This is a genomic window from Sphingobium sp. Ant17 (assembly GCF_000588875.1).
Classification (GTDB): Bacteria; Pseudomonadota; Alphaproteobacteria; order Sphingomonadales; family Sphingomonadaceae; genus Sphingobium.
Map to the genome: position 1 here is coordinate 1 of NZ_JEMV01000024.1, position 56,823 is coordinate 56,823.

Annotated in this window: 56 protein-coding genes, 1 tRNA gene, 2 rRNA genes and 5 pseudogenes (1 of these 64 only partly in view); 43 read left to right on the forward strand and 21 right to left on the reverse strand. The window is 59.9% G+C overall.

Going from position 1 to position 56,823, the window contains the following annotated elements; translation table 11 throughout:
* From BF95_RS12130 to BF95_RS29110, 4 genes are all read left to right on the forward strand, one after another.
* Positions 1–1,723: ribosomal RNA gene (locus tag BF95_RS12130) — 23S ribosomal RNA — on the forward strand; the annotation flags it as partial.
* Between the two features lie 194 nt (positions 1,724–1,917).
* Positions 1,918–2,032: ribosomal RNA gene (gene rrf / locus BF95_RS12135) — 5S ribosomal RNA — on the forward strand.
* A 190-nt stretch (positions 2,033–2,222) separates the two neighbouring features.
* Positions 2,223–2,299: transfer RNA gene (locus BF95_RS12140), tRNA-Met, on the forward strand.
* Positions 2,300–2,345: 46 nt separating this feature from the next.
* A complete protein-coding gene (locus tag BF95_RS29110) occupies positions 2,346–2,525 on the forward strand; it encodes a hypothetical protein (RefSeq protein ID WP_043151669.1) in 180 nt (59 codons plus the stop codon).
* 381 nt (positions 2,526–2,906) lie between these two features.
* Here BF95_RS29110 and BF95_RS29115 read toward each other — a convergent pair.
* A pseudogene (locus tag BF95_RS29115) lies at positions 2,907–3,959 on the reverse strand (recombinase family protein); the annotation flags it as partial.
* 502 nt (positions 3,960–4,461) lie between these two features.
* Here BF95_RS29115 and BF95_RS12165 point away from each other — a divergent pair.
* The 8 genes from BF95_RS12165 (at position 4,462) to BF95_RS12200 (ending at position 10,657) form a co-directional block, all read left to right on the forward strand.
* Positions 4,462–5,901, forward strand: a complete 1,440-nt coding sequence (locus tag BF95_RS12165) for an ATPase domain-containing protein (protein WP_043151673.1) — start codon at positions 4,462–4,464, stop codon at positions 5,899–5,901.
* The gene (locus BF95_RS12170) at positions 5,898–6,974 is read left to right on the forward strand and encodes a sensor histidine kinase (protein ID WP_043151674.1); all 1,077 of its coding nucleotides are present in this window, start codon (positions 5,898–5,900) and stop codon (positions 6,972–6,974) included. Before BF95_RS12165 ends, BF95_RS12170 begins: the two co-directional genes overlap by 4 nt.
* The gene (locus BF95_RS25620) at positions 6,971–7,354 is read left to right on the forward strand and encodes a response regulator (RefSeq protein WP_051519982.1); all 384 of its coding nucleotides are present in this window, start codon (positions 6,971–6,973) and stop codon (positions 7,352–7,354) included. The genes BF95_RS12170 and BF95_RS25620 overlap by 4 nt, the downstream gene beginning before the upstream one ends.
* A 282-nt stretch (positions 7,355–7,636) precedes the next feature.
* Complete coding sequence (locus BF95_RS12180) at positions 7,637–8,206, forward strand: CinA family protein (RefSeq protein WP_051519983.1); 570 nt, start codon at positions 7,637–7,639, stop codon at positions 8,204–8,206.
* 9 nt (positions 8,207–8,215) lie between these two features.
* Positions 8,216–8,728, forward strand: a complete 513-nt coding sequence (locus BF95_RS12185; protein ID WP_152542688.1) for a hypothetical protein — start codon at positions 8,216–8,218, stop codon at positions 8,726–8,728.
* Positions 8,728–9,210: a DUF421 domain-containing protein gene (locus BF95_RS12190; RefSeq protein ID WP_043151676.1), complete on the forward strand. Its 483-nt coding sequence runs from the start codon at positions 8,728–8,730 to the stop codon at positions 9,208–9,210. The genes BF95_RS12185 and BF95_RS12190 overlap by 1 nt, the downstream gene beginning before the upstream one ends.
* A 106-nt stretch (positions 9,211–9,316) precedes the next feature.
* On the forward strand, positions 9,317–9,829 hold the full coding sequence (locus BF95_RS12195; RefSeq protein WP_043151677.1) for a hemerythrin domain-containing protein: 513 nt from the start codon (positions 9,317–9,319) through the stop codon (positions 9,827–9,829).
* Between the two features lie 24 nt (positions 9,830–9,853).
* A complete protein-coding gene (locus tag BF95_RS12200) occupies positions 9,854–10,657 on the forward strand; it encodes an SDR family oxidoreductase (RefSeq protein ID WP_051519984.1) in 804 nt (267 codons plus the stop codon).
* 423 nt (positions 10,658–11,080) lie between these two features.
* Here BF95_RS12200 and BF95_RS12205 read toward each other — a convergent pair whose 3' ends face one another.
* The gene (locus BF95_RS12205; protein ID WP_051519985.1) at positions 11,081–12,499 is read right to left on the reverse strand and encodes an MFS transporter; all 1,419 of its coding nucleotides are present in this window, start codon (positions 12,497–12,499) and stop codon (positions 11,081–11,083) included.
* A 38-nt stretch (positions 12,500–12,537) separates the two neighbouring features.
* Here BF95_RS12205 and BF95_RS12210 point away from each other — a divergent pair, with 38 nt between their 5' ends.
* Together BF95_RS12210 and BF95_RS12215 are read left to right on the forward strand one after the other, a co-directional pair.
* Positions 12,538–12,993 carry a helix-turn-helix domain-containing protein gene (locus BF95_RS12210; RefSeq protein WP_051519986.1) on the forward strand — a complete coding sequence of 152 codons (456 nt, stop codon included), beginning with the start codon at positions 12,538–12,540 and terminating at the stop codon, positions 12,991–12,993.
* Positions 12,975–13,223 (forward strand): annotated as a pseudogene (locus BF95_RS12215) (transposase); the annotation flags it as partial. The gene BF95_RS12210 and the pseudogene BF95_RS12215, both read left to right, overlap by 19 nt.
* Positions 13,224–13,253: 30 nt before the next feature.
* Here the strand turns inward: BF95_RS12215 and BF95_RS12220 are convergent.
* From BF95_RS12220 to BF95_RS12230, 3 genes are read right to left on the reverse strand one after another with little or no spacing between them, the layout of a single operon-like run.
* Positions 13,254–13,568 (reverse strand): DUF3325 family protein, encoded by a 315-nt coding sequence (locus BF95_RS12220; protein WP_043151678.1) that lies wholly within the window; start codon positions 13,566–13,568, stop codon positions 13,254–13,256.
* Entirely contained in the window at positions 13,561–15,165 is a 1,605-nt protein-coding gene (locus BF95_RS12225; protein WP_043151679.1) for a PepSY-associated TM helix domain-containing protein, read from the reverse strand. Before BF95_RS12225 ends, BF95_RS12220 begins: the two co-directional genes overlap by 8 nt.
* Positions 15,162–15,401, reverse strand: coding sequence for a hypothetical protein (locus BF95_RS12230; protein WP_152542689.1), 240 nt, complete (start codon positions 15,399–15,401; stop codon positions 15,162–15,164). The genes BF95_RS12225 and BF95_RS12230 overlap by 4 nt, the downstream gene beginning before the upstream one ends.
* A gap of 155 nt (positions 15,402–15,556) precedes the next feature.
* Between BF95_RS12230 and BF95_RS12235 the strand changes: the two genes are divergently transcribed.
* Positions 15,557–17,878, forward strand: coding sequence for a TonB-dependent siderophore receptor (locus BF95_RS12235; RefSeq protein ID WP_161774290.1), 2,322 nt, complete (start codon positions 15,557–15,559; stop codon positions 17,876–17,878).
* Positions 17,879–18,016: 138 nt separating this feature from the next.
* Here BF95_RS12235 and BF95_RS12240 read toward each other — a convergent pair whose 3' ends face one another.
* A complete protein-coding gene (locus BF95_RS12240; RefSeq protein ID WP_043151724.1) occupies positions 18,017–18,916 on the reverse strand; it encodes a LysR family transcriptional regulator ArgP in 900 nt (299 codons plus the stop codon).
* Positions 18,917–18,988: 72 nt separating this feature from the next.
* On the opposite strand from BF95_RS12240, the gene BF95_RS12245 reads away from it, so the two are divergent.
* The 4 genes from BF95_RS12245 (at position 18,989) to BF95_RS12265 (ending at position 22,438) form a co-directional block, all read left to right on the forward strand.
* On the forward strand, positions 18,989–19,609 hold the full coding sequence (locus tag BF95_RS12245) for a LysE/ArgO family amino acid transporter (protein ID WP_043151725.1): 621 nt from the start codon (positions 18,989–18,991) through the stop codon (positions 19,607–19,609).
* Positions 19,610–19,620: 11 nt separating this feature from the next.
* Complete coding sequence (locus BF95_RS12250; RefSeq protein WP_043151682.1) at positions 19,621–20,259, forward strand: FMN-binding negative transcriptional regulator; 639 nt, start codon at positions 19,621–19,623, stop codon at positions 20,257–20,259.
* A 93-nt stretch (positions 20,260–20,352) separates the two neighbouring features.
* Positions 20,353–21,444, forward strand: coding sequence for a hypothetical protein (locus BF95_RS29120; protein WP_235209705.1), 1,092 nt, complete (start codon positions 20,353–20,355; stop codon positions 21,442–21,444).
* Between the two features lie 169 nt (positions 21,445–21,613).
* Positions 21,614–22,438, forward strand: a complete 825-nt coding sequence (locus tag BF95_RS12265; RefSeq protein ID WP_043151683.1) for a transglutaminase-like domain-containing protein — start codon at positions 21,614–21,616, stop codon at positions 22,436–22,438.
* Between the two features lie 91 nt (positions 22,439–22,529).
* On the opposite strand, the gene BF95_RS12270 is transcribed toward BF95_RS12265, so the two are convergent.
* The 3 genes from BF95_RS12270 to BF95_RS29130 all read right to left on the reverse strand — a co-directional run bounded on the left by BF95_RS12270 (position 22,530) and on the right by BF95_RS29130 (position 23,734).
* Complete coding sequence (locus tag BF95_RS12270) at positions 22,530–22,865, reverse strand: TfoX/Sxy family protein (protein WP_043151684.1); 336 nt, start codon at positions 22,863–22,865, stop codon at positions 22,530–22,532.
* A gap of 142 nt (positions 22,866–23,007) precedes the next feature.
* Positions 23,008–23,379: an IS5 family transposase gene (locus tag BF95_RS29125; protein ID WP_235209706.1), complete on the reverse strand. Its 372-nt coding sequence runs from the start codon at positions 23,377–23,379 to the stop codon at positions 23,008–23,010.
* A gap of 19 nt (positions 23,380–23,398) precedes the next feature.
* A complete protein-coding gene (locus BF95_RS29130) occupies positions 23,399–23,734 on the reverse strand; it encodes a transposase (RefSeq protein ID WP_235209707.1) in 336 nt (111 codons plus the stop codon).
* 325 nt (positions 23,735–24,059) lie between these two features.
* On the opposite strand from BF95_RS29130, the gene BF95_RS29135 reads away from it, so the two are divergent.
* A complete protein-coding gene (locus BF95_RS29135; protein ID WP_235209708.1) occupies positions 24,060–25,025 on the forward strand; it encodes a hypothetical protein in 966 nt (321 codons plus the stop codon).
* 32 nt (positions 25,026–25,057) lie between these two features.
* Positions 25,058–25,645: a hypothetical protein gene (locus BF95_RS29140; protein WP_235209709.1), complete on the forward strand. Its 588-nt coding sequence runs from the start codon at positions 25,058–25,060 to the stop codon at positions 25,643–25,645.
* A 355-nt stretch (positions 25,646–26,000) separates the two neighbouring features.
* Here BF95_RS29140 and BF95_RS12290 read toward each other — a convergent pair whose 3' ends face one another.
* From BF95_RS12290 to BF95_RS29150, 7 genes and pseudogenes are all read right to left on the reverse strand, one after another.
* Positions 26,001–26,387: a 3'-5' exonuclease gene (locus tag BF95_RS12290; RefSeq protein ID WP_235209710.1), complete on the reverse strand. Its 387-nt coding sequence runs from the start codon at positions 26,385–26,387 to the stop codon at positions 26,001–26,003.
* A gap of 44 nt (positions 26,388–26,431) precedes the next feature.
* Complete coding sequence (locus BF95_RS30345) at positions 26,432–26,560, reverse strand: hypothetical protein (RefSeq protein ID WP_268747167.1); 129 nt, start codon at positions 26,558–26,560, stop codon at positions 26,432–26,434.
* On the reverse strand, positions 26,557–27,276 hold the full coding sequence (locus tag BF95_RS12295; RefSeq protein WP_200866954.1) for a hypothetical protein: 720 nt from the start codon (positions 27,274–27,276) through the stop codon (positions 26,557–26,559). Before BF95_RS12295 ends, BF95_RS30345 begins: the two co-directional genes overlap by 4 nt.
* Positions 27,276–28,171, reverse strand: a pseudogene (locus BF95_RS12300) (AAA family ATPase). Before BF95_RS12300 ends, BF95_RS12295 begins: the two are co-directional and overlap by 1 nt.
* Entirely contained in the window at positions 28,168–28,662 is a 495-nt protein-coding gene (locus BF95_RS12305; protein ID WP_200866955.1) for an HORMA-1 domain-containing protein, read from the reverse strand. Before BF95_RS12305 ends, BF95_RS12300 begins: the two are co-directional and overlap by 4 nt.
* A 2-nt stretch (positions 28,663–28,664) precedes the next feature.
* Positions 28,665–28,994, reverse strand: coding sequence for a hypothetical protein (locus tag BF95_RS29145; RefSeq protein ID WP_235209711.1), 330 nt, complete (start codon positions 28,992–28,994; stop codon positions 28,665–28,667).
* A 2-nt stretch (positions 28,995–28,996) separates the two neighbouring features.
* Positions 28,997–29,566, reverse strand: coding sequence for a nucleotidyltransferase domain-containing protein (locus tag BF95_RS29150; protein WP_235209712.1), 570 nt, complete (start codon positions 29,564–29,566; stop codon positions 28,997–28,999).
* 246 nt (positions 29,567–29,812) lie between these two features.
* Between BF95_RS29150 and BF95_RS12315 the strand changes: the two genes are divergently transcribed.
* The 4 genes from BF95_RS12315 to BF95_RS12335 all read left to right on the forward strand — a co-directional run bounded on the left by BF95_RS12315 (position 29,813) and on the right by BF95_RS12335 (position 36,535).
* Positions 29,813–30,877, forward strand: coding sequence for an XRE family transcriptional regulator (locus BF95_RS12315; protein ID WP_043151729.1), 1,065 nt, complete (start codon positions 29,813–29,815; stop codon positions 30,875–30,877).
* Positions 30,878–31,092: 215 nt separating this feature from the next.
* The gene (locus tag BF95_RS12325; RefSeq protein ID WP_235209719.1) at positions 31,093–33,066 is read left to right on the forward strand and encodes a tellurite resistance TerB family protein; all 1,974 of its coding nucleotides are present in this window, start codon (positions 31,093–31,095) and stop codon (positions 33,064–33,066) included.
* Positions 33,066–34,370 (forward strand): ATP-binding protein, encoded by a 1,305-nt coding sequence (locus BF95_RS12330; RefSeq protein ID WP_043151689.1) that lies wholly within the window; start codon positions 33,066–33,068, stop codon positions 34,368–34,370. The genes BF95_RS12325 and BF95_RS12330 overlap by 1 nt, the downstream gene beginning before the upstream one ends.
* Positions 34,367–36,535, forward strand: coding sequence for a DEAD/DEAH box helicase (locus BF95_RS12335; protein ID WP_043151690.1), 2,169 nt, complete (start codon positions 34,367–34,369; stop codon positions 36,533–36,535). The genes BF95_RS12330 and BF95_RS12335 overlap by 4 nt, the downstream gene beginning before the upstream one ends.
* A gap of 192 nt (positions 36,536–36,727) precedes the next feature.
* On the opposite strand, the gene BF95_RS12340 is transcribed toward BF95_RS12335, so the two are convergent.
* Positions 36,728–37,648 (reverse strand): nucleotidyltransferase and HEPN domain-containing protein, encoded by a 921-nt coding sequence (locus BF95_RS12340; RefSeq protein WP_043151692.1) that lies wholly within the window; start codon positions 37,646–37,648, stop codon positions 36,728–36,730.
* Positions 37,648–37,872 carry a hypothetical protein gene (locus BF95_RS12345; RefSeq protein WP_152542691.1) on the reverse strand — a complete coding sequence of 75 codons (225 nt, stop codon included), beginning with the start codon at positions 37,870–37,872 and terminating at the stop codon, positions 37,648–37,650. Before BF95_RS12345 ends, BF95_RS12340 begins: the two co-directional genes overlap by 1 nt.
* Before the next feature lie 46 nt (positions 37,873–37,918).
* Here BF95_RS12345 and BF95_RS26420 point away from each other — a divergent pair.
* From BF95_RS26420 to BF95_RS12410, 13 genes and pseudogenes are all read left to right on the forward strand, one after another.
* Positions 37,919–38,488, forward strand: a pseudogene (locus BF95_RS26420) (strawberry notch C-terminal domain-containing protein); the annotation flags it as partial.
* Between the two features lie 176 nt (positions 38,489–38,664).
* On the forward strand, positions 38,665–39,327 hold the full coding sequence (locus BF95_RS12355) for a hypothetical protein (RefSeq protein WP_043151693.1): 663 nt from the start codon (positions 38,665–38,667) through the stop codon (positions 39,325–39,327).
* A 44-nt stretch (positions 39,328–39,371) separates the two neighbouring features.
* Complete coding sequence (locus BF95_RS12360; protein ID WP_043151695.1) at positions 39,372–40,070, forward strand: hypothetical protein; 699 nt, start codon at positions 39,372–39,374, stop codon at positions 40,068–40,070.
* 12 nt (positions 40,071–40,082) lie between these two features.
* On the forward strand, positions 40,083–40,463 hold the full coding sequence (locus BF95_RS29155; RefSeq protein ID WP_043151696.1) for a hypothetical protein: 381 nt from the start codon (positions 40,083–40,085) through the stop codon (positions 40,461–40,463).
* Between the two features lie 32 nt (positions 40,464–40,495).
* A complete protein-coding gene (locus BF95_RS27380; RefSeq protein WP_141249581.1) occupies positions 40,496–40,837 on the forward strand; it encodes a hypothetical protein in 342 nt (113 codons plus the stop codon).
* A gap of 18 nt (positions 40,838–40,855) precedes the next feature.
* Positions 40,856–41,386: a hypothetical protein gene (locus tag BF95_RS12375; protein WP_235209714.1), complete on the forward strand. Its 531-nt coding sequence runs from the start codon at positions 40,856–40,858 to the stop codon at positions 41,384–41,386.
* Between the two features lie 12 nt (positions 41,387–41,398).
* A complete protein-coding gene (locus BF95_RS12380; protein WP_043151700.1) occupies positions 41,399–42,697 on the forward strand; it encodes a hypothetical protein in 1,299 nt (432 codons plus the stop codon).
* 197 nt (positions 42,698–42,894) lie between these two features.
* Positions 42,895–43,464: a hypothetical protein gene (locus tag BF95_RS29160; RefSeq protein WP_235209715.1), complete on the forward strand. Its 570-nt coding sequence runs from the start codon at positions 42,895–42,897 to the stop codon at positions 43,462–43,464.
* Between the two features lie 68 nt (positions 43,465–43,532).
* Entirely contained in the window at positions 43,533–43,895 is a 363-nt protein-coding gene (locus BF95_RS29165) for a hypothetical protein (protein WP_235209716.1), read from the forward strand.
* Positions 43,896–44,297: 402 nt separating this feature from the next.
* Positions 44,298–44,768 carry a DUF736 domain-containing protein gene (locus BF95_RS12395; RefSeq protein ID WP_043151704.1) on the forward strand — a complete coding sequence of 157 codons (471 nt, stop codon included), beginning with the start codon at positions 44,298–44,300 and terminating at the stop codon, positions 44,766–44,768.
* A gap of 86 nt (positions 44,769–44,854) precedes the next feature.
* On the forward strand, positions 44,855–45,136 hold the full coding sequence (locus tag BF95_RS12400) for a hypothetical protein (RefSeq protein ID WP_043151705.1): 282 nt from the start codon (positions 44,855–44,857) through the stop codon (positions 45,134–45,136).
* A gap of 73 nt (positions 45,137–45,209) precedes the next feature.
* A complete protein-coding gene (locus BF95_RS12405; protein WP_043151706.1) occupies positions 45,210–46,220 on the forward strand; it encodes a DUF2493 domain-containing protein in 1,011 nt (336 codons plus the stop codon).
* Positions 46,221–46,635: 415 nt separating this feature from the next.
* A complete protein-coding gene (locus BF95_RS12410; RefSeq protein WP_043151707.1) occupies positions 46,636–47,616 on the forward strand; it encodes a DUF2493 domain-containing protein in 981 nt (326 codons plus the stop codon).
* Between the two features lie 461 nt (positions 47,617–48,077).
* Here the strand turns inward: BF95_RS12410 and BF95_RS12415 are convergent, their stop codons facing one another.
* A complete protein-coding gene (locus tag BF95_RS12415) occupies positions 48,078–48,305 on the reverse strand; it encodes a hypothetical protein (RefSeq protein WP_235209717.1) in 228 nt (75 codons plus the stop codon).
* Positions 48,306–48,699: 394 nt separating this feature from the next.
* Between BF95_RS12415 and BF95_RS12420 the strand changes: the two genes are divergently transcribed.
* From BF95_RS12420 to BF95_RS27885, 3 genes and pseudogenes are all read left to right on the forward strand, one after another.
* On the forward strand, positions 48,700–50,484 hold the full coding sequence (locus BF95_RS12420; protein ID WP_235209718.1) for a type IV secretion system DNA-binding domain-containing protein: 1,785 nt from the start codon (positions 48,700–48,702) through the stop codon (positions 50,482–50,484).
* Positions 50,481–53,434: pseudogene (gene mobF / locus BF95_RS31045) on the forward strand (MobF family relaxase). Before BF95_RS12420 ends, mobF begins: the two are co-directional and overlap by 4 nt.
* Before the next feature lie 899 nt (positions 53,435–54,333).
* The gene (locus tag BF95_RS27885; protein WP_161774292.1) at positions 54,334–54,534 is read left to right on the forward strand and encodes a hypothetical protein; all 201 of its coding nucleotides are present in this window, start codon (positions 54,334–54,336) and stop codon (positions 54,532–54,534) included.
* Between the two features lie 260 nt (positions 54,535–54,794).
* Here the strand turns inward: BF95_RS27885 and BF95_RS12435 are convergent, their stop codons facing one another.
* Together BF95_RS12435 and BF95_RS12440 are read right to left on the reverse strand one after the other, a co-directional pair.
* Entirely contained in the window at positions 54,795–55,253 is a 459-nt protein-coding gene (locus BF95_RS12435; RefSeq protein ID WP_043151708.1) for a MarR family winged helix-turn-helix transcriptional regulator, read from the reverse strand.
* An 11-nt stretch (positions 55,254–55,264) separates the two neighbouring features.
* Entirely contained in the window at positions 55,265–55,690 is a 426-nt protein-coding gene (locus tag BF95_RS12440) for an organic hydroperoxide resistance protein (RefSeq protein WP_043151709.1), read from the reverse strand.
* Positions 55,691–55,843: 153 nt separating this feature from the next.
* Between BF95_RS12440 and BF95_RS12445 the strand changes: the two genes are divergently transcribed.
* The gene (locus tag BF95_RS12445; RefSeq protein WP_043151710.1) at positions 55,844–56,413 is read left to right on the forward strand and encodes a TetR/AcrR family transcriptional regulator; all 570 of its coding nucleotides are present in this window, start codon (positions 55,844–55,846) and stop codon (positions 56,411–56,413) included.
* On the forward strand, positions 56,410–56,823 hold the 5' portion of the coding sequence (locus BF95_RS28255; protein ID WP_200866956.1) for an MFS transporter. The gene runs 207 nt beyond the window's last position; only the first 414 of its 621 coding nucleotides appear in the window; its start codon is at positions 56,410–56,412; the stop codon falls past the right edge of the window. The genes BF95_RS12445 and BF95_RS28255 overlap by 4 nt, the downstream gene beginning before the upstream one ends.

The following is a 56,823-nucleotide window of genomic DNA, read 5'->3' on the forward strand; positions in this document are numbered from 1 at the left end:
TCCAAAACAACCAGGAGGTTGGCTTAGAAGCAGCCATCCTTTAAAGAAAGCGTAACAGCTCACTGGTCTAAATAAGAGATCCTGCGGCGAAGATGTAACGGGGCTAAAGTGATGCACCGAAGCTTAGGGGTGTGATCGTTTACGATCACGCGGTAGCGGAGCGTTCCGTAGGCCGTTGAAGCGATCTGGTAATGGGTCGTGGAGGTATCGGAAGTGCGAATGCAGACATGAGTAGCGATTAACAGTGTGAGATGCACTGTCGCCGAAATTCCAAGGGTTCCTGCTTAAAGCTAATCTGAGCAGGGTAAGCCGGCCCCTAAGACGAGCCCGAAGGGGGTAGTCGATGGGAACCACGTTAATATTCGTGGGCCTGGAGGTGTGTGACGGATGCCGTAACTGGTCTGGGCTTATTGGATTGCTCCAGGCTGGGAAGGTGTCCCAGGAAATAGCCCCTCCGTATAGACCGTACCCTAAACCGACACAGGTGGAATGGTAGAGTATACCAAGGCGTTTGAGAGAAGTATCCTGAAGGAACTCGGCAAATTGCCTCCGTACCTTCGGAAGAAGGAGGCCCCATATAAGCGCAAGCTCTTATGGGGGGCACAGGCCAGGGGGTAGCGACTGTTTAGCAAAAACACAGGGCTCTGCTAAGTCGGCTTCAAGACGACGTATAGGGCCTGACGCCTGCCCGGTGCCTGAAGGTTAAGAGGAGGTGTGCAAGCACTGAATTGAAGCCCAGGTAAACGGCGGCCGTAACTATAACGGTCCTAAGGTAGCGAAATTCCTTGTCGGGTAAGTTCCGACCTGCACGAATGGCGTAACGACTTCCCCACTGTCTCCAGGATATGCTCAGCGAAATTGAATTCTCCGTGAAGATGCGGAGTACCCGCGGTTAGACGGAAAGACCCCGTGCACCTTTACTGCAACTTCAGAGTGGCATTAGGAAAGAGCTGTGTAGCATAGGTGGGGATTGAGTMAGCTTCGACGCCAGTTGATGTGGAGCCATAGGTGAAATACCACCCTGCTGTTTTCTGATGTCTACCTCGTACCGTTATCCGGTACAGGGACCCTCTGTGGTGGGTAGTTTGACTGGGGCGGTCGCTCCTAACGAAGTAACGAGGCGCGCGATGGTGGGCTCAGGACGGTTGGAAACCGTCTGTTAGAGTGCAATGGCATAAGCCCGCCTGACTGCGAGACTGACAAGTCGAGCAGAGACGAAAGTCGGTCATAGTGATCCGGTGGTCCCTCGTGGAAGGGCCATCGCTCAACGGATAAAAGGTACGCCGGGGGATAACAGGCTGATGATTCCCAAGAGCTCATATCGACGGAATCGTTTGGCACCTCGATGTCGGCTCATCACATCCTGGGGCTGGAGCAGGTCCCAAGGGTTTGGCTGTTCGCCAATTAAAGTGGTACGTGAGCTGGGTTCAGAACGTCGCGAGACAGTTTGGTCCCTATCTGCCGTGGGCGTCGAAATTTGAGAGGAGTTGACCCTAGTACGAGAGGACCGGGTTGAACATACCTCTGGTGTACCAGTCGTTCCGCCAGGAGCGCAGCTGGGTAGCTATGTATGGACGGGATAACCGCTGAAAGCATCTAAGCGGGAAGCCTCCCTCAAGATAAGATTTCATCGAGCCGTCGTAGACACGACGTTGATAGGCTGGATGTGGAAGTGGAGTAATCCATGAAGCTAACCAGTCCTAATTGCTCTGTTCGCGCTTAAACGGTTCAGCAATGAACCGCAGAGTCCCACCATCAATGACAGCACTGGCAACAGTTGTTCGAATAAGATGGCGTGGTTCTTAGGCCAGCCAGAATATCACATCTAAAAATGTGTCYGSTGACGCATTTTCCAAGTRAAATGCTTAAATGTGCACGGTATCGATTATAAACCCTGATTTTGCGCCAGCTTCATTGCTTGGTGACCATAGCGTCTGTGACCCACCCGATCCCATCCCGAACTCGGCCGTGAAACCAGTCTGCGCCGATGGTACTATTGCTCAAGCACTGGAAGAGTAGGGCGTCGCCAGGCATTGAAGCTCGCGCAAAATCAGCAAAAACCCATTCATGATGTTGTTGGCTAATCAGCCCTGAAGCCTGTTCCCAAGGGAATGCGTCAAACGGGCCAAAGGCCCGCAAGGCCGAACGGCCGCCCGAGCTTATGCGAGGAAAGCCAAGTCGACAGCAAGTCGACGCCGGCGCTTGAGGCCAAACAAACTCTCCGCGGGATGGAGCAGCCCGGTAGCTCGTCAGGCTCATAACCTGAAGGTCGTAGGTTCAAATCCTACTCCCGCAACCACCGAAACCGACATTCCACAAAGCCCCGACGCCAAAGCGCCGGGGCTTTGTGCATTCTCGGCCAATCGACGCTGTTCGATCCACTCCAGGATCCTGCCAAACTCGCCGTAGAGCATGGCGTTGACCTCACCGCGCTTCGCGCCAGGCGTAAGCTCGATCCGCTCGATCCGCTCGATCAGCGCCCGCAACGCATCGGCGGCTTCCTGGCGCTCTTCCGGCTGCGATAGTGCGTGAGTCAGTCGCTCGACTTTGCGCCGATAAATCTCGGAGATGTTGGGGTGGATGTCAGGCACGTCAGCAGGGGCCGCGGCCAAACGAGCGCGGATCGCATCCTCCTGCGCTTCCAGCTCCAAAAGCTCATCGACAAGCGCGCGTGTGCCCTTGCCTGCCTTTGCGAGTGTCACGAGGCCCTTGATCGCCTTGAGGACTTTCTGCAGCTCGGTTCGATCAGCGATTTCTGACGCGCGGCGCTGGTGGTTGATCCGGTTGCTCTCCTCGACATAGGTCCGAATGGCCTCTGCTGCGACCTCCGGGGTCATCATGCGATCGCGCAGACCATCAAGGACGCGCGCTTCGAGTTTGTCGCGCGTGATGCTATGCCCGTTCGCGCAGCTTTTCGTATCACCATGGTTCGAACAGGCAAACCGCCCCCGCCCGCGAAGGGAATAAGAACCTCCGCAGCAGCCGCAGTAGACCAGGCCGGAGAGAAGACTTTTTGGGCGATGCGTGCGATTAAGGGCTGTCTGAGCAGAGCGAGTTGCCGCAATGCCGTCGGCATATTGGATCGCGATATTCTCCTGCCTTGCCTTCGCAGCCTGCCAGAGTTCTTCATCCACGATCCGCAGGTCAGGAACCTCGGTCACAATCCATTCGGATTTGGGATTGATGCGGGAGACGCGCTTGCCGGTTTGCGGGTTCTTCAAATAGCGCAGCCGGTTCCACACCAGTTTGCCGATATAGAGTTCATTGTTGAGCAGGCCGGTGCCGCGCTTGGCGTGGCCGCGGATCGTGGTCGATGTCCATAGCTTGCCCGTTGGGGCTGAAATCCCGGCATCATTCAGGCGACAGGCGATTGCGTGGGGGCTGAGCCCGTTGGCGAACTGTCGAAAAACCTGGCGAATGACTTCAGCTTCCGCGGCATTGATGCTCCGCTCGCCATGAACCGGTTCGCCTTCGCTGGAGAAGCGCCTTACGACGTCGTAACCAAAGCAAAGCCCGCCCCCGGATTTGCCTTTCTCGACGCGGCCGCGCAGACCGCGATGGGTCTTCTTCGCAAGATCCTTGAGAAACAGCGCGTTCATCGTGCCCTTGAGGCCGACATGCAGTTCAGACACTTCACCCTCTGCCAGGGTAACGATCTTCACACCGGCGAACTGGAGATTCTTGTAAAGCGTGGCGACGTCGGCCTGGTCGCGCGACACCCGATCCAACGCCTCGGCTAGCAGAATGTCGAAGCGCCCCATCTGCGCATCCTGCAAAAGTGACTGGATGCCGGGACGCAGTATGACGCTTGCGCCCGAGATCGCTGCATCCTTATAGTTGGCGACAATCCGCCAGCCTTCGCGCGCCGCTTGTTCACGGCATATCAAAAACTGGTCGTCGATGGATGCAGGGCTCTGCTTGTCGTCGGAATAGCGGGCATACAGCGCTACGCGGGGCATTTGGAGTCTCCAGAGATGAGCTTTGGGATCAGTCTACAGATTTGATCATTCTTGCCAATCTGAGGACGAAATCAAAATTGGAGTGCGCTTTTACGCTGCCCAGCGGTTCCGCCAACATGCCCGATTGGGCCTTCGAGAGCATGGTTGATCAGCCCTCGCGGGGTCATCCCGTCTCTGCAGCCGACCTCACCTTGTTTAGCGAACGACATGCGGACGGGCGCTAATAGCCAAGGCCGTTACCCTGGTCTCCCGACAGAGCCAGAGAGGCACCGTCGGGAGTGGTGAGGCCCACTTGGGGGGTAAGCAAACCTCATCTTTCGCTACTCCACCATCGCTCGGAGGAAATGCTCTTCTCGCCAGATCGGGGCAAGAATGCGACGTTCTGCCCGATGCAGCGCAGACCATGTGCTCTCCCCTATGGTCGAAGCCAATGACGATCCTCTCCATCTTACTGGCAAATCAGCAGCGATTGTGCGATCCGATCCCAAACGAGGAGACATGTGTGAGCAAGCGTAAAGCCCAGCCTGTGGTCGCGACAGGTGTGGCAGGACTGGACGAAATCCTGCGCGGCGGCCTCCCCGCGTCCAACCTCTATATGCTTCAGGGCGCGCCCGGCGCGGGCAAGACGACAGCTGCTCTTCAGTTCTTGCGCGCGGGCGTAGAAGCCGGGGAAAGATGCATCTACGTAAGCCTTTCCCAGACCGCCGCTGAGCTCAAATCCATCGCCCAGTCCTATGGCTGGACGCTGGACGGCATCCGGATAGAGGAATTGTCGGCATCTGACGCCGTCAATGGTGCCGCCGATCAGACCATCTTCCAGACCGCCGAACTCCGCCTCGACGAAACGCGCCAGGCGATCGAGCTGGCAATCGAGGAACATAAGCCACACCGCCTGGTATATGATTCGCTGTTGGAAATCCGGCTTATCACGGGCGACACGCCCCGGTTCCGCCGCGAACTCCTGGGCTTCAAGGCGTTCCTCGCGCAGCGCAAAGTTGTCGCGCTCCTGCTCGACACCCAGACCAACGAAGCGGCGCCCAACGGAGAAGAGGTCGAAGGCATTGCGCATGGCGTCATCCGATTCGACAAATCGCTGCAGGATTATGGCTCCGTGCGGCGGCGGATCGAGGTCAGCAAGATGCGCGGCGTGCCGATTGCCGATGGCTATCACGACATGGCGATCCGGGAAGGCGAAGGCGTTGTCGTTTTCCCCCGGATCATTCCGGGCGAGGCTGTCGATACCCGCAAGCCGCAGTTGATCAAATCGGGCGTCGATGCGCTCGACGACATGTTTGGCGGCGGTCAGGAATCAGGCACAACCACTTTGGTCATCGGCCAGTCCGGGACCGGCAAATCGACCATGGCCTCGCTCTATGCAACCGCAGCGCTCAAACGGGGCGAAGCGGTCGCGCTATTCCTGTTCGAGGAACGCCTGGAGACCTTTTTCCGGCGATCGGAAGGCCTCGGCATGGATTTGCGGCAGTTTCATAAAGACGGTCAACTGATCATCCGGGATTTCAATCCCAATGAAATATCTCCTGGCGAATTCGCCCAGATCGCACAATCGATCGTCAAGGATTTCAAGACCCGCGTCGTGGTCATCGACAGTTTCACAGGCTACCTCAACTCGTTGCCGCACCGCGAGAAGGCGGTGCGGGACATTCAGTCTCTCCTCAAATATCTGGCGCGGTCGGGCGTTCTGACAATGCTGATCGTCGCCCAGCACGGTCTGCTAGGCCAGAATGTCGGTATCGATGTCGATGTGAGCTTCCTGGGCGATACCGTACTCCTGCTGCGGATCATGGAAGATGATGGCCGTCTTCGACGCAACATCACCGTCGTCAAGAAACGCCATGGTCCCCATGACCTGAATGTTCATGAACTGTTGATCGAAAGCGACGGCGTTAAGGTCGTCCCGTTCAATCCGCTGCCGACGGCATGAGTGGCAGCGATCTGGTCGAGCCGGGTGCGCTGGACCAGGTCCTTATTCTTGCGCCCTATCGACGGGACGCGGCCTATCTGGGTCAGTTGCTCGCCGAATATGACATGGCTGTCGCGACCTGCGTGTCCGCGGAGGAACTGACGGAGTATCTGGCGGCGGGGCCGGGCGTGTTCGTGACGACCCATGAAGCATTGACCCCGACCCTTATCGATATCGTCGCCAGGCATCTGAGTGCCCAGCCTCCCTGGTCCGAAATGCCGATCGTGGTCCTGCTTGATCGCGCGTCGCCGAACAGTAGGATCCGTGGCCAGCTGGCGGCGGCATGGCCACGGTCACGCCAGCTTTTCTATCAGCGCCCGCTCACCCAGGTCGAACTGGTCAGCGGCATCCAGTCGGCGCTGCTGGCGCGAATGCGGCAGCGAGAAGTGCGCGATCATATCGAGCGCGAGATCGAACTCCGCCGGGAGCTGAATCACCGGGTCAAGAATATCCTCGCCAGCGTGTTTTCCATCTTCGAGATGACGCGCCGCGGCGCTAAGAGTGTGGACGCACTTGCGGATGATTTCGGTGCCCGCCTGACTGCACTGTCCAACGTGCATTCCGCCGTATTCGAGGCAAAGGGAGAAGCGATCTCGATCGCCGAGATCGCACAGCTCACTTTCGATCCCTATCGGCAGATGGGGATCAGCCGGATCGACGCCTCCGGCCCGTCATTCATGCTAACGCGCGAGGCGGGTACGACGCTCGCGCTTTGCTTGCATGAACTTACGACCAACGCGATCAAATATGGTGCGTTGTCCGTGCCGAACGGCCAGGTTGCGTTCCATTGGGACATACTGCCGGACTTGGGTCCTGACTTGTCTGTCTTGTGGCAGGAAACGGGTGGACCGCCTGTCGTCGCGCCGTCGCGCTCCGGCTATGGGACGCGCTATTTACGTGCGGCTCTCGGTGGTCTGTTCGGTACCAAACCCGACATCATGTTCGCGACCGATGGCCTTCGATGCGAGATTAAGGGACCATTGGCGCGCGTCGCCTGCAACCCGGAGGCACCGGACAGCGTTTCGGGCTTATGACATCAGACACCATCGGCGTTCGCAAGCCACTGCGGATCTATTGCGTTGAAGACAATCCCCTGATTGTGTTTCATATCGAACATCTGATTGAGGATGCCGGCCATGTTCTGGCGGGTTTTGCCGACAGCTTCTCCCAACTGAAGGCTGACCCTGCCGCGACCGACATAGATGGCGCGCTTGTGGATATCGATCTGGCTGATGGTCGCACCGGTCCGGCTGCGGCTGCGTGGCTCAAGGAACGAGGCATTCCGTCGATCTTCGTGACCGGCCAGCAGGACGTCGCGGAGCTATATTCCGACCGGGTTATCGCGGTGATCAACAAACCCATCGTTGCTGAGGATTTTGCGGATAAAATCCAGGGTCTGGTGAGCGGGAGCTGATTGGTACGGGCAGGTGGAAGTCGGTTCTTCCCGGACGCCCTGCTATGGATCAGCGCAGAGGCGGGGTTTCGAAAGGCACCGATTGGGACCCTTTAGATATTAATCCCTCCGCAGCCCTTTCAGATGGTCGCCTCAACTTGAGCCGGGGGTCGGCTTCGAGGCCGATCCATACCAGGGAAGGCTCGTGTCGTCGCATTCCTGGATAAGGAAGAGGCAGATTGCCTCTGGGTTCGGGAACACCCGCTAGGGAATGCGTGTTTTGTGATCGCAGGACATTGGACGATGGATCAAGGACACAACAGCAAGCAGGCGTTCGATGCCGGGACACTGTCTCCGGCATTGCCTGATGACATCATTCAAGCCGCCATATCTTTGCTGGAAGGCGTAGATGAGGCGGCACTCAGCATCGCGACGGCGGAAAGCTGTACCGGCGGGCTGCTGGCATCGCTGCTGACCGATATCGAGGGGGCCAGCAACGCATTCGATCGTGGTTTCATCGTCTATAGCAAGGATGCCAAATGCGATCTGCTCGGACTCGGCCAGGCGCTGGTAGAGGATTGCGGCGCGGTCAGCGAGCCGGTCGCGCGCGCCATGGCCGAGGGGGCGCTGCGCCGGTCAAAGGCGCAGCTTGCGATCGCGATCACCGGATTTGCCGGTCCCGGCGCGCCGGGCGACGAACCTGGCCTCGTTCATTTTGCGTGCGCGGGGCAAGGAACAGATACCCGCCATTGCCTGAAGCATTTCGGTGATATCGGTCGCGGGGCCACGCGGATCGAATCCCTGCGCGTCGCGCTCGCGATGCTGGGCGACATGCTGCCCGCCGTGGCGGATCGCCCGCCGCAAGCGGCTTGAGATATGGCCATGGCAACTCGGACACCGGACGGCATCACTCAGGAGCATGAGAGCAACAGCCGGCGTGCCAACCCCTGGCCGCTGCTCCTCCTGGCGGCACTTCTTGCCACCGGATTGTCGGGCATGTTCGCAGGCCAACCCGCGACCATGCGACGAGCGGTCAGCAATTCTGCCGCTCTGGCGGTGCGAATGCCCGATATCTTGCGAAATGGCATGGCCTTTGAAACCATCGTCGAAGTAACGCCGCGCCGACCCGTGGGCGATCTCGTCATTGCAATGTCGGATGGTCTATGGCGGGAAATGACGATCAACACGCTGATGCCGGCTGCGGGCGAGGAAAGCCATAAGGATGCTTCCCATCGCTTTTCCTTCGGACCCGCCGAGGCGGGAGAAACCTTTCGCTTCAAGATCGACGGCCAGATCAATCCGCCCTTGTTCGCCGGCACCAGCGGCATGATCACGGCGCTCGATGGCGAAACCGTGCTCGCCACCGTTCCGGTCCGGATCAAGGTCCTGCCCTGATGGACATCATCCTGCGCGCCAGCGTGATGTTCTTCATCATGTATTCGTTGCTGCGGCTGCTGGGCAAGCGGGAGTTGAGCCAAGTCACGCCGTTCGAGCTGGTGCTGCTGATCGTCATGGGCGACCTCGTCCAGCAGGGCATCACGCATAACGACCTCAGCATGACGGGCGCGGCGCTTGCCATTGCCACCATCGCCTTCTGGGCGCTGGCCCTGAGCTGGATCACCTATCTCTCGCCCCGTGCCGAGCGATGGCTCGAGGGGGGTCCGCGCGTGCTTATCAAGGATGGTGAACTGATCGCAGCCAATATGCGCCGTGACCGGATCACCCGGGCCGAAGTCGAAATCGAGATGCGACTGGCCGGCATCGCCCGAATTGCCGAAGTTGCCTGGGCCATCCTCGAACCCAATGGAAAGATCAGCTTCATCGCCCGAAAGGAAGAGCAGAGCACGAAACAGGAAGACGACGAGAAAGTGACATGAGTTAATCGGGGTCAACTCTTCGCATTTCGTCGTGCTGCGAGTCGTTAGCAGGGAACTGATACGGCCATCCGCCCATTTCTGGGGCAGTATTCCACAGGAGGATATCATGCCCAGCGAAAGCTTCACTGACGCTATTGCCATGCTCAAGGCCGATCACCGAGCGGTAGAGGCTCTTTTCGAGCAGTTCGAGAACGCTACCTCATCGAGCCGCAAGCAGAAACTCGCTCACGAGATCTGCACAGAACTCAAGGTCCACACACTGATCGAAGAAGAGATTTTCTACCCCGCCTTTCGCGGCAAGATCGAGGACGACACGCTCGATGAGGCCTATGTCGAGCATGACGGAGCCAAGGTGCTGGTGAATGATATCGAGGCCGGCAGCCCCGCAGACGATTTCTATGATGCCAAGGTCAAGGTGCTCTCCGAGGAGATCAAGCATCATGTCCATGAGGAGGAGATGCCTTCGGAGGGCATGTTCGCTCAGTGTCGCAAGGCCGACGTCGATCTCGTCGCGCTGCGTGACCAGATGCTGGCGCGCAAGGAAGAATTGATGGCGCAGGCAAAATCAGCCGGTCTGCCGCTGGCGCAGCCCACCGCCGTGCATCTGATTTCCGCCTGACGCCCTGCCTTATAGGAGGTAATCATGACCGACTATCCCCGGCCGCCCTATTCTGAGCAGCAACAAGCGATGCCGGGGAATACCGATGCGATGAAACCGCGGCCCGATCATGGCGAGACGAGCTATGTCGGGTCCGGTCGGCTCGCAGGCAAATGCGCGATCATCACGGGGGGCGACAGCGGCATTGGCCGGGCCGTGGCGATCGCCTATGCGCGCGAGGGCGCCGATCTCCTCATATCCTATCTCAGCGAGGAGGAAGAAGACGCCCGCGAAACGCAGAAGTGGGTGGAACAGGCCGGCCGCAAGGCTGTCTTGATGCCGGGCGACATCAGCAGCGCGCAGCACTGTCGGGCGATCATCGACAAGGCGGTCGAGGAGCTTGGCGGCATCGACATCCTCGTCAACAATGCCGCCCATCAGGCGAGCTTCGAGGAACTTGGCGACATTTCCGATCGAGAGTGGGAGCTGACCTTCGCCGTCAATATTCACGCGATGTTCTATCTTTCCAAGGCCGCCGCGCCCCATCTTGAGAATGGCGGGGTGATCATCAACACCAGCTCGATCAACGCCGACCAGCCCAATGCGCATCTGCTCGCCTATGCAACGACCAAGGGCGCGATCCAGAATTTTACGATGGGCCTGGCGCAGCTGCTGGCCGACAAGAATATCCGCGTGAACTGTGTAGCGCCGGGGCCAGTATGGACGCCGCTAATCCCCTCGACCATGCCGCCCGAAGCCGTAAGGACGTTCGGTGAGAACACGCCGATCGGCCGCGCCGCGCAGCCCCGCGAACTGGCATCGCCCTATGTGATGCTGGCAAGCGATTAGGGGAGTTACATGAGCGGGCGACCGTGCCGGTGACTGGCGGTCGGCCGTTCATCTGAATCTCGAGCAGCTGAAATAAAGCGGAGGTACGAAGCTTAGCCGCTTGGGCATAGTCACACACATCAACTTCGTCATTTATAAGACCTTGACCTTGACCTTGATCGTGGTCCGTTGTCGGCTCCTTCGGTGCCGCTTCTCTTCCCCATCGCTCATGACCTAGCTCGAAAGGCGAAGATGGCGCGCCACAACGCTATCACCGTGACGAGCCTACCCCATGAGTCGGCGTTCGATTCCGACAAGAGCTATCTTTCTCGGCTACTTGGCACCCAATTTCGCTCCCCAGGTGCGGACGGTATACTATCCTGGCGCCTCAGTGCCGGCCCCTCGCAGGGATCGTCGAAATGGCACAACGTGCGACGAGTGGGCTCAGCCAGTGCGCTCTGCGGAGATGTTTCGCGCCGCGTGAAATGAGACGAGTGACGACCCTATGATTAGGAAGAAGGCGACGACGAAAGTCGAGTGCATTCCATTCAGGATCATTTCCGGCGATGCCGTCACCACGTCGTTCGCGGCAGTGCCCCAAGCGAATATGGCGCCCATGGTAGATACGCCCGTAATCAACCCCAGATTACGTGACAGGTTGAGCATTCCCGAGATGAGGCCGCGTTCAGCCGGGCGGCCCCCTGTCATGATCTTCGTGCTGTTGGCAGCTTGGAACAGGCCGTAGCCGATCGTCATCGTGACGATTGGCGCCACATATCCTGCGACCCCGAAGACGGCCGGAATCACCGACAAGTAAGCTGTTCCTGCCGCCAGAGCAGCGAGACCACCAAGCGCTACGCGTTCGGTGCCCAGGCGATCGACCAGTCGGCCAGCAGGAACCCCGGCCATTGCTGCAGCGAGTGGTCCGACAGCCATGACAAGTCCGGCGGGCGCCGCTGCAAGCCCGATGACCTTGCTCAGATAGAACGGGCCGATGATTAGAGTTGCCATCATGACTGCCGAGACGATCATGTTGGTGGACAGGCTGGCAAGCAGCGCCCGGTTACGAATAAGATTGAGCGGCACCAGCGGAAACGGCGCCCGAGCTTCGACCACGATGAAGGCATTGCACGCGACAAATGCGGTGACGAGGGCCGCGAAATTGAGCGAGCCGAACTGCCCGCGACCCAAGGTCATCGCCAAAGCGAAAGCGATCAGCGCCGCCGCGAGGAGAGCCGTGCCGGCGAGATCGAAGCGCGTGGAGGGTGCCGCTACACGAGGCGGATCGTGTGGCAAGGTCCGCGCCGCAATCAGCAAGGTCACCATAGCAAGTGGGACATTGACCATGAAGATTGCCCTGCTGCCGGTCCAAGCGGTCACCAGTCCGCCAAGCGCGGGCCCTAACGTGGTCCCGACAGCCGACATAGTTCCCAGTAGGCCCATCGCGCTTCCGGTCCGCGACCGTGGGACAACAGCGCTGGCAAATGCCATCGTCAAAGCCATCATCGTCGCCGCGCCGACGCCCTGCACCACTCGGGCGCTGATGAGCATTTCAAGGCTTGGCGCCACTCCGCTAAGCATCGACCCTCCCGCGAAGACCGTCACCCCGGCCAGCATCAACCGTCGCCGACCGAGAACATCTCCCAGACGCCCAACCACTACGATCAACGCGGTGATTGTCAGCAGATAACTGAGCACGACCCACTGCGCTGCCTGGAACGACGCAGCGTATAACTTCGTAAGTTCGGGCAATGCGACGTTCGCCGTGCTGGTTGCGAACGACGGCATCAACATAGCCAACGAGAGCCCCGCAAGCGCCCACCGGGGAGAGCCCTGTGGACCATGTTCAGAAACTTGTCCCATCACGATTTTCCTTGAGTCGCATAACAGATCGGAGCACGATGCCACTTCAAGTCAACTTGAGGTCAAGCGTGAAACTTATAGAAATCTCGGAAGTGGCCAAGCGCTCGGGCATCCCGGCCTCGACGCTGCGTTTCTATGAAGAGAAAGGCCTGATAGAGTCCCTGGGACGGCGCGGGTTGCGACGCACGTTCGATCAGGATGTTTTTGGCCGCCTGTCCTTGATAGCGCTCGGTCGTCTGGCCGGATTTTCTCTCGACGAGATCAGAGCGATGTTCGGCGATGGCACAGCAGCCCAAATAGACCGCGTGTTGCTTTCGAACAAAGCGGCCGAGTTGGACCGGACTATCAGGCAGCTTCGAGCGCTGAAAGACGGCCTCGAACACGCCGCCGCGTGCCCTGCGCCGAGTCACATGGAGTGTCCGTCATTCCGGCGGTTGTTAAAGGTGGCGGCTGCGCGAGGCAGTAAGCGGCGGCCTATGCTATCGACAAGCTAAGGGAAGCACTGCGGCGTATCGGCAAATGGGCCGTCGAGATCGTCAAGCGATCCGATGTGGCAAAAGGCTTCGTGCTTCTCCCCCGCCGCTGGGTCGTCGAGCGAACGCTGGCGTGGCTGAACCGCAACCGCCGCCTCGCCAAGGACTTTGAATAGACCATCGCATCGGCAACCGCGTGGCTGTTCATAGCTTCCATCCAGCTATTCGCCCGTCGCATTGCAAGTCTATGAAATATCATCTGATAATTGTGAATCGAGCTCTTACAGAAGCAGAAATACTGTGGCCGCAAAGGGCAGGGCGATGCCTATCATGATGGCCATGCGATGCTGCCAGGAGAGCAGCAGGACGAATGCAGCACCAGCGACGCATAGTTGTCCCGTCCAGGCGACAAGTCCCTGCGCCGCGCCAAGCTGAACGATCGCGATCGCAAGGGACAGGTTGAGAAGCGTCCAGCCAATGGGGCCCGCTCGCCCCGGCGCTGGCAGAAACGGCAACGGGCGTGCAGGACGATGCTTCTTGCGTGCGACGGCGAGGCTGGCGAAACCTGCATAGGCGAACAGGCCAGCTTCAAACATGGATGGTTTCCTGGGCGACCGATGAAGATCGAAGAGCGCGCGCGCGCGATGATACCGGTCTTGGTCGACTGGCGCGCCACGCGCCAAGGCCCAGCAGGGCGGCGATCGCAAAGAAGGCACAATCAAAGGCCAGGAACATCGTATCGCCTGTCTCGACACTGCGTAGAAGCCCGCGATCGGTGGTGAGCATGTTCACCGCCGGCAAGGCTGCAAAGGTTCCCGCCGCGACGGCGAGCGTTTCCGGCCATGCTCTTGCGACTGGACGCAGCAGGGACAGGGTTGCCAGTCCGAACCAGACCCAGAACATCGCTGCGACTTCATAGGCGGCCCGGCCTGGCATGTCGGCAGGAATAAGGCGATTTGCGAGCAGATAGGCGGCCATGCCAGCGGGCAGGCAGGCGATGGCACCGATATTCAGCCGTTCGACAAGGCGGAAACCCAAAAGCGGTTTGGCTCCAGGCTTTCGCCGCTTTGCGATCCATAGGAGCAGCCCCGTACCGACCATCGCCGCGCCGATGAGGCCAAGCAGGAAGTAGGTCCAGCGCAGTACCGGTCCTGCAAAGCTGCCCAGATGCAGCCCCAGCATCACCCCAGCGGTGCGGATTGCAGCACCCGCTTCGCCCGAGGCCGACAGGCGCGCGCCGGTCGCCCCGGCATAGCTGATCGATCCGCCGCGGGCGTTCAGCTGATCCGATCCACTGCGCAACAGGGTGACCGTGGAGGTCGCATCGTCTGGGTTTCGGATGACCATGCGGTCGGGGCGCCCGCCCTTCCATTCGCGCATGGCCGCCTGCACCATCGGGCCGACCGGAGAGAGCTGTGCAGCGCGTCCGGACGGCGCGTCTTCCGCTTCCACGCCATAGGCTTCGACCGCAAAATCATTGGGCTTCTGATAGTTGGCGACGATCGGCCACGGCATATACATCGTCATCAGGGTTATGAGCCCGGTATAGGTGATCATCGCATGATAAGGCAGCGCCAAGACGGCCGAGACATTATGGGCGTCGAGCCAACTTCTTTGCCCCTTGTTCCAGCGCAGGGTGAAGAAGTCCGCGAACATGCGCTTGTGCGTGATGATGCCCGATAGGATCGCCGACAGCATGAACATGGCGCACAGGCCAGCCAGCCAGCGACCCCAGGGATGGGGCAGCTGCAACTGGAAGTGGAAGCGGTAGAATTGTTCGCCGCCGCGCGTGTTGCGCGCCGTAACGGGTGTCCCGGTGGCCGGATCAAGGCGAATTTCAGCGGCGCGTTTGAGTGGCGGCGCTTTGGGGTCGGCATCGGGATCCTTGCGGGCGCGAGCGAATATGCGCGTCTCCAGCGTCCGCTCGCCGGGCAGGTAAATATACCATTGTTCGTCATGCGGCGCGATCGCCTGCATATGGGCGACAGCCGTTTCGGCGGCCTGGATCGGTCCGATAGGTGCGATGCGCAGTTCCGGTTGCATCCACCGCGTAATCTCCGGGCGGAAATAACTGGCGGTCCCGGTCAGGAACATCGCGAATAAAATCCAGCCGGCGAGCAACCCAAGCCAGGTGTGTATCCAGGCCATCGACTGGCGGACACCCCGGTTTTGTGATGCCTGTCCGCCGCTCATGCCCGCGGACCCAATATGCTGAGCAGGCACAGGCAGATAATGGCGGTGCCCCATATGCGCGCTGTGACCCGTAGCAGGCGCTGCTCGTGGAACGCCCACAAGCCCAAGGCCGCGAACAACAGGAAAGACAGGATCATGCCCCACACCGTCGCCTCCGCCCGTGCAACCGGCAGCAGACGCGACAGCAGCGATGCCAAGCCTGCAGCAGCGGCATAGCTACCGATTAGCGCGGTCACGCACCGTGCCATCACGCGCCAGTCGTGATGCCGGTTCCCGCTCGCTCCAGTATCGCCTCTCACGCCTAACCCCCTTCTTCGATGATGCTTGCCTGTAGCGCCAGGCAACCCTAGTAGCAAATAGGAATCAGTCGCATTAGCATTAGGGGATAATGATGCACGCCTACCAACGTTCACTTACAGACATGCCGCGCACGCTGGCGGCGCTGCGCCTGTCGGTAGCTGCTCTGGCATTGATGCCGACCTTGGCACAGGCGGAACAGCCAGTGGCTGCCGACGGCGATGCGACGCGGAGCGGGGAATCGATCATCGTCACCGGGATGCGCGACAAGCAGACCGGCTCGGGCACCAAGACCGATACGCCATTGATGGCAACGCCGCAGAGCATCACCGTGATCGACAATGAGGAATTGATCCGTCGTAACGCGCTGTCGATCAACCAGGCGCTGGGTTATGTCGCGGGGGTGTCGCCCAACCAGCGCGGCGCAATGGTGACGCGCTACGATCAACTCATCCTGCGTGGCTTTGCACCCGGGATATTCCTGGACGGCATGCGCTTGATCGCCGGACCCTATTCGACACCGCAGATCGACTTCAACCGGATCGATCATCTTGATGTCGTCAAGGGACCCGCTTCGGTATTATATGGCAACTCCACGCCCGGCGGCCTTGTCAATCTGACGAGCAAGATGCCTGAGGCGGCAAGCCTTGGCCGGGTGGAGGCGCAACTGGGCAATTATGACAGCCAACGGATCGTAGCAGACATCAATCAGCCGCTCACCGCTGATGGTAAGCTGCTGGGCCGGATCGTAGGCGGTTGGCAGAAAAGCGATGGCGTGACCGAGGGCACCTTCAGCGAGCGCTGGCACCTCAGTCCGATGCTGACCTTCACGCCCGACCCGGACACCAGCCTCACCCTGATCGCCACCTATCAACATGCGCCAAGCGGCGGCGGCTATTCGGGTGTTCCTGCCTATGGCACGGTACTGGCAAACCCGAACGGCACATTGCCGCGCGACATCAATACCGGCGATCCAGGCTATGAGCGGTACAATCATAAGGCGAAATCGATCGCCGCCTTCTTCCGCCATGATTTCGACGAGCATCTGACCTTCCGGTCGAACTTTCGGTTCCAGAACCACAAACTGTCTTACCGTCAGCTCTATGTCGCAGGCTTCGCAACGACCGGCACAGGTGCGGCGCGTAACACGGATTTTTCCACGATCACGCGCGGCGGCGGCGGTGCCGACGAAGATTTTGACACGTTGACGATGGACAATCATATCAACGCGAAGTTCGACACCGGATTCATCGCCCATAATATGCTCGTGGGCCTCGACTATCAGCGCATCACGGGGGAGAATGTCCAGCAGTTCAATACCGGTCAGTCGAGCAATCCGCTGACCAGCGTCCCCAATCTCAACCTGTTTGCCCCGACCTATGGTGGCACGCTGCCCAGCTTCGATCTGACGCAGCTGTCAGCCACCTATATAAACACCTATGGCAAACGCGACCAGACCGGTATCTATTTCCAGGACCAGATGAGCATCGGCCGCTTGCAGCTCATCGCCAGCGGCCGGTTCGACAGCTATGAGCAGCTATCGCTGAACAAGCGGAACGGCAGCGTCACGAAATTGGCGCAAGATGCGTTCACGATGCGACTGGGCGCGCTCTACGCCTTTGCCTCTGGGGTCTCACCGTATTTCAGCTATTCAGAAAGCTTCGAACCGCAGTCTGGAACGACGTATCTGGGCGTTCCGTTCGATCCGGTTACGGGTCGCCAATATGAGGGCGGCATCAAGTTCAATCCGCAAGGAACGAACGCGATCTTCACTCTATCCGCTTATGACCTGCGTCGGCAGAAGGTGCCGGTGACGGACCCGGCTGCGGGTACGAATGGCATACCGACCAACGCCCAGATACAGATCGGTGAAGTGCGCGTGCGCGGGATCGAGTTCGAAGGGCGCGGCGAGGTCTCGCCCGGCTTCGACGTGGTTGCCGCTGCCAGCTATACCGATGCTGTTATCACCCAAGGTACGCCAGCGATTGCACCGACCGCAACCAACAGCGGCACGCCCACGACGACCAGCACGCGCCAGCTCGGCACGCCGCAATGGGCGGCATCGACCTTCCTCTCCTATACTTTCGAGAAAGCCGAGCAGGCGACAGGACCTCTCTCGGGCCTGAGCCTTGGCGCAGGTTTGCGCTATGTAGGCGGATCGGATGGAACCACCCACTATCTGGTGGCGAACAATGTGGCGACCTTCCAGCGCTTCCACACAAATGGTTTCATACTGGTCGATGCCCTGCTGGGCTATGACCTTGGTCGGGCAAGTTCGTCGCTTGAGGGCTGGAGCCTGGCCGTTAATGCTGCCAATTTGCTGGACAAGACGCATATCAGCGCCTGCCCTTTTAACAACAGCTGCTATTATGGCGCACCACGCACGGTGGTTGGGTCGCTCCGCTATAGCTGGTAAGTCTCGAAGGCTGGATGTCGCTATCAAGGAAAAGCACGGTCGTCAGTTGGCACGTTTTGTTCGAGGGCGACCGTGCCCGACCCTTCTGAGACATTCATGACCGAATTTCTCGCTCCCGATTCCAGTCAGTCCGCTTCTTCACATTGGCACGGGTTGGAGGTGCTGCCTGGCGACTTTCTTTACGGCGCTGGTCATGGCCTGAATGGCCTGTGCATGGAGACGGGATACTGTCCAGAATAGCGGGACGTCCATTGTGTCTCCCGGCACCAATTCGATCAAGGTACCTGCATGGATGCGCGGTTTTGCCAATGTCTTCGGTTGAAGGCCCCAACCAAGACCGGCGCAGGCGAGATCGAGAAATCCCTGTGTTGATGGAATCCAGTGCGTTGGTGCATTCAGGTCCGTGCCGAAGGCGGCTTTAGCCCACCTTCCCTGAAGCTGGTCTTTCCTGTTGAAGCGCATGACTGGCGCTATGTTAAGACTGTCCCCGTCAATCCCGGTCGGGAAATATCGAGCGACAAAATCCGGGCTGGCACAAGCGACATAGCTGAGCGATCCCACTGCAATCGTCCTGCATCCGGCGACGGGTTCCGGGTCGGATGTGACGACAGCAAGCACTTCTCCGGTCCGCAGACGATCGGCCGTGTGCCCTTCATCCTCAAGCGTCAATTCCACCAGCATCCCGGTCGTTCGGGCAAAGTCCGCCATGGCATATGGAAACCATGTCGCAAGGCTGTCGGCATTGACTGCAATGCTCAGAGATGGGCGGGAGCTATCCTGTATTCCGTTGGCAAAACTCATCGGAAGATCTGCTTCAAGCAGACGCACTTTGTCGAAATGCGCGCATAGCTCCCGGCCCTGCTCTGTCGCCGTACAAGGTTGCCCACGAACGACGAGGGCGATCCCCAACCGCTCTTCAAATCCCCTGACCCGCTGTGAAACCGCCGAGGGGGTGATCTTGAGCAGAGCGGCGGCTTTTTCGAAGCTGCCTTCGCGCACGACGGCGGCGACAGCCGCAAGGGAGGGATAGTCCAACATGATGAAGTATTGCTTCATCAGGATTAGAATAACAAGTTATACTAAACCACGCACATGCTGGATATGGAGAGAATGACTGACATATTCGCTCCCTTTCTCTCCGGCTTCCTGCTGTCCGCCGCATTAATCATGGCGATCGGTGCCCAGAACCTGTTTGTCCTCCGACAGGGGCTCAAGCGCGAGCATGTCGGGCCAGTCGTCCTTTTCTGCGGCAGCGCAGACGCTCTGCTGATAGTGGCGGGCGTTGCAGGCGTCGGTGCCTTCCTGGCAGCTATCCCGCAATTGACGCTCATTTTAACAATCGGCGGTGCGGTCTTTCTGGGCTGGTACGGCGTCAAGGCATTGCGACGCATGGCCGCACCGGAGACTATGGCAGTCACCTCCAACGGCAGCATAAGCCTTGGCGGAGCGATGGCCGCGACGGCTGGCTTCACCTTTCTCAATCCGCATGTCTATCTTGATACGGTCTTGCTGATGGGCGCGGCAGGGTCGGCTCAGCCTGCTGCCCTGCGGCCGATCTTTGTCGCAGGGGCCGTTTCAGCCAGTTTCACATGGTTCGCCGCGCTGGGCTACGGTGCCCGCTTGCTTGTGCCGCTGTTCGCCCGTCCCATGGCCTGGCGCGTGCTGGATGCTATCGTGGGGATCACCATGCTTTCCCTCGCGGCATCGTTGCTGATGCGCACTTTCGGTTGAGGGGTCGCGCCATGTATCGGCCTCCCGCTTTCCGCGAAGATCGCATCGAAGTCCTCCATCAAGCGATCGTCGCCTATCCGATCGCCATACTCGTTACATCGGGAGCTTGCGGCATCAATGCCAATCTCGTTCCTTTCACGCTGCGGTCCGACGCTGGCGAAAGAGGACTGCTGCAAGCACATATAGCGAAGGCAAATTCGCAGCTTGCGGACCTTCGTGCGGGCGCTGAAGCGCTGGTGATCTTTCAGGGACCACAGGCCTATGTATCGCCGTCCTGGTATCCCACCAAGCGGCTGCATGGCAAAGTCGTTCCAACCTGGAATTATGTCATGGTGCAGGCGAGAGGGCGGCCGGTCATCATTGACGATCCCGACTGGCTCAGGATGCAGATCGATGCTCTGACCGGGCAGCAGGAGCAATATCAACCCGAGCCGTGGTCCGTCACTGATGCGCCAGCATCCTATATTGAGGGCCAGCTTAAAGGCATCACCGGCATCGAAATCGCGATCGAACGTATCGAGGGCAAGTGGAAGGCGAGCCAAAACCACCCAGCCGCCAACAAGGCCGGTGTGGTTGATGGATTGATGGCTCAGAACCCGCTCTCACCGATGGCTTTGATCGTGCACAGCCTTGCCGATAGCAAGGCATGAGATCCAAGTCCTTACCGACGAATTACGTCGAATGACACATAGCCCCCATGTACCTCTTCGCTATCCTTTTCCTCTCATCGTCAGGAATGCTGCATGACACGCTGGCCGCTCATTTCTTCCGCCGTTCTACTCGCCATGGTGATGGTCGCGCGTGGAGAAGCCGTACCAACAAAGAAGTCGGCCTGGAATGGCACCGCAGCAGCCGCCTATCTGGACAATCGCCTCAACTGGTGGCGTCAATGGCCCAAGGCTGAGCGGGACCATGGCACACGCTGTGTATCCTGCCACACATCCTTGCCCCATGTCCTTGCCATGCCCTCGCTCCGCAGCCAGTCAGGCAAGCAACAGCGAAGCATCGATGAGATGGCGATGTTCGATGATGTGGTGAAGCGTGTCTATCTTTGGGGTGAGGTAGAGCCTTTCTATCCCGACCAGACACGCGGCGTACCCAAGTCGGCGGAGTCTCGCGGCGTCGAAGCCGTTCTTAACGCGCTGATACTGGCGACGCGGGATCAGGAACGCGGCCATCTTGGACCCGACACGCGACAGGCCTTCGCCAATATGTGGGGCGTGCAGATGAAAGCGGGCGATCAGAAGGGTGGCTTTACCTGGCTCAACTTCCGGCTAGAACCCTTCGAGTCCCCGACAGCAATCTATTGGGGTGCGACATTGGCCGCGCTGGCTGTCGCGCGTGCGCCGGACGGGTATGCCGCCGATCCGGTGGTTGCTCCGCAGGTTGATGCACTTCGCGCTTATCTGCGAACAGGTACGGGCGGCTCGCTTTATTCCCGCGCACTCATCCTGTGGGCTGATAGCCAGCTAGGCGGCGTATTAGCCACGGATCAGCGAAGCAGGATCGTTTCGGAACTAGTCGCCTGCCAACAAGCAGACGGAGGATGGAATTTGCCGAGCCTGTCGAACTGGCAGAGGATCGACGGCTCCAGCCTGCCGCAAGAGAGCGACGGATATGCCACTGCCATAGTAGCGGTCATTCTGCGGGAAGGGGGAGGTCCGACCAGCGCGGCGGCGCTCAAACAGGCACAGGCTTGGCTGGCGGCTCATCAAGGCAATGACGGCTCTGTCACGGCAAAGTCGATCAACAAGGACCGCAAGCCTGAGACGGACGCCTATCTTTTCATGACAGACGAAGCGACCGGCATGGCTGCACTTGCCATGCGCCGTTAGAGATCGGCAGGCATAGGTTGACCTTTGGTCAACTTTCATAGGCCAGATTTCCTTCGCCAAGTGCAGACGTTCGGCTTAGGTCGTGGAGAGTGTCGCCCGTCAACCGCAAGGTGCCGGTACATTTTCGAGACCGCAGAATGAACGGCGGTCGCCATTTCGAGGCTCCTCCATGCTCATTCGCGCCGGCTACAATATCAGTTTCATGACGCAGCAGCCCACGCCGATGCTGGCGGCGCTGAGCGTGCATCCCACACGCAACCGTGATTTGCGCACAGCACAGCGGATCATGACCGACCCCGATATCCCGCTTTACGATTATATCGACATATTCGGAAATATCTGCTCCCGGCTGACACTGCCAATAGGAACCACGACAATCTCCTGCGGCTTCGTGATTGAAGACCCCTTCGAACCGGACATCGTGGCACCAGAGGCGCAACAACTGCCCATCGAGCAGTTACCAGACGATGTGCTTCTCTACTTGCTCGCCACCCGCTATTGTGAAACCGATCGGCTGAGCGAAATCGCCTGGTCGCTTTTTGGCGGAAGGCCCAAGGGGTGGAGCCTGGTGCAGGACATCGTCTCTTTCGTCCATGAATGGATCACCTTCGACTATGGCAAGGCGCATCCCGGCAAATCCGCCTGGGACGCCTACCAGCAGCGGGAGGGCGTTTGCCGCGACTATGCCCATCTCGCCATCACTCTTTGCCGCTGCATGAACGTGCCTGCCCGCTATTGCACGGGCTATATGGGTGACATGGACTTACCCGCGCTGGTGGGCGATATGGACTTCTCCGCCTGGTTCGAGGCCTATATCGGCGGACAGTGGTATGTGTTTGACGCCCGCCACAACCGGCCCCGCCGGGGACGCATACTGATGGCGAGAGGCCGAGACGCGACCGACGCCGCCCTCACCACCAGCTTTGGCACGGCAATTCTCACTCGGTTCGAGATCTACACCGATGAAGACCGGCTCGGACATTTGAAACGCTGAACACGACCCTTCCCGTACATTCAACGATCCACCTGCACCTTCTAAAAGCAGGCATTCGTTTAACGAACACGGGCTTCTGCCAGGCGTTGCATCAACCGGATTTGCGCTTGGTCCTGACCTTGGGAGCAGGCAATTCCTGGGATGTGATACGAACGATCTCGGCAAGCCACTCACGGTCATCCCACTTTTCCGCGTCGATCAGGAGACAGGGCTTTGCACCGGGATATGGAGGGGCTTCTTCCGCATCGGCAGCGAATGCGCGCCCTCTAACCGTGGGCTTTACGAATAGGTGGTCGTCGCAGACCAATGCGACCATTTTCCCATCGCAATAAATGCCGAATTCGCCAAACATCGCCTTGGCTGAAACGGTGCCGCCGCCCGCCATCTGCTCAACAAGAAATTCAACGGTTTTACGATCGGACGCCATAAGGCGATATCGCCGGTCCTGATGAAAAGGTCGAGGGTCAATCGACCCTTCCAAGACGTTCAGCCGCCGATTTCCACTCATCAAGATCAGACAGGCCGCTTTTCCATCTCGCTAACGCAGGATGGCCGACTAGGGTCAGGACTCATTGATTGATCCAGAATATAACGGTCGCGGCGATGCAGATGGCGGACATGAAGGTATGGGCGCAACGATCGTAGCGCGTGTGGATGCGCCGCCAGTCCTTGATCCTGCCGAACATATTCTCGACTTTGTGCCGCTGTCTATAGAGCGCCGTGTCGTGTGGAATGGGCACTTTCCGGTTCCCCTTTGACGGGATGCAGGCCGTGATCTTGCAGTCGGCCAGTGCCGCGCGGAACCAGTCGGCGTCATAGCCCTTGTCGCCCAGCAGGACCTTTGCCTTCGGGAAGGCATCGATCATCAGTGCAGCGCCCTTATAATCGCTCATCTGCCCTTCACTGAGCAGCATGATGAGCGGTCGCCTTTGCCATCGCATACGGCATGTAGCTTGGATTTCAGGCCGCCTTTGGTGCGTCCGATACGTCGGGGAACATCCCCTTTTTAAGCAGGCTTGCCGCCGTCCGGTGTGCTTTCAGGTGGGTTGCATCGATCATCAACTGGTCGGGCTTGCCGCCCTTTGCTGCCAAGCCAGCGAAGATTTTGTTGAACACGCCGAGCCTGCTCCAGCGGATGAAACGATTGTAGATCGTCTTGTGTGGGCCATACTCCTTGGGCGCGTCGCGCCACATCAGCCCGTGCTTGATGACGTAAATGATCCCAGACACTATCCGCCGATCATCCACTCTTGGCACCCCATGAGACAAGGGAAAATACGGCTCGATCCGGCGCATCTGCGCCTCACTCAGCAGAAACGGAACATCCATCGGCAGCGCCTCCTAACGCTGCTATTGAATCAACCCATCACCCAATGCGCAAGCAATTTAACAGGTCCTGACCCTAGCTGACATGAGCATCCGGTCGCTCCAACGAAGGAAACAGCCATCACCTGCGGATCTTTGGGAAGGTTCATCCGGGCCGCTAACTGGCAATCGGCTGTTGACGAGGTGGCCTGTGGATCGAGTAGTATGATATCCCACGGGGCACTATGGGGTTGTCGTCGCGCCGCCGCTATTTGTACCGGTCACGCAATCGCTGTGCGAGAAAGGAACATCAATCGTGACGCCACGTGCCGCCATCCAGCAGATTGCACGCCTGGTTCGGGACGATATCCGCTCGGGCGAACTGTCGCCCCGAGCCCACAGCGTCGGAGATATGTTAGCGGCGCAACCCGAAGCCTTACTGCTGATCGTCGACCTCACCGGTGCCGAAGGGCGCAAGAAGCGCCCTGACGCCACGATGCATCACGCATATTCGTTCATGCTTGGCCAGACTCTCGAGCACCTTCGTCAGCGAAGCGAAGCCGGCAACGGCCATGCGACGATGGCCATAGAGAATGTCAGGGCAGCGATCGCTCAGCAGATGCGTATTGGCAAGCTCGTGCCGACGGCAGCGATGGCCCTTGTCTCTGCGTTTTCACGGGCTGGAATCGAGGTGGGGGAGGATATACGCAGCGCAATGGATCATGCGATGACCCAGACCGGAGCGGGCCAGCATAGTCTCCCGACGCCCGATGTTGACGAGATGTTGAAGGACTTGGTGAAAGCCTGTGAGGGCGATCCCTTCCTGATCCAGAGCCAGTTCGCTGAGTTGATGGCAGCCATGCCTCCCGGGCTGCAACTCAGTCTGTTGGAAGGACTCGTCCTCGCCGACGATTCCAGTCTGCGCGAGGCCGCTATCGGTTGGCTTCTGGCAGACCCTGCGATCGCTACGCCGTTAGCCTCCATGATCGAAGAGACCGCCGGACGAGGGCTTGTAACAGCAACGTCGGTTACGAACCTCATGCTGATCCGCAACTGGGTGTCGGAAGATCGGCGTCGTGCGATCGACGCGATCATCAGATCTGCGCGCACTGTCGGATCGGTGCCGGACAAGCGCCCTGCAATTCAGGTCAGGGAACTTCTGATATCCGAGCGCGATGGAGCGGGAGCCCAAAGCATATTCGCAGCGATCAAGCAGGGCAGAAAGAACGCGCTTGTATCGATACTGATCAAACAGGGCCATGGTGTGCGAGACGCTGGGTAGCGGGCTCGCTAAGCAGGCTCGAGATCGAAGACATGCTTGACCATATGGCGTCCGAGATGTCGGTCCATGAAACGACAGCCGAAGATACAGCCTTAATCCTGAGCAGCGCCCTGGCGGACGGCCCGCATGACTCAACACCACCGTTTGGCCTCGTTCAGGCTATCATGCTTATCGGGCTTTCGGATGTCGCGCCCAAATTTGTCTCGGTGGATGATCTTGTTGCCTCGATGCTTACGGGCGCCGACGCAGCTGTAACCGATGCCAAGGCGGTAGACAGGGCAGTGCGCGCCTCGGGCCGGTGGCTGGCGACTAACCCTCAGCTCGATTCCTGGTTTGAGAATGGCGACGACGTTGCCGCAGCGATCAAAGGCAAGCGCAAGATCGAAGACCGGATCGTTGCGATTATCGAGACGGTGCTGGAACCGAAGCGGGCCTATTGGGCCAATGTCGTCGCTTGGAGTGCATTCGCACAGCGAGGTGACGGCCACGGTTCAGATTGGATCGAAATGGCGCTCGTCGCTCGTGAGATGGCTTCGGAACGACCTCTGAGCGAGATTCCACTAGCGCGCTTCATCGCCGTGCAAACGGCGGAAGCTGCCCGGGCATCATCAGCGAATTAATTCGGCGCCGGATACGCCATGCGGAACCTGCTGGTCGGCTATTGGGAATCTCTTACAACCGGCTAGGGCGCGTAGCTGACGTCCCGCCGTCGACCCTTTGTGGTCCTTCCCGATCGCTTTTTCATTCCCGGTAAGCGGACATAGGCCAACGTGCGATTGTCGGCTTCTCCACGTCCGAAAGGTTGGACGATCCGGCAAGTCCGCTTCCCGGCGGCAAACTGGCTGGAGCGGTCGTTCGTTCAACTAGAGGGCGCGCCGCACTTAGTGCGGAAGAAGACAGCAGTATCGCGCAATCTTGCAGCCAAGAAGCATGACTTAAGCCCCTTTCGCATTTGTACAGGTCAAACTTTGGATCTCATTTCCCTTGAAGTACAAGCTTTGCTTGGATCAACCGGAATATCTCCGCCTGATAGCGAGCATCGGCCAAGGCATCGTGGGTGCCGGTGAGGGTCGGCGATACTTTCTGCGCGATCCGGCTCGACCGGGTGTCCGCCCAGGAACAGCCCGTAGCTCCCATATACATCGCTTTGATATCGAGCGCAGTGAAGCCGAACGGGTTCTCCCCGAGGAAGCGATGGAAATAGTAATTGATAAACGACCAGTCGAAGGGAGCGTTGAATCCGACGAATATGACGGTCGCATCATCGCCGCCCAGATCACCCAGCCATTGCGCGAATTTCTTCATGGCTAGGCGGGGATCATCCCCGGTCTGCGCCAGCGTCTCCAGCGAGAGCCCGGTCACTTCGAGAGCCTTGGGATCGAACTTTATCGCCGACCGGCTTCAGTTCACAGGCAAAACGCCTCTTCCGGTGCAAAGACCGAGCAGGCGCCGATCGAAAGCAGGCTGTATTCGCCGGGGATCGGTCCCGCCGTTTCCACGTCCACCGATACGAATATCTCGCGCTTGTCGCTCATGAGATCAGTGGCTCCGTCGGCACGAGAGAGGGACGATTGCGGATCGCATTCCAATGCTCGCGAAAAGCACGCTTGCGATCCTCTGCGCTACCGCTGACCTTCCAGTGGAGACCGGAGAAGGTTGTGATGTCGAACGGCAGGCTGGCACCTTCACGCACCATGACCATGGTGGGCAGGCAGCGACCAAGGGCATAGCCCAGTTCCAGGAAGCAGTTGGGCCGCGCTCCAGTGATGTCGGCCAGGACGATGCTGCTGCGGTGCAGCTTGGCGAATATCTCCTGATCGATGCGGGCATGCTCATAGGCTTGCCGTCCGTCGATGATGACCAGGCGATAGCCCAGTTCATCCTCGATAACCGGCTTTACAACCAGATCGAAAAAGGTCTGCACATCTTCATAATCGTCGAGATCAGGATTAAGCAGTCGGACCGCGAACGCTTTTGGTCGTTCCAACGCCTCTAACAGATCGACCAGTGCCGCTATGCGGTCCGGGATCTTCTGCCGGCTTGGAAAGCCGACCCGGTTGATCCAGTCATGAGCATCGCCATCGTCCGCAATCTGGAACAGGCGGCGGGTCTGACTGCTGGCCAGACCAAAATTGTAGAGCCGCCGCGCGCCCTTCGTCTCAGCGCAGAGCGGGAGGTTGAGCGGCACGATCGGCTTGGCCACGCTGCCAGAGATATGGATGCGGCGTCCGAACAGCGGGGAGCGCGCCATCACTTGTCCTCCATGACAGGCGAAGCATGAAGCGTCGCGGCAACCGAAAGCAGATCGTCGAAACACAAGGCGCGATCCGGATAGGCCTGGGCCAGCGCCGTTGGATAGAGCCGCGTGCGGATATCGGAATAGGTCCAGGGCGGGCGCCCCTCCTGTGCGGCCGTCGCCCGCACCAGTTGGGCAATCTGGGCCGCCCCCGCATCAAGGCCGGCCAGATCCATCTGGAAGAGTTGCCCGCGCTCCTGGTCCGATGGGCGGCGGAACTCCTCGATGATGGCGGCACGGCGCCGCAGCGCGGCGTCGAGAACGGACAGACGGTTGGTGCACAGAATCACAACGATCCGGCCGCCATATTGGCGCAGGTCATCCACGCCCTGAATGAGCGTGTTGACAGCCACCTTGTCTTCATGATGGCTGTGATCCTGCGATCGGGAAGCGCCGAGCTGTCGCCTTCATCGATGATGAGGATCGCGCGCCGGCTCTTACCCGCCGCCTGGACGACCTTGTGGAAGGCCTCGGTGATGAGGCTCCCCATTTCGCCGACCATGCCATTGCCGCGTACCCGGTTCGACAGCTTGAACAGCATCGAATCCGAACTTCTCGACTCCGCGACAAGGCGGTTGGCGATACATTCCGCCGTCGCCGTCTTGCCGGTGCCGACGTCCCCGTGGAAAATCACCAGCGGATATTGCTCGGCGACCAGATCGCACAGGGCAAGCTTGCCGCCATGCTTTTGACGGTTCCAGTCGCCCAGGGCGCTGACGTTAAGCAATAGGCGGAGTTGGTCGTGAACGCGGGTGTAACGGACATCGAACCCCAACAACCGCTTCTCGCGCGCAGCCAGCACATCGCTGGGGAGCGCGACTTCGCTATCGAAGATACTCGGCTGGCTCATGCGGCCCAATCCTTGCGCTGCATGCCATAGGCACTGCTGACATAGTTGCGCCCACCCGACGAACTCAGGCTGGAATGGCTAGTGTCGTCATATGACGTGGTCCAACCAATCTTCAGCTTGCCGCTGGTGGCCCGGCGAGCTTCGTCGGTATAGGCAGGGGTGTAGCTGATGACGATCCGCAGCGTCGCACCCGACAGGCGGGGCCAGAGCACGCCGCCGGGGCGGCTCGTGGTCAGGCCGCCGGCATCGGTGTCGACATTGAAGCGGACGGCCTTCTTCTCGACCCCGTATTGGAGCAAGGTGAGATCGACCCAGGCGAGATACCCTGCCTTGGCCAGCACCTCGATGTCATGGGCATAGTTGGCCGCTTCCGCAGCCGTCCATGTGCCGGTGCTGTCGGCGATCATCGTGAGATCTGCCTTCACCCGCCGCACGACATTCTCAACATCGGTCGTCGTATAGGTGGCGGATGCGGTTCGCGTCTGGCTCATGGTCAATCCTCCACCTTGAAGCCGGGACCGAAGAGTTCCTTCCAGACCCCATTGTCATTTTCAGCGGAAGCGAAGTTCGCAGTCTCCCACGCTTCCTGGGCCGCAGCGACGATCTCCTTGCGCTCAGCCTCCGAAATCCGGCTGGTCACATTGTTGAGGCTGTAGACCGGATCGAGGATCACGACCGGGTCCGAAAATGACCCGAACGGTGCGGTGTTCTCAGGGAAGCTGATCTGGTCTTTGAGGCCCGATTGGGCGATATAGAGAAGGAAGTTGCGGAAGCGCTGCTCGACGCTGCCCGCCTTGCCCTGCGTTGCCAGAACATGCGCCATGATCAGTTCAATGGCGAAAGACTTGAGCGGCTTGATCTCCGCATAGTTGCGCCACTTCTTCGCCATTCGGACCAGGGTGCGGAAATCGCCGTCCTGATTCTTGCGATCGCGAACGAACTGAATCTGGCACGCGCGCAGGTCTGGACCTTCGAGCCGTCATGGATGTCATACTGCCAGCCATAGCCTGCCCGCGTCGCATCTTCGATCACCGGCACGATGTCGACGCTGAGCCCCGAACCAACAAATTTCACCGTGGCGGCCTTGCGCTGAATCTCGAAATCCTCGACCGATTTGGTCGGATAAATCTTGATCAACAGATTGTAGATCGTGGCGCTGAGGCTATCGAGGGTTTCCTTGGTCACGTCGCGGCCAGTGATGTAGAACACCACGTCGACGTCTACCGGATCGGACGCCGTCTTGCGAAGAATCGTGTATTTCGCGAACGACCCCGCTTTCACGACCTTGGTGATCTTGATTTCGGTTTTGTCGCGGACACTCTTGCACAGCTCGGTGATCAGCCGATCAACCTGCGCGTGATACTCTTTCCGCTTATCCGCGGGCAAGCGCAGCACATTGCTGTCATAGTATCGCAATTCCGTGTTACTCAAAGCCATCGCCCCACCCTTTCCGGTTTGCATTCTCAACCGGAATGGGACCGGCCCCTTGCAACACGCTCCGGTTTACAGAAATCCGGGTTAGCGCAGCATTAAGCCTAATCTGGGTGCTGTTTACCGCTTTTCAAGAGGTTTTGGTTTACAAAAGTGTTCCTATATCGCATTTATGGAAACCGACCTGTTGCGGTCGTCAAGGAGGCCATCATGATCGGAAACAAGCTAAAGGTCGCGAGGTCGGCATCCGGCATGTCGCTACGGGCGCTTGCCGATGCCATGGGCAGCATCGTCTCCGCTCAGGCCGTCGGCAAGTATGAACGCAACGAAGATATGCCGAGTTCTCGCGTACTGATCGCCCTTGCGAAAGCGCTCTCTGTCTCCGAGGAATATCTACTGAACGAGGACGAGCTGTCGCTGGAAGGCGTGGATTTTCGTAAGAAGGTCGGCACGTCGTCCCGTGAGGAAGCCACGCTCGAAGCGCGCGCCATTCACATGCTTGAACGCTATCTCGCGGTCGAGGACATGCTCCAGATGCGCAGCGTCGAATGGGAACAGCCGCGAAGCGCGCCGCATCCCGTGTCAGATATTCGGGATGCGGAAGATGCGGCCCGTTCCGTTCGGGACGATTGGGGGCTGGGTAACGACCCCATCCCGCAACTCGCGGAGCTGCTCGAAGAGCGCGGCATCAAGGTGCTCTCACTCGATCTTGATGATGTGGACGGGCTTGCCGCCAAGGTCCGGCGCAAGGGCAGCGATGCGGCGCGCGTCATTGTCATCAAGCAGAGCTCCTGGTCGGAACGCAAGCGCTTCAATCTGGCGCATGAGCTTGGTCATATGGTCATCGCTCCCTCTGGCGGTGTCGACGAGGAGAAGGCCGCACATCGCTTCGCTGGCGCGTTTCTGATGCCGGCGGACGTGCTCCGTGCCGAAGTGGGCGCCCATCGATCCTCGATCAGCATCGGCGAACTGGTGGCGCTCAAGCGACTGTTCGGTGTCAGCATCCAGGCCCTGGCGTATCGCTGCAAGGATCTTGGCATCATCAACCAGGCGGCCTGCGCCCGTCTGTTCAAGGTTTTTGCGGAGCGTGGCTGGCGGACCTCACCATTCGAGGAACCGGAAAGCATGAAGCCGGAACTGGAAGAACCTCGTCGTTTCGAGCGCCTATGCTTTCGGGCCTTGGCCGAAGGCGTGATCGGAGAGTCGCGGGCCGCCGAGCTACTCGGCATTTCCGTGCGCGAACTCGATCGACGACTGGATCAGGTGGCGGCCTGATCCGTGACGGTTCTGGTTTCCGACACTTCGGTCATCATCGACCTCGAACGGGCGGACCTTCTCGATGAGATGTTCCTGCTGCCGTTTGAGTTCGCGGTGCCTGATCTCCTTTACATCCGCGAACTGGAAGGGGAACTCGGAGACAGGCTGATGGCGCTCGGGCTGCGCGTCGAGGAACTTACAGTTTCCGAACTGCGGCGCGCGACCGGCGTCATATCGATCCGTCCCTATCGGTCGCGTCATCCGGGTCCGACAGCAATGGCGATGGTATGTCATACTGGCCCGGATATTCGAACATTCCGGCCGTGTGCCGGGCCACCTATCTCGACTGGCTGGCCGGTGGCCGCCGCGATGCGACCGTCAATCCCGGCTATATGTTCCTCTTCTTCTACGGCCTGGAGCGCCGCTTTCTGGTCGACCAGCCACCAGAAGACGAAAAACGGGAGATCGTTGCCGAGGTGGAGCGTCTCAAGGCCGTCTTTGCCCAGAACTATTCGGTGCAGAGATATCTTGGCGAGTTTCTGGACATTGCCCGCATCATGGCGATGGGCGGGCTGTCGTTGGATGATCCGGCACTCAAGCAGTCCATCCTCGACAATCGCAGCTGGGAGCTGCCCTTTTCCCTGAAATTTGCGCTCGGGGGAATGATTGCCGAAGGGAAGGCGTTCGATGCGGAATGGCTGCATCTTTGGCTGATGTGCCATCCAGAGCGCCGCCTTCGCACGCCGGCTGAACGCTGCAGCGAAGAGTTCAAGGCGCTCTTCAGATTGAAGTTCAACGCACTCTATCCCGATGGCCTGAAGGTGCGAACGCCGCGCAAGCAGCTCGCGATGAACTACCGCGCCGCGTCGAGCGAATTCAGTTGTTCTGTCAATCTCACAGCGGGCGAAGGCAAAGACATCGCAGTCCCCGACGTCTCCGATCTTCGCTCGCCCATCCAGAAAGCGCAGAAGATTGCGGATGAGGCGATGGATGAGCTCGATAAGTTCAGCCGCTACCTTGGGCGCAATGCGGACGGCAGGGGATCGATTGAGGCACAGGCGCTGCTTCCTGCCCGATTGTGGGGATTGTTCCCTTCCGCAGAGTTGGAAGGCCTCAGGGAATGGGCGCGTGAGCGAGTGGCAGCTGGCGGTCTCGTCCCGGCGCTCGAGGTGGTTTCTCGTCTGGAGGGCAGTTCTCCCGAGAAGCTTGGCAAACGCCAGTTAACCGGCGCGGCCGATGCGCTCGCCCGCATCGGCTTCGGCATGGCGCCCGATCCGAGATTCTCGCTGCGCGCGCCCAGGATCGACGAACCGGTCGTGATGTTCGATCTCGGCGAGACGGTCGAGCAACTCGAAACAGTCTCGCCTGCCTATCGTGCGGCCTTGTTCGAACTGGCGTTGGCGACCTTCGTTGCACATTCGGACAGCAAGATCGTCGAAGCGGAACGCCGAGCATTGCGCGATAAGGTCGAAGCGATCAGCGGCATCGGCGATCCCGAGAGAAAGCGTCTCCATGCCAATCTGACTTGGTATCTGGAGGTTGCTCCTGACATGTCGTGGCTGCGCAGCAGATTGAAGGAAGTGGATGCCGAGCACCATCTCACGCTGCGTGCGGCGGTTGTCGTGATTGCCCATGCCGATAGCATCATCCGATCCGAGGAGGTCGCTTGCATCGAGAAGATCTACAAGGCGTTGGGGATCGATGCTGGCCTCGTATATGCAGATCTTCATGCTGGCGATGCCCCCGATGGACCGGTACGGGTCAGGGCAGCCGAACCGGAGGCGCCAGGCGAACGAATTCCTGCCGAACCTCAATCAAGGGGCGGTGCGCTCAATGCGGCGCGCATCGCTGCGATCCGCAGCGATACCGAGCGCGTTTCGAATGTCCTGGGCGAGATATTCGCAGCAGACGACGATGCGGGCGACGGGGCGCCGCGCGAACATGCGCTTCCAACGGCATTGCCAGGCCTCGACAGCAAACATGCGGATCTGGTGACACTTCTCATCCAGCGCGACCATTGGACGCTGCGAGGCTTCGCTGACATCGCCGGAGAACAGGGCCTGCTGCCGTCCGGCGCTCTGGAAGCTATCAATGAGTGGGCCTTCCAGAAGTTCGAAGAAGCGTTGCTTGACGAATATGATGGCTATGACGTGTCGCCGGATATCGCGGGAGCGTTGCGGGCCGAAATGGCGAAGGAGGATAGTTGATGTCGAAATTGAAGCCGCGCGAGCGTGATGCGATCGTTCAGGCATTGCGCGCGGGCGTGGTTCCGAAGCTGGGGCTTCGTCACATTCAGGTCGGTCGCGCTCGTGAGATTGAGGAACTCGTCAAGGATATGGACCGGATCGCCGACGGAGGTTCCGCGATCCGGTTCATCATTGGCGAATATGGGTCGGGCAAGACCTTCTTCATGAATCTCATACGCCTTGTGGCGCTGGAAAAGGGGCTGGTCGTGATGTTTGCCGATCTGGCTCCTGACCGGAGGATCCATGCCACAGGCGGCCAGGCGCGGGGCCTGTATGCCGAAATGGCGCGGAATCTCGCGACGAGAACCAAGCCGGATGGCGGCGCGCTTACCAATGTCGTCGAGCGTTTCGTCAGCCAGGCCCAGCACGATGCCGAGGCGAAAGACCAGCCGACGGTAGACATCATTCGCCAGCGCCTGGCCCATTTTGAGGAACTGACCGGAGGCTTCGACTTCGCGCAGGTCATACGCCGCTATTGGGAAGGGCAAGAAACAGGTGACGAAGAACTCAAGTCGGCCGCGATCCGCTGGCTGCGCGGGGAATTCGCCACCAGAACCGACGCGCGCAAGGCTCTTGGGGTTCGCACGATCGTCGATGACGCCAGCGTCTACGACCAGCTGAAGCTGATGTCGGCGTTTGTTTGCGAAGCGGGTTATAAGGGGCTGCTCGTTGGTCTCGACGAGATGGTCAACCTCTACAAATTGACCTCATCGCAGGCACGCAACGCCAATTACGAGCAGATCCTGCGCATTTTGAATGACGTCCTGCAGGGTAGTGCGGAAAATCTCGGTTTCCTCATGGGCGGAACGCCCGAATTCCTGATGAACACCCGCCGTGGACTCTACAGCTATGAAGCGTTGCAATCGCGTCTGGCCGAGAACAGCTTCGCCCGCGAGGGTCTCGTGGACCTCTCCGGCCCCGTCATTCGCCTTGCGAGCCTGACGCCTGAAGATCTGTTCGTGCTGCTAGCCAATATCCGCGCCGTTATGCAGTGCGAAGGCGCGTGTCTGCCGGATGATGCCCTGGAGGCGTTTATGGTCCATTGCTCGGACAGGATCGGCGAGGCCTATTTCCGGACACCACGCAACACCGTTACCGCCTTTGTGAACCTCCTCGCGGTTCTCGAGCAAAACCCCGGTGTTGAATGGTCCGATCTCATCGGCACGCTCGACGTCACCCAGGATGATGGTGACGATATGAGCGATGTCGATGAGACTGTCGGCGCGGCTCCAGCGGCGGATGAGCTTGCCAGCTTCCGGCTGTGAGCACCGCCTTCGACAAGCTTGCCAGACCGATCCAGAAGTGGATTCGCGAGCAGGACTGGCGTGAACTGCGCGATATCCAAGCACGCGCAACGCACGTGCTCATGGACAGTGACGCTGACCTCATCGTTGCCGCCAGCACGGCAGGCGGAAAGACCGAGGCCGCGTTTCTTCCGCTGCTTTCTCAAGTGTTCAATGATCCATCCGAACTCTCTGGCTTTGACATTCTCTATGTCGCACCGTTGAAGGCGCTCATCACTGATCAAGCGCGGCGGCTGGACGATGTCTGCCGCGAGACCGAACTACCGGTCATCCCCTGGCACGGCGACGTACCATCTTCGGTCAAAGCCCGTGCCCTTAGGCATCCCAGAGGCGTACTGCTGATCACGCCGGAATCGCTCGAAGCCCTCTTCATTCGCCGAGGACTGGAGATACCGCGACTGTTCGGCGCGACACGAGCGGTGATCCTTGACGAACTGCATTCCGTGCTCGACAGTGAGCGCGGCATTCAGATGCGCTCGCTGCTCGCGCGCCTCGAGCAGTCACTAAACCGCCCGATCCGCCGTGTCGGTCTCTCGGCTACGCTCGGGGACATGGAACTGGCAAAGGCCTATCTCCGCCCAGACAATCCCGAGAACGTCGAGACAGTGATCGCCACAAGCGGTTCGGCGGAGCTGCAACTCCAGTTGCGCGGCTATGTGGCCGGGGACAAGGATGACGATGCACCATCGGCAACCGACGCCATTTCCCTTCATCTCTTCGGACATCTCAGGGGCAGTGACAATCTGGTGTTTGCAGGCGCGCGCCAGACAGTCGAAATCTATTCGGATCGATTGCGGACCTTGTGCGAGAAGGAGCATCTGCCGCAGGAATTCTACCCCCATCATGCGAGCCTATCCCGCGACCATCGCGATTTCGTGGAACGGCGGCTGAAGGATGGCAATGCGCCAACCACGGCGATCTGCACTTCGACGCTTGAACTCGGTATCGACATCGGTGATGTGACCTGTGTCGGGCAAATCGGCGCCCCTTTCAGCGTGGCCTCGCTCCGGCAGAGGCTGGGCCGGTCAGGGCGACGCCCGGGCAAGCCTGCCATTCTCAGGCAATATGTCGTCGAGGCAAAGCTGACCCCGACGAGCAACTTTTCCGACCGATTGCGCCTTGGCCTGGTGCGGGCCACTGCGATGATCGAACTGCTGCTGGAAGGCTGGTGCGAGCCGCCACAGCGCGGCGCGCTGCACCTCTCGACGCTTGTCCATCAGATTCTGTCGGTGATCGCGGAGCGCGGCGGCGTTCGCGCACAACAGCTTTACGGAATGCTGTGCCAGAAGGGACCGTTTCGACAGGTCGACACCCAACTCTTTCTCGATGTCCTGCGGGCGCTCGGCCAGCCTGAAACAGCGCTGATCGAGCAGGCCGACGATGGCTTGCTGCTCCTCGGCGCAAAGGGCGAGAGGCTGGTCGAGCATTACAGCTTCTATGCGGTCTTCCAGACGCCCGAGGAGTACCGCCTGATATCCGGGGGGAAGGAGCTTGGCACCTTGCCAATCGACAATCTGATAACTCCGGGAATGCTGCTCATCTTCTCAGGACGCCGCTGGCTGATCCTGGAGGTCCTCGACCGAGACCGCATCATCATGGTTTCACCGGCCAAAGCCGGGGTCCCCCCGCTTTTCGGGGGGGACCCGGGGAATATCCATGACCGGGTGATCGAAAGAATGTTCGATATACTCGAGAGCCGCCACCGCCCGATTTACATGGATGCAACAGCGCTGGAATTACTTGAGGAAGCTCAATGTCAATACGCCCACCTGTGCTTCGACCCTGGTCGCATTGCGCATCTTGGCGACAAGGCCGCAGTCCTCGCCACGAAAACAGGCTCGGTTCGTACCACAACGCTGGCCCTTGCCCTGCGCGCTAGCGGATTTACGATTCAGACACACGATGGCTTACTTGAAGTCTTTGGAAACGACGAAACGCCTCCGCTCATCGAGGCGCTTTCAGCAATGGCGAGCGGCAAGCCTTTAGATCTGTTCGGCCATTCGCCGAACCTGCTATTTGAGAAGTTCCATCCCCACCTTACCGAAGGGTTGCTGCAGAAAGATGCGCTTTCAGCGCGGTTAGACCCTGACGGATTGGCTGAACTTTCCCGCTCAATCCTGAGGTGAACGAAAGGCCGCTATCAGGGATCGTGTTCTAGCGGATTGAATGGCGGCTTTGTTGGCGGCAGCGGCGATCGGTATTTCCAAGCCGGAATGTCCGTTATCCCATTATCAGTGCTCGGAACCTGACTGTCGCGAATGTCCCATCCTTGGTCATTCCGCTGTAGAATTCTTTGCGCAGATAACAGTCTAAGAGCGTCAATGGGCTGCCTTTTCGCGAAGTTTCGCGACATGGGCTGTGCATATGGAATGTGTCATCCGGCCGAGGATCTCTACCCTCTCAGCCAGCCAGTTCAGTTCTTCCAGATCGATCTGATAATGCTTAGAATAGCGCGCCTTCACATAGGCGTCCTTCAGCTTCTGAAACATTGCGCGTTCCTTGCGTAAGCCCCGAGGCCAAACATCGAAAAGCGCGGGGTTTCTACCTTCGGCCTGTAGTCGGAGGAAGGCGATATTGTGATCGTACGGGGTGTAAAATGTCAGCGTTAAAAGGATAGCCTGATAGAGAGCTTCGGCTGTACGATGGAGTAAGAAGGCCGCTTGCTTTTTGAAGTCTCGCTCGATTGCCACTTTGGCCAGCTCAAAATTACTCATCGCATCAGGAAAATATTCGTCGAAATAGTCCTGCGCGGCTGTTGCTGCTTCCGACGGCGTCTTGGGCTTGGGCTTGGCCAGTTCGCGATCGTCGGCCTCGTAGAGGGCGATGCCCTGTTCGGCGATTTCCATGAAGAAGACCCGGCCATGGCTGAGGCCCTGGTTCACTTGCTGGAGTGAGTGGACGATGAAATGCACTGGCGTATTGATGCGCTTCTCGATCAGATAGGCGTCGATGAGGCGCTGCTCTGCGACCGACCAATAGGCCGCGACGTCGGCCAGTTCCTTCTGGTTGACGATGACCAGGATATCCATGTCGGATTTATACTGATTGGCATCGAAGGGCGCATCGATCCAATCGCCCCGGGCATAGGAACCGAACAGGATGATCTTGAGGATGCGGGCCGACTTCTTGCGGCCGGTCGCATTCTCGGTTGCCTCCCGAAACTCGGCGAACAAGATGCGCACAACCTCTTCGAGTTCGCGCTGCTTGGCTGCTGGGAGGTGGTCAAGGTCGGTACGCATCACTGATGTCCAATGAGGTGGATCGCGTCCTTGCCCCCGGCCACCCCGTTTGGCGTCAGGCGGCGGTCGAACGTCGCGAGCTTGCCTCTGTTGGCGACCGCAAGGGCAAGGAGATAGGTGTCGGTCACCTGCGCTGACGTCAGGATCTGGCTTGCATCGACATGGTCTGCGGTCAGCAGGCTGATATCGTCCGGCCAGAAACTGTGACCAGGAAGCCTACACATCTGGGCCATGATCGTCGCGACCTCGGCTGGAGAACCCGGCGTTGCGGGATTGACCAGGGGGCAACGCCAGACCGGATCGCAAAACCTGTTCGATCCTTCCGACAATCTGGAATCCGACTATGCCCACGATGCGCTCGTTCAATGGTTCCATCTCCTCTATGAGGGCAAACTCCGCAGCGTCTCGCTCGCTGATTTCCAGGAGATGACGGGCCTTGAGCTTTGCCACGAAGGCGGGGAACTTCTGGAACGTCTGCCGCCCATTCATCGCTGGCTCAACCGCATATTGGCACTCCGGATCGCAACGCAGAATAGCATATTCGAGGAGTTTCTGGGGTTGGTCGAGGACCGCGTCGAAGCGGCGCGCGCTGCCGGCACGCTTGACCTGGGCATTGAAACCATCCGCGCCGAGAAAGTGGTTCTGCTTTCCGACCGGCTGCTGCGCACCGATCCTGTAATCGGCGCCGAGACACGGCTTTTGCGTCTGGAACTGCACCGGCGGCCATCGATCACCAACTGGGCCGCGTTGCAGCTTATTTGCAAGAACACGGACAATATTGTCTGGCTCCGCAATGCCCGGTCCGGCCGGGTCGCACTGTGCATGCCGACATGGCCGGGAACCGCGACGCTATCTGACGACTGAAGATGACCAGCAGCTCTTTTCGATCGAAAGCATTAGGGAACTGGGAAGCATCGTGGCAATCGAAAATGACTACCAGCTTGCACGCCAGAACCCGCCGCCGCTGGTGCTCATCGATGAAGAACCAATCGATGAAGCAATGATGGAGCCGGTCCATGGCTGACCATTATGTTCAAGCTTCCTTCGCCTTCACCTGCATGGCACGTGAAGCTGCGTTGATCGAGGAGGCGTGGCAGCACGCGTCCGACCTGTTGGGTGATTTTGCCCCGGGGGAACCGAGCGCTGAATTCCTCGCCGCCTTGATGCCGACCGATCTCGCCAATCCGTTCAACGGCTTGCTTGAAATCTTCGATGATCCGGACTTCCCGCATTTCGGGGCTGAGATCGAGATTGCGGGTGCAGCCGAGTGCATCGTCGCCATCTATGGCACGACCTACTTCCAGCCTGGTCCGATTGCTGAACTCATCCGGCGCTGTTGCCAGGAGAGCTTGCAGACCGCGCCTGTTGGGTTCGACTGGAGCTATGGCTGTTCGCGCCCACGTCGCGACAGTTTTGGTGGAGGATGGTGCGCGATATTTGCCGATCATGTCGAATTTGCCAGCACCCAGGAAGAGCTGGCGCGCCGTTTGGTCCGATCTGCAGTGGCGCCACCGGCGGAGCCGCCTGATCCATGGATCGACTATCCACAATATCCCTCGGCCGATTGGCAGGCCGAGGTCGCCAACGGCGACACGCGTCTTGGCTATCTCGACTGGGCTCTTGCCCGAAATGAAGCAGACCACAGCGAGCCTGCCTCAATGGAAATGCCGCCGGCCTGACGCACTCGCCCCTCCAAATCTGATCGAACCATAAGGATGACATCATGACCGACGCTAACGCGCCGGGCGCGTCCGCGCGCCTGTATAGCCAGACTGACCATGACGAACGCGGCAATTTCCATTATGAAGGCGATCTCTATCGCGCCGGCGAAGCGTTGCCATCGCTTGCCTCCCGGATCGATCGCCACCTCGCCCAGCATTTTACCGGCACCAGCTTTGCGATCCGCACCGAGGCATTTGCGGGCGGACGCAAAGTCATCGCGGAAATCCTCGATACACCTGACGACCTCACCGGCCGTGAAGCGCAGGACGCCTTCATCGGCAAGGTGCGGGATCAGATGGAACGGTTCGGGTTCACGCGGACCAATCCCTTGCAGGATTTCTGGTCATGCAGTTTCTACGGTGAGGTCCGCATCGGCCAGGCCTATTGGGCGGCATTGGCAAAACGTCAGGGTATCCGCAATCCCGTCGATACGGTCCTATCACTGGCGGCGTTCAAGAAGCGCGTAAAAGCAGGTGATCGGCTGAAGCTTCTGGACGCGCCGTCTGGTCATCGACTGCTTGGAACGACCCGCGACATCACCAAAGTGCGCTCGGGCGACCTGATCCTCGAAGGTCGTTCCTACCTGTCCTTTCCCAGGGCCTCTGCCTTCGCCTGCGACGGCCGTCTGATCCGGATCGCCATCGGCTCGCAATATGGTCCTGACGATCATCTGCTCTACGAATGGCTAAGGGCTTCCTGAGCGCCATTTCCTATGGTGATCGCGCTTGTCGAGGCCATGCGCGATAACGGGCATAATTATCAGCGGCACCTTCATGTGACAGCGATCGATGTCGATCCGCGAGCGATCCACATGGCCTATGTTCAACTCTCACTGCTTCATATTCCAGCCCATCTCATGGTCGGAAACGCCTTGTCGGGCGAGATACAGGACCATTGGTTCGCCCCGGCGCATATATTGGGGGGATGGACCGCTCGGTTCGCCCTTCGCCAACGTCGTGAACCCGTGGCTGAGACCGCCCAACGCGCGACCATCGCGACCGGCCCGACATCACCATCGCAAGGCGCCGTTCCGCCATCGCACGAGCCAGGGGCATCGCAGCGATCGATGCCGCGACAGTTGAGCCTATTCTGACATTCTCGCGCCTCACATCATAGGAGATTGGCATGTCCCGACATGTCCATATCGACGCTCTGGGCCGGATTCCGTCTGGCACAGCAATCATAACTTTGGCCATCTGCGGACCGCGCGGCGGATTACGCGCCGTCGAGGATATTTCGATCGATGAAGCCGAGAAAATGGTGACGCAACTTCAGGCTGCGGTCGCTCATGCTCGAGCCGGGGCCGCCATCGCTCCAGTCGATCGCTTCATGCAGGACGTCATCGACCGGCTCGCCGATCAGGGGCTCGCGCTCGATCCTTCCTTCCGTACATGGTGTGCCGACAATCATGGCCTGCTCAGTCCACGACAGGCGGCTGAACGCTGGTGCTGCTGGCATGTTGCCTGACCGATCCTGCCCGTCGAGATGATGGTCGGTTTCGGCAGTGAACAGGCCGCGTTGCTGCGCCAGCTTCCGCCCGGCGAATTCTTCGCCTTTGGCCCCGCGCTCGCGGCAACGCCGGTGCTGGCGAAGATCGATACCACGATCACTCCCCATATCGGGCGCACGCCCGATCTCGTCGCTGCCGCCGATCTTGATGCCGATGAAAGCCGGACCCTGCTTGATCTTGACGCCCTGCGCGAGGTCATGCCGACAAAGGGCGATCGGGTGACGATGCGAGGCCAACGTGCGCTCGACGCCTTCCTCCTCGATCCCGCCGCCCCCGCCGCAGCACGGATTGTCGGCGCACTGGGCAGCATAGCGCCCAACGCCACCACGGCGGACGATCTGGTGCGGCACCTTGCCCTGCCTGCGAACGATATCGATGCCGGGCTCGACCTGCTCGCCGCGATCGGTGCGTCCGACACGATGCCGCGCGGCGATACGCGGATCGCGCGGCTGTCGGCCCGGTTGCGCCTGCGTGTCGTCGATACGCCCGTCATCGGCCTGGTCTGAACGGAGAGTGCCATGAAAGAGACAAGCTTCGATCTCGACGCTGATATCGTCGAACTCACCCCGTTCGTCCCTGACCAGCAAACGGGTACAACCGCGCCACTTGCCGAGCTGGCTTTCCGTGCCGACGCATGGCTCCCCGATGAAATACAGCGCCTGCGGGCCGCCTTCGCCGATGACTGCACGCTAGAGGAGATTGCCACAATGCTGGGCCGATCTCGTGCCAGCATCGCCACGCGCATCTATGATCTTGGCCTTCGCCGAAACTCGCGGCGATCCTGGATCGCGTGGGAGGATGAGGAACTGGCGCGCTGCTATACGCATGAACCAACCGCAACACTGGCCGCCCGCCTAGGCCGCGGTGTGAGCGCCCTTTATGCCCGTGCCCAACTGCTCGGTCTCTCCGAAACGGGATCGCCGCCCTATAGCGGTTGGGAAGATGCACAGATTCGCGCCGGGTACGCAAAGGGTGTTCCCGTCGCCCAGATTGCCAGCCTCATCGGCCGTCCCTTCGCTGGCGTCATCTCCCGCGCTTCGGCGCTGGGTCTGCGCCATGCCTGCCAGCCGGACGACTGGAGCGACGCGGAAATGGCTCGCGCACTCACACTCGCGGCCACAGGCGTGCCCTATGTCGTCATTGCCAGGGCGCTCGCTTCTGAGGGATTTCCGGCCCGGAACAGTCGCAGCCTTGGCCAACGCCTTCGCAAACTGGGTTACGGCAGAGGATGGGGCAGGCCGTGGAYCATCGAGGAAGACGAGCTGCTGCGCCACGCCTACGCTACCGGGGCGAGCCTTACGCCCCTGCGGGAGCGGCTTGGCCGCAGCCCGCATTCCATCCGCTGGCGTGCAGAGGCGCTTGGCTTGCGCGGCACGCATGTCCGCCGCGACGGGTTTCGGCAGGGACCTGTCTGGACGGCCGGGGAAGAAGGCCGGTTGCGAGCGGATTATGGCAAAGTCCCGACACGGGAACTTGCCCAGGACCTTGGTCGGGGCGTGCGCGCTGTCCTCTATCATGCCAATCGCCTGGGGCTGGTGCATGGCTTCATGCGCGCGTTCAGTACGGACGAGGATTGCGCCATCCGCAACGCCTGGACCCATGGCGTCTCGATGGTCGATGTCGCCCAGGCGCTCGGCCGCGATCCGGCCGTCATTGGTAAGCATGCCGCGCGCATCGGCTGCCGGTTCAATGATCCGGCCAGGCCCGTCCGAGGCCCCAGGACCCGGCGGGCAAATCGCACACCCGTCACGCTTCAAAGCCTGCTTGCACTTGAATCCGCTGAGGCGGTCGATGCCGACCGGTCAATCGCTACCTGAACCTATTCCAGCATGGAGGCCATGATGCCCTCGTCCGATCTGCCCGCCCGGTTGTCACCTTGCCGGCACCGCTTATGCTCATTCGATCACGCCTATAAAATCGCAATCAACCTTCGGCGGGACACGGGCATCCCACATTATGTCATTCGCGGGATCGTGCCCCTTCAGGCCTATCGGGTAACGACAAGGCCGCCGGTTTGGCCGGAACGCTGGCTGGCGATGGCGGCATGAACGCGGGCAAGCGTGCGCCCGTCGTCGCGGCATGGGGGGCGGGCACGAACTCGACCGCGATGATCATCGAACTTGTCCGTCGGGGCGAAATCCCTGACATGACTTTGTTGGCGGCAATGCCCGAGCAGCCCCACACCCGCCGGCTTATCCCTGTCTTCCGTCAGTGGATGGACGATCATGGCGTTCCCAATGAGATCGTCGAATATCAGCCCAGGTTCTTCAAGCACTGGCCGCCTTACACCTCGCTTCTCGATGCCTGTTTAACCAATGGCACATTGCCATCGATCGCATTCGGGCAGCATAGTTGTTCGGCGCGGCATAAAATTTCCCCGCAGGACAAATGGGTCAAGGCATGCCTGCGGCACAGCATGCCTGGGCCAATGGCCAGAAGGTCGTCCGGCTCATTGGTTATGACTGCTCGACCCGTGACAATCAGCGTTACGCCCATCGCGAAGGGCATATTTCAGACCTTTATGAATACCGATATCCATTGCGGGATTGGGGCTTCACGCGTGAAAATTGCGAGCGTGTCATAGCGCAAGAGGACTTGCCGGCCTTTCATAAAAGCTCGTGTTTCTTTTGTACCGCCATGCAGGTGTCGGAGGTGCGAGCGCTGCCGCGCGAGGAATTGCGCCTCATCGTCCTTCTCGAAGCGCGTGCTGCACCGCGCCTGCGCACGATAGAAGGACTATGGCGCAAATCGACCCGGAAGCGCCCCGGATCGATGACGGCCTTCATTCGGGCCGAGGGACTGCTCGATCCTGCCGATATTGACGAGATCGTAGCCAACGCACCGCTCGATCTTCTCGAATTCCAGCGTGCGGCCGCCGCTGTTCCGATCGAACGCCGTGCCCATATTGGCACATGGATCGAACGCTTCAATGCCGGACAGGCCTGCTCCTCATTGCCTGCCAATGCGATCAATGTCGCCGAGGATTCCGCCATGCGGTCCGCCGCCATCAGCTGATCGCTCGCGAGACTGGAAACGCACCGATCCGTGCCGGTCATCGCAAGGCCGTCGGTTCTGCCTGTAGGGACCGCCCGATCTCGCCTCGCGCTCTGCTACCGCTACCCGCTCGACCCTGGCGCCAACGCGGCTACCGCCACGCCTCCAGCCTCATCCCCCAATTCAACGTGGCCGTCGCCTGCTCGTCTGCATTCGGGCCTCGTTGTGCTGCAGGTTTGCGCAGAATTTTGGGCTGGCAGGGCGTTGCGGGTGGAGGGGACGGGGAAGCGTCGCGCCGGAGGATGTGGAGCGCTGTTCTCGGGACGGGCGGCCCGCGGGGCAAGGTCGGGACAGAGAGGAGAGAAGGGACGGGGGGGTGTCGCCGGAAAATGGATTTCGAGCGACATTCGAAAGGTCAAGACGATGAACATCGGTGAAATCTTCAATCAGAACGGCCGCCTGACGGGCTCGATCGCCACYCGCACGATCGATCTCCCGCGCATCGGGCTGCGCAAGGTCATGAGCGAGAATGAGAAGGCTCCGGTCTACGAGATCCTKGCGCTCAACGTCGCGCGTCGCTGGGTTCAGGTCGGCGCAYTGTGGGAGGCTGCGTCCAAGCGCACCGGCGAGGTCTTCCTTGCCGGCAATATCGACGATCCCAGCCTSCCTGAACCGCTGCCGATCGCGCTCTTCCCGGCCGATCATGGCGGCTACATGGTCGCATGGCGGCGCGACRCCATGCGCTCCGACTTCGGGGGCAGCATGGGGACCAGCCGCACCAATTATGACGATCGCGGTTCGCGCGACGAAGGCGGCTTCGGCGACAGCACCGCAGGGGCTGACGGCGARCTGGCCGGTGCGGGYGCGCCGTTTGGCGAGGAGGACCCGTTCTGATCACCCGTTGATCGGAACCCGTTCSGGGCCGGGGAGGYGTCAGGCYTCCCCGGCCCTTTTCCTTTCTTCGCATGAGGAGACAGTCCATGCCGCTTCCTTCTTTTCATGACATCGCGCCGCTGTCCGATCTCTCGGCGCTCTGCGCCGCGATCATSGCCAGTCCCGCTATCCGGGATCTGCTGGCACCCCAAAACACGCTTGCGGTCCGCTCGCCGGAGATACCTGGCGGCGTWACATGCGGCGAGATCATCGCTGCTATCTATGACCTGCTCGAAGGCACGCCCTTTGCGCCCCATGCGGCGCAAATCGTCGAGGCCGTCCTGACGCGCTCAACCGCTTTCGCCAGTGCACGGGCAAGCATGCACTGATCCGACATAATGGGGCGGGACGCTTTTGAGCGTTCGCGCCCCTTTTTCCTTTTCCATGATGAGGAGAAGTACCATGACCCATGACCATTCGCGGCGTATCAGCCACTTCGCAGACCTGCCGACACTGTTTGCACAGATGACGGCGACACCCGACTTCAAACGCGCTTTTGGCGATCCCATCCCGCTTTCGATCATCACGCCGGGCGACGAGCCGGGCGAGCATGATATGCCCGAACCGCTCCACGCGCAGGCCGATTGCGCGGGTGTGATCGCCACCATCTTCGATCTCTTGACCGATACCCGCCTCGACGCGCTCGCACCCGAGATCGCCTGGGGCATGGTCAACAGCTTCCACTTCGTCGCTGGCAAGCTTGAACGACAGGAAGACATGCTGGCCCATGAGCTGCGCGATATGATCCGGCGGATCGAGCCCTCCGAGGTCTTCAACAGCGAACTGGAGGAGAAACAGCTCCTGTGCCAGTCGCTGACCGAACAGCGCGAGGCGGTCGAGTGTATGCGCGATTATGCCGCCGAAACTTTCCGCGTGCTGTCTGGTCGCCCCTGGTCGCCGGCTCGCGGATCGCGTGTCTCGAAGGCGGCTACCGCCACGCAAGTATCGATACAGGATTTCCTGCGCGCCCGCGAACTGGCCGAACGGGAGCGGTACCGTCCCCGTGGACCGATCGTTATCGCCTCAGGCCATGCCGAATGGCATGACTGGCAATTGCTCTGGGATCGACTCGACACCATCCTCGAACGCATCCCGCATATGACGCTGGTGACGACCGCGCAGCGCAAGGGCTTCGACGCAATCGTGGCCTCTTGGGCTGGCAATCGGGAGGTGCAACTTGTGACATATTCGCTGACGGGGTCGGGGCGCGGTGCGCCCTTCGCCCGCAATCGCAAGCTTGTGGACCTGAAACCCGTCGAAGCCTTGCTGGGTGAGGGATCGGGTATTCAGGCCAATCTTTATCAGGCTCTGCGCAAGGCAGGCGTTCCGATCCATGCCTTCCGCAAGGCCGATCAGGTTCCGGTCGAAAAGGTCGCTCCGCTCCAACGCAACCGACTTCGCCGCGCCGCCTGACAATACATCGCTCGCATTCTGTTTGGGGACAGCGCTACGCGCGCCGTCCCCTTTTTCATGGAACAGATGCTGACCCTGGCGATGAGGGCAAGCGTGGCTAGCTCTCTCCCGCAAGGGCAGCGCCTGGAGGCACCCATTTGCGAATCAGGGGCATCGAGCCCCAGATTCGCAACGGCTCTTCTCTCTCTCAAGAATTCCAAGGGTGGCACGAGACCGCGTCGGCCTCAAGGACGACGGGGCCCCACCATTTTTCGGGGCGGGTCAGGCGCCACGCTTCTCACTCGACCATGGTGGCCGCCCCAAAAAATCGTGACCCCCATCGCCGGCTTCGCCGGTCGCGTTCCGCGATCCTTGACCCCGCCGCTCGGGGCCCGTGCCCAAGGGGAAACCTCTTTCGTTTCAAAAGGAGGTTCATATGACGAAGATCAACCAGACCGATCGCACCCGTTCCGACATCGACGCATTCATCACGCAGGAGACAGCGACCACCACCGACGATTTCCATGCTGCCTTCGCCTCCGATCTCGAAGGCATCCGCATCGGGCGAGGCGGTGAGGAGATGGCGACCGACATGCCCGATCCGAGGGAAGCCCAGCTCGCCGTCGAACTGATCGTCACGACACTTTTCGATGTCCTGCGAGACACGCGCTTGGAGCCCGCCGCGCAACGCCTGGCATGGGGTATCGTCAACAGCTTCCATCACGTCGCCGACCAGTGGGAGGGCCAGGCCGACAAGGCGACACGGCAGGTTCAGGACCTGCTGCGTCGCGCCGATGGCAGCGAAATCCACAGCGTCGAACTCGAGCAGGCACGCGACGAGCTCGAATATCTCGACGAAGCTACCGATGCGCTGCGGTGCATGCGCGACCATGCCGCCGACGTCTTTCACACCGAAACCGGGCGGCCATGGTCAGCGCCGAAGGGATCGCTGGTGTCGAGCAAGCGCACCGCGTCGGTGATTGCCGCCACCGATTTCCTCGCCGCCCGTCGCCAGCGCAAGACCGACGCGCACAATCCGCAAGGGCCCGTCGTGATCTTCTCAGGAGGAGCGGAATGCTGGTTCGACGACCGCCTCATCTGGGAGAAGCTCGATGAAGCCAAATCCCGAAATCCGATGATGGTGCTGGCGACGACCGCGCAGGACAAGGGGTGCGACGCCATGGCCGCAGCCTGGGCAGCGTCGCGCAAGGTGACGCTCATCACATTCCGCCTCAGCGCGAAGCTGGGCAAGCGGGCGGGGTTCGTACGCAACGAGCAGATGGTCGGATTACGTCCCGTCGAAGCGCTGGTGTGCGAAGGATCAGGATTGCAATCGCACCTTGCGCGACTGGTCAGGGAGAAGCGTATCCCGGCGCGGTTTGTCAGGCTCAGCGATCAGGAATGGGAGGCGCAATGAAGCCCCGAGAGGATCGGTCCGCTTTACCGGGCCGGTCCTCATTTCTTTTTTCGAGCGCAGCACTCGCCCCCGCTCAGGGACCCGCGCGCGGGCCCGTCGCGGAGGCGATGCGGAACCGCCAGCGCGGTCCCGGCCTCCTGCGCGCGGCTTCGCCGTGCTCGTCGCAGGGACACCCTTCGGGTGCGGTTTGGGAAGGGCGGGTCGTCGCGGAAACGTTCAGCGTGACCATCTGAGGAGGGGTGGGCCATAGCGCGGAATACCTCCTATGGCTTTATCATCTAGAATGATCGGAGCAGGGGAAGTCTCGCCAATATCCGTCGATGTGCAGAACGGGGATGCTTCATCACTATCGGGTTTGCCCCGGAAGGCTGCATCGTCATCCTGCGCTCTGATACCGACAGGAATGGGCTTCTTATGCTCCATCCCTGCCGGTCATCATCAGATTGCCGCTTCGCGGCGGGTCAGGTCACCGGCGGCAACTTTTTCAGGACCGTCAGCGCTGCGCCGCCACCAACCCGGATCGCCTGCATCAGAAGCTCGCGGAACTCGCGTTCCGTCAGCGTCTCGATCGGCACGTCGTTCACCATGGCCGCATATTTGCCGCGCAGAGCGCGGCGGGCGGTTTCCAGATCTTCTGTCAGCTTGCGCTGACGTGTTTCGAGATCGGCAAGCCGATCCCTTTCGGTCATCTTCGGCATTTCCATCGTCCTTCCCCGATGGGCTGCCCGTCGAATGCAACTTTGCCATATCGACGGGCCAAAGCAAGAGCGGCTCGCCGCTTCCTGCGGAACTGGCGGGGTGAAGGGCGCGCCGACGAGGGGGCGATGCTGGCATGCGAAGCCTGTCGTTAAATCCCCTGATGAAGGTAATCCCGCTCGCGGGACCGGCCCTGATGCACGGCCCCCTTTTTTACATTCTGGGAGAACAAGGCCATGAGATTTGCCCCTCAATCCACCCCAATATCGATCCCTGAAAACCAGCAGAAAGGTAGCCCCGCGCCTACCGGCACGAGGCAGCGAGCGCGAGCGCGCTGCGTAAGGCCAGGCCTACTGGACATCGGCGGACTGGCTCGTTGCCTCCAAAATGGCGAAAAAAACCTTGCATGCATTTGAAGCCTATCTGCTGCATGGCGCATTGCTGTCCGGCATTTTCACCTTTGTCATGCTCGGATGGGCCTGGTTCTACTTCACCCGGACGGGCAGGGGACTTGGCTCCAACGAATATTTGCGAGGGGCACGGTTCGGCACGATCCGGCAGGTGAAACGCGCGCTGTGGCGACAGACCAAGGGACCTCTGGTCATCGGCAATGTGCCGGTGCCTGAGGCCTATGAGCCTGAGCACATCCTGCTGTGTGGGGCGCCGGGTACCGGCAAGACCAATCTCATTGTCGGCATGCTCGATGGCATCCGCAAATCGGGTCGGCGCGCCATTGTCTATGACACCGCCGGCACCTTCGTCGAGAAATTCTATCGGCAGGGCACGGACATGCTGCTCAACCCGCTCGATCAGCGCGCAGCGCGTTGGTCGCCCTGGGTCGATGTGCCGCGCGACTATCATTATGATCAGATCGCGGAGTCGACCATTCCCGACAAGCATGGCGATCCCTTCTGGGCCAAGGCGGCGCGGGGTACACTGGTTGCGGTCATGCGCAAGCTGGCGCGCCAGCAACATACCTATGTCTCGGTCCTGCTCGACCGGCTGCTGCGCTCGAAGCTCAAGGATCTGGCCGCCTTCGTGACCGGCACCGATGCCGCCGCCTTCATCAGCACCGAAGGCGAACGAACATCCGCCGGCATCCAGGCAGAGCTCGCCTCGGCGATGCGCAGTTTTGGCTATCTCGACGATACCGAGGACGGCTTTTCGATCCGCGACTGGGTTGAGAAAGGCGCGGACGGAAGTTGGCTCTTCATCACCGTGAAGGCCGACCAGCTCCCGTCACTGCGCCCGCTCATCACCGTGTGGCTCGACATCGCGATCAGCGCGATCATGAGCCTGACGCCAGATCGCGACCGGCGGCTCTATTGCGTGATCGATGAACTGCCGACACTGCATAAGCTGCCGTCCCTTTCCGACTTTCTCGCCCGTGCCCGCAAATATGGTGGCTGTGGCATATTGGGCTTCCAGTCCTATCCCCAATTGAAGGCGACCTACGGGAAGGAGGATGCGGCCGCTATCACCGGTTATTGCTCGACCTGGGTGGCGCTGCGGGCGAATGACACCGATACCGCCGAGCATGTCTCGATCAACCTTGGTCAGGTCGAGCAGGTCGAGGCCAATGAGGGCATGTCCTATGGCGTCAACGACATGCGCGATGGCGTCAACCTGTCGCGCATGCAGGTAACCCGGCCGCTGGTCCTTTCAACCGAGGTCACCAACCTGCCCAATCTGGTGGGCTTCCTGCGCTTTGGCCGCAATTTGCCGGTTGTCCGATTCGACAGCCGGTTCAATGACGTGCCATCGTTGGGACCAGCCTTCCTCGAACGCACGACACCCCCCATTCAGATCGACAAGGCCGGGATGCTCGTTCGCATCGCCCATGCTGAAGCACGTGTTCGCGAAGCAATGGAGCGGGAAGCTACTCAGGCATCTTCGCCATCGAAACATGGTGAGATCAAGCCGGCGAAGCCTTCGGTATCCTCGGAACCCACCACGACGCCATCACCGCAGCCGGATATGTTTACGCAGCCATCGCCGCATATCGATGCCCAGCGCGTGGAAGATATATTGCTCGATGACGAGAATGCCGAGCTTCCCGCTTCTCCCCGCACCCTTTGGACCATCCTGGCCGGCAAGCAGGGAGAAATCCGATCCGATCTTGTCCAGCACGGCCGTGACGATGGGCCGCGTGAGCGGGCGAGGCCAGCATGATTCAGCCCCAACGCCTCCATGGCCAACCAACCAATATCGCCCGCTATTATACGGTCGGCGACTATTACACCAAGGGCGGCAACGAACCGTCTGAATGGTTTGGAAAGCTTGCGGTGGACCTCGGTCTATCAGGCGCTGTCGATCCGAAGTCGTTTCGCGACTTTCTTGCCGGAAAGGTTGGCGATCAGCAATTGGGGCGGCACCGTGCAGATGGCGAAATCCAGCATCATCCCGGCTGGGATTTTGCGGTCAATGCGCCCAAGTCGGTATCAATCATGGCGCTGGTTGCCGGCGACGAACGCGTGCTTGCCGCCCATGAGGGAGCGGTGACTGCGGCTATCTCCTATCTGGAGGAACAGGCGCAGCTGCGCGACGCGATGATGGCAAGATCATTCACGAAACGACGGGCCGGATCCTGGTTGCCCGTTTCACCGAGCATGGTAGCCGGGAACTTGACCCCCATCTCCATACGCACCTTGTCGTCCTCAATATGACGAACCATGCAGACGGCGATCCCCTGGCAAGCCTGGAAAGCAGCGTGATGTATGGTGAGCAGCGTGTCGCGGGCCAGATCTATCGCAATGCGCTGGCCTATAGTTTGCGCGAAGCAGGTTATGAAATCGATGCCGATCCTCGTTCCGGATTGTTCGAAATACGACGCGTGTCGAAAGATCTGATTGATCAATTTTCACAGCGCGCCGGGGCGATCGAAGACCATGCGCGCGAGCATGGGCTGGTTGGCCAGAAAGCCCAGCGTGCTTCTTTCTACGCCACGCGTAGGGCGAAGGTGAAGATCGGTAAGGAGGACCTCACCGCGCAGTGGCATCAGCGAACCGGCGGGCGTCTTGAAACGCTGCACAAGATCGCGGACGTGGCGCACGAACGGGACGGGAGACATCTGCCGCCTACCGAACGCGAAGCATCGCGGGCCGCTCTTTTCGGCCTGCGGCATCTGGAGAGTGCCGAGGCGGTCAATAATTTGGGTAACATACTGCGCACCGGCCTCGCCGCGCATGTCGGTGAGGTCCGGCTCGATGATATCCGCCCTCGGATCGAAAAGCATGAGTTGGCGCACAAGCTGCTATCGACCCATGAGCCGACCGGCGACAGCATCTTGACCCGTGGGCGTACCAGCCGCAAGTCCTGGCGATTGGAACTGGCGCTCACCCAGCATATCGCGCTGGGCCTCGACGATGGACGCCCGATCGCGTCGAGCGATCGCCTACTGGCCGTGCTTGAAGGCACATCGCTCAACAAGGAGCAACAACGCGCGTTGGTGGAGACGGCGGTGACGCGAGATCGCGTCACCGCGATCCACGGCGTTGCAGGATCCGGCAAATCGACCTTGGTGCGGATCCTGGGTGAAGCTGCCGAGCCGGGAATGACGCTGATTGCCCTGGCTCCCACATCGTCGGCCGCCGCGGAACTGGGAAACAAAGCAAAGATTGATTTTCATACCGTCGCCAGCTTCGTGGCGCGGGGCGGGCAGGGGATCACTGAACGGCATGTCCTGGTGCTTGATGAGGCCGGGCAATTGGGCAATCGTCAGGCCCAACGATTGCTTGAAATCAGCAGGGCAACAGGCGCACGGCTGCTGTTCCTCGGAGACGAAAAACAGACCGGCGCGATCGAGCAGGGCAAACCCTTCTGGTTGATGCGAAGGCTGGGCTTGCCGACGGTAGAGTTGACGCAAGCTGTTCGGCTGGAAACGAAATCAATCAAGGCTGCGGTCACCGCTGCGCGGACGGGGAACTTTGCCGAGGCATTGGCCAAGCTCGATTGCGTCAGCACCGTTGACGACAATGAAAAGATGGCGGAGCAGGCCGTCAATGCCTGGATACGGCTCAAGCCGGACTCGCGGGCCGGGACCAATATCCTGGTTCTCGACAATGCGACCCGGCTGAACGTCAACAGCAAGATTCGCGAAGCGCTGAAAGACGAGAAGGGCTTGGCACCTGATGATAGCTTGCTTTCTATCCTCGCACCGGCGGGCCTCACCGATATCGAAAAGCATATGGCCCGCTTCTACGGAACGGGACAGTTGGTGCGCTTCGATCGGGACATCGTCAGCTTCGGTATTGCGCGGCACGCCGATTATCTTGTCGCTGGGCTCGGACGTGAGGCCACTGGTCGGCAGCTCGTGCGATTAGTCGATGAGCAGGGGCGCGTCGTCCGTTGGGACCCGCATACGACGCAGGCCCGGCACATCAATGTGTTCAATCCTGAAGAACGGCACATCGCCGAGGGTGACCGGATCCAGTGGCGGCTCGTCAATCGAGAACTCGGCCTACGCAATGCCGAGCGCGGCACCGTGGAAAAACTTAATGGCCCGCTAGCGACGATCCGCTGGGATCGGAACAGTCATGTGCAGCAGGTTGATCTGTCCGAACACCGGACCTGGGATCATGGGTATGCAGAGACCATATATTCCGCGCAATCCAAGACCTATCCGCGCGTCTTCGTGCTGGCGCCGGTCGAATCTCCGTTGGTCAATGCCCAAAACTTCTACACTGCCATTACCCGGGCGGCCTTTGGCGCGCGGCTCTGGACCAACAATGTCGAGGAACTCATTGCCAAGCTCGATCGCCGATCAGGAGAAAAGACGTCGTCGTCGGAAGGATTGGGTCGGCTGAAGACTGACCGCGTAGATATATTCTCGAAACGCCAGGAAGGTCATCTGGCAGGTCTGAGGACCGAGCAAGAGCGAGTCCGCACGGAGCGGCGTGATCAGGCGCTCGAGCGAGAACTCCACTATCGTGATCGTCCACCCCGTGGCGCGGCCGAGCATCTTGCCGAAGGTGCCCGCAGCATCGCGCAGCTTCTCGACAGATTCCTCGAAAACATTCTCCAGAACGCGCGCATGGACGCAAGAGCACCGAAAACCGGCATCGACCGGGAAAACCAATTTCCTGAGCCACGCCCTGAGCTCTCTCATGATCCCGAACGATGAGGTTACTGCCCATGTTTCTTTCCATGTTCGCTGTTCGTCTTTGTCAGCTGCTCGTGCGTCGTCGCTGGCGGCGGTGCCAGGCAAGGACGATGGCGTTGCAATTATTATGCGGACCCGATCGGCTACAACGGCCACAAATGCTCTATACCCGCTTTAGGGCAATAGTTCCTCCCGCGTTTCAGGATCTCCGACTGGCCGCCTTCGAAAGGCCTAGTCATATGGCAGTTCGCAACCGCCGATATACCGCGGATGTCAGGATTAACGATGCTAACTGCTTGATCCTGACGAAAACGTTGCGGAGGTGCCATCCTGCCTGACTATGTCGCGGCGTTCGATACAGTATGTCAGCGCCGGAGAAGGAAGGGCATCGTGATCCGTACGGGGCCGCCCGGACATCAAAGCCGGATATCGGTCAATTATCGCAGATCGTGCGATAACGTTACAGGGCGAGGCTCCCATGATGTGCTGACAGGTGGACGGATCCAGATAAGTTTGCAGATCACGCCTGTTCGATCAATACGCCCCCAAGCACTCTTGGAGGGTGGGATAATGTCACACGGCATCCCCAAGCTGTTATGTACGGCAGCCATCAGTATCGCATTGTATATCGCCCCGGCATTTGCAAAGCCCGCTGACGCAGAGGGCCTGCGAATTTCCTCCTGCATCCGGCAAGCGTCGCTTGTTCAGTCCTGGCTGGAGAAAACGCTCTGGGGACTGCGTGACCAGGAGGCCGGCTGGATTGGCGCTGAGGTTCGTAATAGTAATGGTTCTTACGATCTCGGGGCCCTGCAGATCAACACTTGGTGGATACCTCGCATTGCAGCGCTTGTTAGGCGTTCCCCTCGCCAGGTTAAATATTGGCTGCGTTTTGATCCCTGCTTCAACGCGGAGGCTGCACGGTGGATCTTCTTATCCGCTCTGTGCTCGACCGGCAATTACTGGAAGGCGATTGGCATCTATCACAGTCCGACGACCTGGCGGCAGACGCGCTATCTGAATTCCGTGGCTCGTCATATGCGGTCCAGGTATGGGGAGAACATATTTCTGCCCTGAGAAGCGATCGCTTTGAATTCGGCAATGTTGTTCCACAAGCCCTTTAAAGCTCGTGATCATGAGCGCCCTCATTACCGCAATGAAGATTTGGCCGGACCAATGCTAACTGGCTAAAATGTACCTAATGCCTGGCTTCCGTGATTTTGGGCCTGGTGACCTCGGTCGCGGCACCGTTTTTTAGGGCGGGCCTTGAACCTATACCGGGGTCAGCGGACGCTAGCGAATGTGAGCATCGGCAACCGTAATCCAAATTTTGACCTTTCTAACGGACGTGACCGCATCGTGCACGACTACGATCAATCACACTTTAAGATCTGGCTACGGGTAACCCTTTCAACGCGGCGACCAAGGCGCGAACCCGACCGCGCAATTCGATGATCGATTCCGCATCGATGTCGAGTCCGGCACCCAGCATTTCGGGCACCCGCGCGGCGGCGGATTTTAGGTCCCGCCCCTTCGGTGTCATATCGATCAATACCCGCCGCTCGTCGGTCGCGTCACGGGTCCGGCTTATCAGGCCCGCCCTTTCCATACGCTTGAGCAGCGGAGTCAGGGTGCCACTGTCGAGATGGAGCATGTCTCCTAGCGACCCGACGGTTTGCGGCGTGTGCTTCCACAAAACCAGCATGACCAGATATTGGGGATAGGTCAGTCCCAAATCCGCCAGAATGGGTCTATACAGGCGATTGAGCAGGTTCGACGCGGCATAAAGGGGAAAGCAGACCTGCCGGTCGAGATCGAGGGGATCCAAATCCGGCAGCGTCATGCCATTTCCTCTCAGTTCACCGACACCGCTATCGCAACATCGATATTATTCTTCACTGCGTTTGAATACGGGCATACGGCATGGGCTTTGGCCACCACATCTTCTGCCGTTGCCTGATCAACGCCTGTAATCGTCACATCTAGCGCCACCGTCAAGGCAAAGCCGCCTGTTCCGTTCGGCTGCATCCCGACATCGGCTGTAACAACGATATCCTTGTCCTTCACCTTTTCAGATGTCGCGCGAGTCACATGAATTACGGCATTGCTAAAACATGCCGCATAGCCGGCCGCGAACAATTGCTCCGGATTAGTGGCGCCGCCCTTTCCACCCAACGCCTTCGGAAGGGCCAGCGGCTGGTCGAGCAGGCCATCGGCGCTTTTCACGGTCCCGGAACGTCCGCCGACTGCGGTCACTTTAGTGCTGTAGAGCAGACTCATTAATCTATCCTCACGATCAAATCTCATTCTAATATATTGTGCACAATATAGTTGGTCAAGGCCAGGGAACGCATATCGGAAATCCACGGCCAAAAGCCTCGATGCGAAGCCACAATGGTTGACATTCGGACAAAATAGTCCGCTTATGGTCATGTGACCAACGATCGGACCGACGCGAGACGACATCGCCAGGCACTGCTCCAGGCTGCCTCCGCAATCTTCCTGGAACATGGCATCACCGCGCCGCTCGATCTGGTCGTCACGCGCGCCGGGGTCGGGCGCGCAACGCTTTATCGCCATTTCCCCGATCGGGTTGAACTGGTTCTTGCTCTCGTGGACCAGTCGCTCGACGCACTCGACGCCTTGGCGGCAGCTATTCCTCACGATCGCACCACGTTTCGGGTTCTGCTGCTGCATCTGGCTGATATCCTTGCGAAGGATCCCTCTCTGGCGGACTTCTGGCGGGTCATCCCCTCCGACAATGCCCAGCGGATATGCCAGCTTAAACGCTTCCGGCTCTTGTTCGACCGGGCAGTAGGCGACGCTATCAAAGGAGGCATGCTACGCGGCGACTTCAGGTCCGACGACATGCTGTTGGTTGGCGGGATGCTTGGGGCCGTTGCACGAGAACCTGATGCCGACAAACGCCGGGCCATGGCCGCCCGTCTGGTCGATCTGCTGGTCTCCGGGTTGCAACCAGCCGATGCCGGCACGTCACGATGACGACGCCGCTTGAACCCATCCCTAACTGGAGCGACGATGAAAAGCCGTCGATGCCGGGGTCGCCATCCACGCCGCGCCACAGCGGGCCGGTCCGTGTCGCCTATATCGCCACCGCGCTGCTGCTGGGGATCACAGGCGGACTTGGCAACGCGCTCATCAGCGCCAACCTGCCCAGCATCCAGGGCGAACTCGGCCTGACACCGATCGAGGCGGCCTGGCTGCCCGCAGCCTATCTGATGGTCAATGTCTCGACCAGCCTGCTATTATTCAAGTTCCGCCAGCAATTCGGCCTGCGCCTGTTCGCGGAGATCGGCCTGCCGCTCTATGCCGCGGTCACTATCCTGCATATGTTCGCCGACAGCTACGCCATGGCGCTGCTGGTGCGCGCGGTCAGCGGACTTGCCGGCGCC

What these genes read in the sequence shown, in the direction of transcription:
- BF95_RS30345 (WP_268747167.1), bottom strand. Translation starts at nt 26,560, where the DNA reads ATGAGCGACAAGCGCGAGATATTCGTATCGGTGGACGTGGAAACGGCG.
- BF95_RS27380 (WP_141249581.1), top strand. Translation starts at nt 40,496, where the DNA reads ATGTCCCGACATGTCCATATCGACGCTCTGGGCCGGATTCCGTCTGGC.
- BF95_RS12270 (WP_043151684.1), bottom strand. Translation starts at nt 22,865, where the DNA reads ATGGCGTCCGATCGTAAAACCGTTGAATTTCTTGTTGAGCAGATGGCG.
- BF95_RS12340 (WP_043151692.1), bottom strand. Translation starts at nt 37,648, where the DNA reads ATGCGTACCGACCTTGACCACCTCCCAGCAGCCAAGCAGCGCGAACTC.
- BF95_RS12195 (WP_043151677.1), top strand. Translation starts at nt 9,317, where the DNA reads ATGCCCAGCGAAAGCTTCACTGACGCTATTGCCATGCTCAAGGCCGAT.
- BF95_RS25620 (WP_051519982.1), top strand. Translation starts at nt 6,971, where the DNA reads ATGACATCAGACACCATCGGCGTTCGCAAGCCACTGCGGATCTATTGC.
- BF95_RS12180 (WP_051519983.1), top strand. Translation starts at nt 7,637, where the DNA reads ATGGATCAAGGACACAACAGCAAGCAGGCGTTCGATGCCGGGACACTG.
- BF95_RS12415 (WP_235209717.1), bottom strand. Translation starts at nt 48,305, where the DNA reads ATGACCGAAAGGGATCGGCTTGCCGATCTCGAAACACGTCAGCGCAAG.
- BF95_RS29140 (WP_235209709.1), top strand. Translation starts at nt 25,058, where the DNA reads ATGCTTGACCATATGGCGTCCGAGATGTCGGTCCATGAAACGACAGCC.
- BF95_RS12250 (WP_043151682.1), top strand. Translation starts at nt 19,621, where the DNA reads ATGTATCGGCCTCCCGCTTTCCGCGAAGATCGCATCGAAGTCCTCCAT.
- BF95_RS12405 (WP_043151706.1), top strand. Translation starts at nt 45,210, where the DNA reads ATGACCCATGACCATTCGCGGCGTATCAGCCACTTCGCAGACCTGCCG.
- BF95_RS12240 (WP_043151724.1), bottom strand. Translation starts at nt 18,916, where the DNA reads ATGTTGGACTATCCCTCCCTTGCGGCTGTCGCCGCCGTCGTGCGCGAA.
- BF95_RS12295 (WP_200866954.1), bottom strand. Translation starts at nt 27,276, where the DNA reads ATGGCGCGCTCCCCGCTGTTCGGACGCCGCATCCATATCTCTGGCAGC.
- BF95_RS12225 (WP_043151679.1), bottom strand. Translation starts at nt 15,165, where the DNA reads ATGAGCGGCGGACAGGCATCACAAAACCGGGGTGTCCGCCAGTCGATG.
- BF95_RS12330 (WP_043151689.1), top strand. Translation starts at nt 33,066, where the DNA reads ATGTCGAAATTGAAGCCGCGCGAGCGTGATGCGATCGTTCAGGCATTG.
- BF95_RS29120 (WP_235209705.1), top strand. Translation starts at nt 20,353, where the DNA reads ATGACACGCTGGCCGCTCATTTCTTCCGCCGTTCTACTCGCCATGGTG.
- BF95_RS29155 (WP_043151696.1), top strand. Translation starts at nt 40,083, where the DNA reads ATGGTGATCGCGCTTGTCGAGGCCATGCGCGATAACGGGCATAATTAT.
- BF95_RS29130 (WP_235209707.1), bottom strand. Translation starts at nt 23,734, where the DNA reads ATGCGCCGGATCGAGCCGTATTTTCCCTTGTCTCATGGGGTGCCAAGA.
- BF95_RS12170 (WP_043151674.1), top strand. Translation starts at nt 5,898, where the DNA reads ATGAGTGGCAGCGATCTGGTCGAGCCGGGTGCGCTGGACCAGGTCCTT.
- BF95_RS12440 (WP_043151709.1), bottom strand. Translation starts at nt 55,690, where the DNA reads ATGAGTCTGCTCTACAGCACTAAAGTGACCGCAGTCGGCGGACGTTCC.
- BF95_RS12235 (WP_161774290.1), top strand. Translation starts at nt 15,557, where the DNA reads ATGCACGCCTACCAACGTTCACTTACAGACATGCCGCGCACGCTGGCG.
- BF95_RS12200 (WP_051519984.1), top strand. Translation starts at nt 9,854, where the DNA reads ATGACCGACTATCCCCGGCCGCCCTATTCTGAGCAGCAACAAGCGATG.
- BF95_RS12185 (WP_152542688.1), top strand. Translation starts at nt 8,216, where the DNA reads ATGGCAACTCGGACACCGGACGGCATCACTCAGGAGCATGAGAGCAAC.
- BF95_RS29125 (WP_235209706.1), bottom strand. Translation starts at nt 23,379, where the DNA reads ATGCGATGGCAAAGGCGACCGCTCATCATGCTGCTCAGTGAAGGGCAG.
- BF95_RS12210 (WP_051519986.1), top strand. Translation starts at nt 12,538, where the DNA reads ATGCCACTTCAAGTCAACTTGAGGTCAAGCGTGAAACTTATAGAAATC.
- BF95_RS12375 (WP_235209714.1), top strand. Translation starts at nt 40,856, where the DNA reads ATGATGGTCGGTTTCGGCAGTGAACAGGCCGCGTTGCTGCGCCAGCTT.
- BF95_RS12355 (WP_043151693.1), top strand. Translation starts at nt 38,665, where the DNA reads ATGGCTGACCATTATGTTCAAGCTTCCTTCGCCTTCACCTGCATGGCA.
- BF95_RS12315 (WP_043151729.1), top strand. Translation starts at nt 29,813, where the DNA reads ATGATCGGAAACAAGCTAAAGGTCGCGAGGTCGGCATCCGGCATGTCG.
- BF95_RS12265 (WP_043151683.1), top strand. Translation starts at nt 21,614, where the DNA reads ATGCTCATTCGCGCCGGCTACAATATCAGTTTCATGACGCAGCAGCCC.
- BF95_RS12190 (WP_043151676.1), top strand. Translation starts at nt 8,728, where the DNA reads ATGGACATCATCCTGCGCGCCAGCGTGATGTTCTTCATCATGTATTCG.
- BF95_RS12435 (WP_043151708.1), bottom strand. Translation starts at nt 55,253, where the DNA reads ATGACGCTGCCGGATTTGGATCCCCTCGATCTCGACCGGCAGGTCTGC.
- BF95_RS12245 (WP_043151725.1), top strand. Translation starts at nt 18,989, where the DNA reads ATGACTGACATATTCGCTCCCTTTCTCTCCGGCTTCCTGCTGTCCGCC.
- BF95_RS12305 (WP_200866955.1), bottom strand. Translation starts at nt 28,662, where the DNA reads ATGAGCCAGACGCGAACCGCATCCGCCACCTATACGACGACCGATGTT.
- BF95_RS12410 (WP_043151707.1), top strand. Translation starts at nt 46,636, where the DNA reads ATGACGAAGATCAACCAGACCGATCGCACCCGTTCCGACATCGACGCA.
- BF95_RS12360 (WP_043151695.1), top strand. Translation starts at nt 39,372, where the DNA reads ATGACCGACGCTAACGCGCCGGGCGCGTCCGCGCGCCTGTATAGCCAG.
- BF95_RS12345 (WP_152542691.1), bottom strand. Translation starts at nt 37,872, where the DNA reads ATGTGTAGGCTTCCTGGTCACAGTTTCTGGCCGGACGATATCAGCCTG.
- BF95_RS12420 (WP_235209718.1), top strand. Translation starts at nt 48,700, where the DNA reads ATGGCGAAAAAAACCTTGCATGCATTTGAAGCCTATCTGCTGCATGGC.
- BF95_RS29145 (WP_235209711.1), bottom strand. Translation starts at nt 28,994, where the DNA reads ATGGCGCATGTTCTGGCAACGCAGGGCAAGGCGGGCAGCGTCGAGCAG.
- BF95_RS12205 (WP_051519985.1), bottom strand. Translation starts at nt 12,499, where the DNA reads ATGGGACAAGTTTCTGAACATGGTCCACAGGGCTCTCCCCGGTGGGCG.
- BF95_RS12220 (WP_043151678.1), bottom strand. Translation starts at nt 13,568, where the DNA reads ATGTTTGAAGCTGGCCTGTTCGCCTATGCAGGTTTCGCCAGCCTCGCC.